Below are 45,619 nucleotides of genomic sequence, written 5' to 3' on the forward strand. Positions count from 1 at the left end.
CGTGCTGCTGCATGGCATCGGTTCGGGCGCGGCATCGTGGGTGCAGCAGTTCGACGCGCTCGGCGCGACACGCCGCGTGCTGGCCTGGGATGCGCCGGGGTATGGCGCATCCACGCCGGTCGCGGCGGCTTCGCCGCTCGCTCAGGACTACGCGGCCGTATTGAAGGAATGGCTCGACACGCTCGGCATCGAACGCTGCGTGCTGGTCGGACATTCGCTCGGCGCGATCATCGCCGGCGCATTCGCGCTTGCGCATCCGCAGCGTCTTGCCGGTCTGCTGCTGCTGTCGCCCGCGGGCGGCTATGGCGCGGCGTCCGCTGACGTGCGCGACGCGAAATGCGCTCAGCGTCTCGCGATGCTCAACGAACTCGGCCCGCAAGGGCTCGCCGAAAAACGCAGCGCCAACATGCTGTCCGCTCACGCGAACGACGCGGCGCGCGCATGGGTGCGCTGGAACATGGCGCGCGTGATCCCGCACGGTTACGCGCAGGCCACGCATCTGCTCGCCAACGCCGATCTCGCCGGCGACCTCGCGCGCTACGAAGGCCGCGTCAACGTCGCGGTCGGCGCCGAAGACACGATTACCGCGCCCGAAGCCTGCGAAAAGATCGCGCTCGCCGCGCGCACCCGCCTGCAGATCGTGCCGCGCGCGGGACATGCGGGCTATATCGAAGAACCCGCCGCGTACACCGCGATCATCGATACGTTCAGCCGCGCAAGCGGCATCTAACCGAGCCAACGCGGAGCCATGCAATGACGCCCGACACGCCTGATGCGCCCGACGCCGAGCGCAACGAAACCAGCAGCGATTCCGGCTACCGGGTGCCGGGTCTCGAACGAGGCCTGAACATCCTGATGGAGTTCTCGCCGCGCGAGCCGGTGCTCGGCGCGCCGGAACTGTCGCGCCGCCTGAACATTCCGCGCACGACGGTGTTCCGTCTGCTGCAGACGCTCGAATCGCTCGGTTTTCTCGAACGCGCCGACAAGGACCGCAACTATCGCCTCGGCATCGCGGTGCTGCGGCTCGGCTTCGAATACCTGAGCTCGCTGGAGCTGACCGACCTCGGCCTGCCGATCATCGAGCGGCTGCGCGACGACACCGGCCTCACGAGCCATATCGTGATTCGCGACGGACGCGACGTGGTGTTCGTCGCCAAGGCGCAAAGCCATGCGCCGATTTTCAGCTCGGTGAAGGTCAACGTCGGCACGCGCCTGCCCGCCTATGCGACGACGCACGGCCAGGTGCTGATGGGCGACCTGACGCTCGACGACCTGAAGAAGCTCTATCCCGAGCCGGAACTGGAGCGCTTCACCGCGCAGACGCCGGCCACGGTCAACGAACTCTACGAACGGATTCGCGACGACGCGCGGCGCGGCTTCGCGATCAGCGAGTCGTCGTTCGAGCGCGGCATTTCGGTGGTCAGCGCGCCGGTGCGCAACGACACGAACCGCATCGTCGCGGTCATCACGACGACGATCCCGCGCCGCGAGATCGACGTGTCGCTGCTCGACGGCGGGCTCGTCGACAAGGTGCGCCGCGCGGCCGAAGAACTGTCGCAGCGGCTCAATTACCGGCCGAAGCTCGGACCGAACGCAGGCAACAAATACATGAAGGCACTGGGGCTCTGATGATCCAAATCGATTTGACCGGACAGGTAGCGGTGGTGACGGGCGGTTCGTCCGGCATCGGTCTCGCGACCGCCGAACTGTTTCTGCAAGCGGGCGCGTCGGTCGCGATCTGCGGCCGCGACAGCGAGCGTCTCGCGAAAGCGCAAGCCGCGCTCGTCGCGAAGTTTCCCGGCGCGCAACTGCTCGCGCAGCGCTGCAACGTGCTCGATGCCGACGAAGTGAGCGCATTCGCGCAGGCCGTGCAGCAGCGCTTCGGCCGCACCGACATGCTCGTGAACAACGCGGGCCAGGGGCGCGTCTCGACCTTCGCCGACACGAGCGACGACGCATGGCGCGAAGAGCTCGACCTGAAGTACTTCGGCGTGATCCGCCCGACGCGCGCGTTTCTGCCGATGCTCGACGACACCGCCGGCGCCGGCCGCAACGCGGCCATCGTCAACGTGAATTCGCTGCTCGCGCTGCAGCCCGAGCCGCACATGGTGGCGACCTCGTCGGCGCGCGCGGGTCTGCTGAGTCTCACGAAGTCGCTCGCGGTCGAACTCGCGCCGCAGCGCATCCGCGTCAACTCGATCCTGATCGGCATCGTCGAGTCGGGGCAGTGGCGCCGCCGCTACGAGACCCAGGCACAGTCGGGCCAGAGCTGGGAAGACTGGACCGGCGAGCTGGCGCGCAAGAAAAACATTCCACTGGGCCGTTTCGGTCGTCCCGAAGAGGCCGCTCAAGCGCTTTTTTATCTGGCTACCACGCTGTCGTCGTACACGACGGGCAGTCACATCGATGTTTCTGGAGGCGTTGCACGACATGTCTAATAAAACCACCGTTGGCGAACTGATCGCCGCCTTTCTCGAGCAATGCGGCGTCCAAACCGCATTCGGCGTGATCTCGATCCACAACATGCCGATCCTCGACGCAATCAACACGCGCGGCAAGATCCGCTATGTCGGCGCGCGCGGCGAAGCCGGCGCGGTGAACATGGCCGACGGCCTTGCGCGCGTCTCGGGCGGCCTCGGCGTCGCGTTCACGAGCACGGGCACCGCGGCGGGCAACGCAGCGGGCGCGATGGTCGAAGCGCTGACGGCGGGCACCGCACTGCTGCACGTGACCGGCCAGATCGAAACCGAATACCTCGACCAGGACCTCGCGTATATCCACGAAGCGCCGGACCAGCTCTCGATGCTGCAATCGATCTCGAAGGCCGCGTTCCGCGTGCGTTCGGTCGAAACCGCGCTGCCGACGATCCGCGAAGCCGTGCGCGTTGCGCAAACGGCGCCGAGCGGCCCGGTCAGCGTCGAGATTCCGATCGACATCCAGGCGGCCGAAATCGAGTGGCCGAACGATCTCGCCGCGCCCCACGTGACGACGCTCACGCATTGCAAGGACCGCGTCGCGCAACTCGCCGAACAACTGACGAAGGCGAAGCGCCCGCTGCTGTGGCTCGGCGGCGGCACGCGCCACGCGCGCGCGGCGGTCGAGCGTCTGGTCGCACTCGGCTTCGGCGTCGTGACGAGCGTGCAGGGCCGTGGCGTGCTGCCGGAAGATCATCCGGCCACGCTCGGTGCGTTCAACGTGCACTCGGCGGTCGAGAGCTTCTACAAGACCTGTGACGCGCTCGTCGTGGTCGGCTCGCGTCTGCGCGGCAATGAAACGCTGAAGTACAAGCTCGCGCTGCCGCAGCCGCTGTATCGCATCGACGCCGACGCGCTGGCCGACAACCGCGGTTATCGCAACGAGATGTTCATTCACGGCGACGCCTCCGCGGTGCTCGAGGAACTCGCGACGCTGCTCGAAGGCAGGCTGAAGGTCGATCCGCAGTTCGCGCAGGACCTCGCTGCCGCGCGCGAAAGCGCGGTTGCCGACGTCGCCAAGGGTCTGGGTCCGTACAAGCGTCTCGTCGACGCGCTGCAGGACGCCGTGGGCCGCGACTACAACTGGGTGCGCGACGTCACGATCTCGAACAGCACGTGGGGCAACCGCCTCTTGAAGATCTTCTCGCCGCGCGCGGGCGTGCATGCGCTCGGCGGCGGCATCGGCCAGGGCATGCAGATGGGCATCGGCGCGGCGCTCGCGGGCAATGCGGCGAAGACCGTCGCGCTGTGCGGCGACGGCGGCTTGATGGTCAACGTCGGCGAACTCGCGACGGCCGTGCAGGAAAACGCCAACGTGATGATCGTGCTGATGAACGACCAGTGCTACGGCGTGATCCGCAACATCCAGGACGCGCAATACGGCGGCCGCCGCTGCTACGTGCAACTGCATCAGCCGGATTTCGCACAGTTCTGCGCAAGCCTGAAGCTGCCGCACTACCGCATCAAGTCGCTCGACGACGCCGCCGCGATCATCCGCGAAGGCATGGCGCAGACCGGCCCGGTGCTGGTCGAGGTGGACATGCTGTCGGTCGGCACCTTCGCGACCCAGTTCGCGGGCCCGCCGGTCAAGGAAAAGGAGCCGCAACATGCATGAGGTCGGCTACGCGGGGCACCACGCGCCCCTTGATGTCGCGATGATCGGTTTTGGCGCGATTGGCCAGGCGGTGTACCGCTCGGTCGCCGGCGATCCGGCCGTGCGCGTCTCGCATGTGATCGTTCCCGAGAAGCAGCTGACGTCGGTGCGCGACATGGTGGGCGCGGGCGTCGACGTGGTGTCGTCGGTGGCGGCGCTCAGCACGAAGCCGCAGTTCGCGCTCGAATGCGCGGGCCACAGCGCGCTCGTCGATCACATCGTGCCGCTGCTGAAGTCGGGCACCGATTGCGCGGTTGCGTCGATCGGTGCGCTCTCCGACGTCGCGCTGCTCGACGCGCTCGCCGCCGCGGCCGATGCGGGCGACGCGACGGTCACGCTGCTGTCGGGCGCGATCGGCGGTATCGATGCGATCGCCTCGGCGCGTTTCGGCGGTCTCGACGAAGTGCTGTACACGGGCCGCAAGCCGCCGATCGGCTGGCTCGGCACGCCGGCCGAAGAGGTCTGCGACCTGCGTACGCTTAGCGAAGAGAAGGTGATTTTCGAAGGCACCGCGCGTGATGCGGCGCGGCTCTATCCGAAGAACGCCAACGTTGCCGCGACGATCGCGCTCGCCGGGCTCGGCCTCGACAACACGACGGTCAAGCTGATCGCCGATCCGAACGTGACGCGCAATGTGCACCGCATTCTCGCGCGCGGCGCGTTCGGCGAGATGTCGCTCGAAATGAGCGGCAAGCCGCTGCCGGACAACCCGAAGACGTCCGCGTTGACCGCTTACAGCGCGATCCGCGCGCTGCGCAATCGCGCCGCGCGTTGCGTGATCTAAGACCCACCAGGCCCCCGGCCTGCAAGCAACCGGAATGACCGACATGACTCACTTCGATACCAGCCTCGTGCCCAACGGCGATATTTTTATCGGCGGCGAATGGCGGCAAGGGCGCGGCAACCCGTATAAAAGCCTGTATCCGGCGGATCAGTCGGTCAACATGGAAATCTCGACGGCCAGCGCCGACGACGCGCGCGAGGCGGTCGAAGCCGCCGACGCCGCGTGGCGCAAGCCGGACTGGTCGGGTCTGAAGCCGCATCAGCGCGCGCTGATCCTGTACCGCATCGCCGACCTCATCATGGCGCGCCACGAAGCGCTCGCGAATCTGCAGCGCCGCGACAACGGCAAGCCGATCGGCGAGACGCGCGTGCTGGTCGCGAGCGCGGCGAATACGTTCCGCTATTTCGCGGCCTGCCTCGAAACGCTCGACGAAGAAGTCACGCCGTCGCGCGGCGACTATCTGACGATGAGCCTCTACGAGCCGATCGGCGTGGTTGCGGCGATCACGCCGTGGAATTCGCCGATCGCCTCCGACGCGCAGAAGCTCGCGCCGGCGCTCGCGGCCGGCAACGCGGTGGTGCTGAAGCCCGCCGAAGTCACGCCGCTCGTCTCGCTCGCGCTCGCGCGCATCTGCGAGGAAGCGGGCGTGCCGAAGGGCGTCGTGAGCGTGCTGCCGGGCAAGGGCTCGGTGATCGGCGACGTGCTCGTGCGCCATCCGCTCGTGAGGAAAGTGTCGTTTACGGGCGGCACCGAAGTGGGCCGCGGCATCGCGCGCATCGCGGCGGACAAGCTGATGCCGGTGTCGCTCGAACTCGGCGGCAAGTCGCCGACCATCGTGTTCGACGACGCCGATCTCGATCACGCGGTCAACGGCGTGCTGTACGGCATCTTCAGCTCGTCGGGCGAGGCGTGCATCGCGGGTTCGCGCCTGTTCGTGCAGCGCTCGATCTACGACACATTCATGCAGCGTCTCATCGAAGGCGCGCGCAAGCTGCGCGTCGGCGATCCGTCGCGCGACAACACGCAGATGGGTCCACTGATTACGCAGGCGCATCGCGAATCGGTCGAGCGTTATATCGCGCTCGGCCTCGAAGAAGGCGGCCGTCTGCTGTGCGGCGGCGAGCGTCCGGTCGGCGACGGCCGCGAAGCGGGCACCTATCTGCAACCGACGATTCTCGACGGCCTCACTAACGAGGCGCGCATCTGCCAGGAGGAAATCTTCGGGCCGGTGCTCGTCGCGATGCCGTTCGATGACGAAGCGGCGCTGCTCAAGGCAGCGAACCACAGTGTGTTCGGCCTCGCCGCCGGCATCTGGACGCGCGACTACAAGCGCGCCTACCGCACTGCGCGCGCGCTCGAAGCCGGCACGATCTGGATCAACACCTACAAGCTGTTCTCGATCTCGACGCCGTTCAGCGGCTGGAAGGAGAGCGGTATGGGACGCGAAAAGGGCCGTCTCGGCATTCGCGAATACATGCAACAGAAGAGCCTCTACTGGGGCTTGAACGAAGCGCCGTTGGCGTGGGCGAACTAAGGCAGCAAGGAAGAGGCACGTTATGACGATTCTCGGCATTGAACAGATTACCTACGGCGTGACGGATCTCGCCACCTGCCGCCGGTTTTTCGCGGACTGGGGTCTCAAGGAGACCGCGTTCGACGACCAACACGCGCGTTTCGAAACGATGAACGGCTGCACGGTGCTCGTCGTCGACGCGAACGACGCGGCGCTGCCGCCCGCGTTCGAGGACGGCCCGACGCTGCGCGAAGTGACGTGGGGCGTCGCGACGAAGGCGGAACTCGACGCACTGCGCGGCCGCTTCGCCGGCCAGCCCGGCCACTACGAAACCGACGACGCGCTCGGCTGCATCGACCCGAACGGCATGGCGATTCGCGTCGAAGTGACGCGCAAGCGCGCGGTCGACGTGCAGGGTTCGCCGTCGAACGTGTGGGGCAAGACGCTGCGCGTCGATCAGCCGTCGCCGGTCTATGAACGCGCGGAGCCGGTCGAGGTCGGCCACGTCGTGTTCTTCACGAACCAGCTCGCCGAACAGGAAAAGTTCTATCACGAACTGCTCGGCTTCGAGACCTCGGACCGCTATCCGGGCCGCGGCGCGTTCATGCGCTGCGCGCCGCACGGCGGCCACCACGACCTCTTCCTGCTGGCCTTGCCGAACGGCAAACGCGGCCTGAACCATGTCGCGTTCACCGTGCGCGACATCCACGAAGTGTTCGGCGGCGGCATGCACATCAACCGTTGCGGCTGGGAAACGCAGCTCGGGCCGGGACGTCATCCGGTGTCGTCGGCGTACTTCTGGTACTTCAAGAATCCGGCCGGCGGCCTGATCGAGTACTACGCTGACGAAGACCAGCTCACGCCCGAATGGCAGCCGCGCGAATTCGAACCGGGTCCGACCGTGTTCGCCGAATGGGCGATCGAAGGCGGCATCGACGGCAATACGCGCCGGCAGAAAGACGCGAAGGCGCCGGAAGGCAAGTTCATGACGGAGCGCAAAAATGACTGACGCCGCCACCGCAAAGGCCCAGGCCGCGCATGCGGGGCTCGAAGCGCCGCGCACGGTCGTCGTGATCGGCGGCGGCCAGGCGGCCGGCTGGGTCGTGAAGACGTTGCGCAAGGAAGGCTTCGACGGCCGCCTCGTGATGATCGCCGACGAAGTGCATCTACCCTACGAGCGCCCGCCGCTCTCGAAGGCCGTGCTGGCCGGCGAAGCCGATATCGAAACCGTGCGCCTCGTGAAGCCCGACGACTTCGACGCGCTGAACGTCGAAGCATGGCAGCCCGATTGCGCGACCTCGATCGATCGCGAACAGCGCATCGTGCGCACGCAGTCGGGCCGCGAAGTGCAATACGACCGCCTCGTGATCGCGACCGGCGGCGCGGCGCGCCGTTTGCCCGACGCGCTCGTGAAGACCTCGCATCTCACCTATCTGCGTACGCTCGACGAAGCGGTCGCGCTCGGCGAACGGCTGCGCGCGAGCCAGCGCGTGCTCGTGGTCGGCGGCGGCTGGATCGGTCTCGAAGTCGCGGCGACCGCGCGCAAGCTCGGCGTCGAAGCCTGTGTGGTGGAAGGCGCGCCGCGTCTGTGCGCGCGCTCGCTGCCGCCGCTGGTGTCGGACTTCCTGCTCGATCTGCATCGCGCGAACGGCGTGGACGTGCGCCTGAACGCCTCGCTCGTCGCGCTCGAAGATCACCCGGACGACGCAAAGCGGATTCGCGCGACGTTCGCGGACGGCTCGACGCTCGACGCCGATTTTGCGGTGGCCGGCATCGGTCTCACGCCGCACACGGCGATTGCCGAAGCGGCGGGCGTGAAGGTCGAGAACGGCATCGTCGTCGATCATTTCGGCGCGACCGACGACCCGCGCATCTTCGCCTGCGGCGACGTGGCGAATCATCCGAGCGCATGGCTCAAGCGCCGCGTGCGGCTGGAGTCGTGGGCCAACGCGCAGAACCAGGCGATTGCCGTGGCCAAGGCCTTGCTCGGCAACTTCGAAGCGTATGCGGACATTCCGTGGTTCTGGTCCGATCAGTACGACGTGAACCTGCAGATTCTCGGCGACATTCCGGCCGATGCGCCACTCGCGGTGCGCGGCGATCTGTCGACGCGGCGCGCGACGCTGTTCTATCTGGAAGACAACACGATTCGCGGCGTGATCGCGATCAACACTCCGCGCGAACTGAAGCTCTCGCGCAAGTGGATGAATCAAGGCCGGATCATCGACCTTGCCACCCTGACTGACGCCTCTACGGCGCTTGCCTAACCATTTTTACGGACGGCACCTTGGCATGAGAACCATCGATAACTCAACAGGAGACCGCAGCAGCGCCGGTGTTTCAGGCGCCGTGACGCAGGGCTCGATCATCGCGAGGCTCGAACGCCTGCCGGGGAACGCGCTGCAAGTACGTGCCCGTATCCTGATCGGTCTCGCGACGTTCTTCGACGGCTTCGACGTGATCGCAATCGCGACGACGCTGCCGCTGCTGATTGCGAAGTGGCACCTGACGCCGTGGGACGTCGGCTTTTTGCTTGGCTCCGGCTCCATAGGACAACTGATCGGCGCGTTCCTGTTTCCGTGGTATGCGGAGCGCGGCGGACGCGTGAAGGCAATTGCGCTGAGCTCGGGCATCATCGGCATCACGAGTATTGCGTGCGGTTTTGCGCCGACGTTCGCCGTATTCGTCGTGCTGCGCATTATCCAGGGGCTGGGACTCGGCGGCGAATTGCCGGTGGCCGCGACCTATATCAACGAGATCAGCCGCGCGCATGGCCGCGGGCGTTTCGTGCTGCTGTACGAAATCGTCTTCCCGATCGGGCTGCTCGCGTCGAGCGCGATGGGGGCGTGGATCGTGCCGCGTTTCGGCTGGCCGGCGATGTACTTCATCGGCGGCATGCCGCTGATCCTGTTCTTCGCGCTGCGCAAGCTCGTGCCGGAATCGCCGCGCTGGCTCGCCGTGCGCGACCGGATGGCCGAAGCCGATTCCGCCGTGCTCGCATTCGAACGGGCCGCCAAGGTGCCGCTGCCGCCGGTGGCAAGCTCGGCCGAATTCGACGAGATGGTCAATCGCCATCCGAAGCGCAGCGTCTCGGACCTGTTCGGCCCGGCCTACCTGAAGCGCACGATTGCCGTGGCGATGCTGTGGGTGACCTGCGGCTTTATCCAGTACGGTCTGTCCACCTGGCTGCCGACGATCTACCGCACGATCTATCACGCGCCGTTGCAGCTTGCGCTGAACCTGGCCGTGGCGGCTTCGGTGCTCGGCGTGGTCGGCTCGCTCGTCTGCGCGCTGCTGGTCGATGCGGTGGGACGCAAGCCGATCATCAACATCTCGTTCATCCTGTGCGCGGTGTCGCTGGCGATGGCGGGCGTGTTGCACGACTCGTCGGTGTACGTGGTCGCAACCTTCTGTGCATTCGCGCTTGGCTTCCTCGCGAGTGGCTTCATCACCGCTTACGTGTACACGCCGGAGCTGTACCCGACGAGCATCCGCGCGATGGGTTGCGGCGTGGGCGGCGCCTGGCTCAAGATCGCGGCGATCTTCGCGCCGGCCATCGTGTCGAAGACGATGATCGGCGGCAATCTCGAAGTGGCGTTCTATATCCTCGCTGCCGTGCCGTTCGTCGCGGCGATCGCGGTGCACTTCCTCGGCATCGAAACCAAGGGCAAGGTGCTGGAGCAACTCGAAGCCTGATATCGCATTGCTGATGTGGGTTCAGGAAAACGAAAAGGCGCACCCTGTGGTGCGCCTTTCGTCTTTCCGGCTGCTTTTTTTGCGTTCGCTGCGGAATTGCGACGCGTGGTGCGTCACAGCGCCTTGCGATACACGACGAAGCCCGACCTGTCCGCGACCTTGTCGTAAAGCTTCATCGCGGTCCGATTCGTCTCGTGCGTTTGCCAGTAGACGCGTTCCGCGCCATCGGCCTGGGCGCGCGCATACACGGCTTCGATCAGCGCGCGGCCGACGCCCTTGCCGCGCTCGGTGTCGAGCGTGTAGAGGTCCTGCAGATAGCAGATCGGTCCGGCCAGCGTCGTGTGACGGTGATAGAGAAAGTGCACGAGGCCGACCAGTTGCCCGTCGCGCTCGGCGACGAACGCGTGCATCGGCTCGTAGCCGTCGAAGAAGCGCTGCCAGGTGATGTGCGTGATGTCGCGCGGCAGCGCGGTCTCGCCCGAGCGGCCGTAGAACGCGTTGTACGCATCCCATAGCGGCAGCCATGCGTCGAAATCTTCGCGGATGACGGCGCGAATCAGGATCTGGGCGGACATAGGTGCGGTTCCTTATCGAATGAGGCGGGCAACAGCATGCCTGCCGGGAACGATCGAACCGTCAGCATAGAAAATTCGTGGCGCCATTGTTAGCTCCACGAGGCGCGCAAAATCTGGAACCACGGGTCGAATGGTTCCGCGCGGCGTGTGTTTTTTTAGGGTGGGTGCGCGCGTGACCGCGCGCCGGTGGTGTCACTGCGGGTGCAACCAGGCGGTCAAGGTGCCTTCAGTGACCGCGATCCGGGTTGTGACGAAGCTGGGCGCGTACCTTCTTCGCGGCGAATAGCGGCACGTAATCGAATACGCGCGCGTCCTGCCGGTAATTGGCGAGCGTATCCGCATACAGGCGGGATACCGTTTCGGCTGGCGTGTCGGTTTCTTCGGCGATGCTTCTCACCAGTTCGTCTACATTGGGCTGAGGCTGCGACATGGATCTCTCCGGATGGGGCGGCGGGCTGGGTGGACGGAACGTAAACACAACGTGAACGGCAGGAGTCCATTACAGGACGCGACCCGCCACTATGCCAATTGAATTGGCCTATCGCACGACCCGTTCCACAGAGATTTTTATCTTGCGTCGCAGCAAACGGTTGCCCGATGGGAGCGCGCGGAAAATCAATGGGTGTGGCGGTGGTGGATATCCGGGAAATGCCTATGAGCATGCGTGATCGGCGCATGGTGATGCGGATGGGTATGCGGTTCCTCGCCGTCCCATGCGAAATCGTGCTCGTGCTGATGATGCGCGTCGTGCCGATGGCGATGCGTGTGGTCGAGCGCCTCGTGCGTGTGCGCATGCTCGTGGCGTTCCCGCACATGCAGCCACACGCCGAGCGTCATTAGCGCGGCCGCTACCCAGAATTGCGAAGTCGGCAGTTCGGGCCAGAGCAGCCACGACAGCGTGACGCCGAAGAGCGGCGCAACGGAGAAGTACGCACCGGTTCGCGCGGAGCCGAGATTGCGCAGCGCGACGACGAACAGCACGAGGCTCGCGCCATATCCCGCGAAGCCGGTCAGCATCGCGAGCGCGACGCTCCACGCGGTCGTGCCGTGCGGCCAGCTCGCGCCAACGGCGAACGCCAGCGCCACGTTCACCGGGCCCGCAACGAGCCCCTTCACGCAGGCGATGAAGGTCGCGTCGTGCGTCGACACCTTGCGGGTGAGATTGTTGTCGACGGCCCAGCACGCGCATGCGCCGGCGAGCAGCAGCGCGCCCGGCGGCAGGTCCGCCGCGCCGGGCTGCCAGGCCAGCACGACGCCGCCCGCGACGATGGCGAGCATGCCGACGAACACCGGCAGGTCGACGTTTTCTCGGAATACGATCCATGCGATCAATGCGGTGAACACGCCTTCGAGATTCAGCAGCAGGGAGCCAGTGGCGGCCGGCGTGGTGTTCAAGCCGAGCATCAGCAGCGCAGGCCCGGCGACGCCGCCCGCGGCGATTGCGCCGGCCAGCCACGGTACGTCGCGCAGCGGAAAGCGGTGCGGTTCTGTTGGCTGGGCGGCGGCGGGCGATGTCGAGCGCTGGGCCGAACGACGCGTCGTTCGACGCACCACGCGGCGCGCCAGCATCGCGATGCCAAGGCCGACCCCGCTGCCGAGATAGAACAGGCCCGCCAGCAGAAACGGCGATAGCGAATCGAGCAGCGCTTTCGCGAGCGGCGTGGTCGCGCCGAACAGCGCGGCGGCGAGTAGGGCGGTAAAGGCGGCGCTATGGCGGGACGGCATCGGCGGATCGGCGCTTGAGCAGGGGGAAGGCGGACACGATACCGCGATTGGCGAAGCGGCGCGAGGATCGGGCGCAAGCGGTTACCGCGCCGTAAGCTGCAAGGCCCGCGCGCGTGAGCGTCTACTTCTGCGCCCTCTCCGCCGCGTGGGCGATCCGGTCGCGCACGATGCCGATCGCCTGCTTGAGCGCGTAAACGTCCTGAAAGTAGCGATACGGAATCCGTATCTGGCTCGCGCTTGCGTCGATGCTCTCGATCTCGTCGCGCCATTGCGCGATTTGCGCGCGAGTCGGCGCGAAGTTTTTCCATACCTCGTCTTCGAGCGCCTTGATCTCGCGATACCAGACCTCGAGCCGCTTTTTCATGCGCGCTTCGAGCGTGCGCGGCAGCGCCTGTATGAGACCGATCAGAAGCGCCATGAACGGCAGCAGGATCAGCAGCCGCCGTTCGATGAGACTCGCGAGCCAGAACGGCAGATAGCGGTACAGGAACGGCCGGCCCGATTTGAAGTAGCGGATGCTTTCGTCGGAGATCGGGAATTCCTGGGTGTGCAGATTCGGAAACGTGCCGATCGGCGTGAAGTAGTCCTCGCCGCCGTGGACCGTGCGCGCCGCATCGAGCAGCAGATAGAGGAGCGCCGGATGCAGCGTGTCCTTCGAGACGAGCAGCGCCGTGGCCGCGAGCAGCGTGACGTCGGCGCGCGGCAGATCGTCGGCGACGCTGGCCGAGGCGCGCGGCAGGACGATCTTCGAGAGCGACGGGAATTTCTGCACGAGCGCGTCGGCCTGCGCGAAGCTCATCAGCTTCAGGTTGCTCGTGAGCAGCGTGCGCTGCATGTCGGCGTCGGGTCTGCCGATAAAGAACGCCGCGTCGATCCGACCGCTTTGGAGCCCTTGATAAGCAGCGTTCGCATCCATTTGCAGCAGCGTCGAGTTCCGGCTCGTGATGCCGCTATAGCCGAGCAGGACCTGCGATACGTTGAGCAGACCGCTGCCGGGCACGCCGAGCGAAATGCGCTTGCCGCGCAGTTGCGAGAGAAGGTCGATCGTCGCGTCGCCGCGATAGAACACCCAGATCGGTTCGTACGAGACGGCGGCGATCGTTTGCAGGTTGTCGGTGTCCTTGGGGTTGGTCGTGCCCGACTGGATGAAGCCGACTTCGTAGGTGCTGTCGGGGTCGGTGAGCCGCTGATAATTTTCGATCGAGCCCGACGAGCTGCGAATGTCGAGCTTGATGCCTTCGTGCTTCAGCAGCGGTGCGTAGCGATCGGCAAAGCCGCGATAGATGCCGCCGTCGGCACCGGTCGTGATGACGATCGTGCGCTGGAACGCGGGCTGCAGCACGAGCGCGAGTATCCAGCCGAGGACGACGATCAGCACGATCGCGCCGACGATCAGCAGGCGCTTGCGTGCCCGCGTCATGGGGGCTTTTTGACTGCGTTGAAGCGCGGGGTGGGGTCTCGGCATCGTTACCTGTTTCGGTTCAGGTTCGGCTTGGGTGGGTGGTGGCTGGACGCGGCGCGCCCACGGCTGCGACAACCCGCGGATTACTCGCTCAGAAGATGTTTCAATTCGTCAAGGAACGAGGCCGTAGTGTGGTCCCAAAGAGCCGGGTCGCAATGGCAGCCAAAAAGATCGTCAAACGCCCTGTCCAGACAATTCACATTGGCCTTCTGGAATCGGGCTATCTCTTCCAGCGTCGCGATTCTTTCGTCTTCGGTCATTTCCGCTTTATAGGAGAGAACCAGTTCAGGTATCGAATTCCCATAGAGCGAATAGTCCTCATGGAATCGAGCCATGACCAGCTGTTCGAGATGGCTATAAGCTCCATCATTCATGATCGAATAGTACCAAGTCGTGGCGCGGTACTGTTGCCCACGTCTCTATTTTCGTGACATTGGCGCGCATCGCTTCCGCGATGGCCCACTCTGCCTGCCTGATATCTGTGAATGATGATGCAGCGGGAATATACGGGCCTCGCCTCAGTTGCTCCTTGAGCCATGCTTCGTCCTTGTCGACGTGCTTCAGCGTGTGTCCGCCCAATTCCGGGTTGAGTGCTTTTGCCTCATGCATGGCTTGTGACGCATTACTTTTCGCCGCAGCAATTGCCACGACAACCCGGGGATAATTCGATCTCAACGCGCCTGATCTTTTCAGGTGGTTCGGTCAAGTGGACAAGAGGCTTGTAGATCCTGGCGCGAACATCGTATAGAACCTGAGTCAGACCGAATTGCATCAACATGGCTTTTGCCGAATCGGCCCGTTGCAGTGCCAATTTCTCCGGTTCTTTTTCATTTGCTTCAGCCAATCCGCCGATGGACAGTACCTCTTGAATGGGATACCTGAGGCGCATGTCGATGGCCCAATTCGCCATCTTTAAAACTTGATCTGCCGATATCTGAGCCGAATTTCTTTCGAAATATACGTCGATGTTTTGACCTGGGAGGTTCTGAGAGGTATTGCATGCGAGAGCGCTGGTTGGCAGTAGTACAAGCACCAGATCGATTAGCCTGATAATCATCTACGACATACTCCGCGCGGTCGTTTGCAATATTGCTTGTTGCGACGATAGGAAGCACGAAGAAGTGTCCCCGAAGCTTGTAGCTTCAGGGGCCGCAAGACCAGCATCAATAAGACAACTCGGAAAACACAACCACAGCCGCTCATTCTCACCCGACCACCCTACCCAGCCACCCTCACCTCACCACCCAGATCCCGCGCAATAAACTCCACGAACGCGCGAATACGATTCGACATCTGATGCCTCGGCGAATACACCGCGAAGATATCCGCGTTCGGCGTGTCGTGATCGGGCAGTAACTGGACCAGCGAGCCGTCGGCGAGATACTGCTCGATGTCCCACTCCGCGCGCATCAGGATGCCGTGTCCCTCGAGCGCCCACTTCACGGCGATCTCGCCGTCGTTGGTGGTCAGCGAGCCCTTGATGCGCACCGCTTCCGTCCTGCGTGCCGCGCCCCGTCCCGAAGTCAGGCGCCACACGCCATAAGCTTCGTCACCCTGACGGATGCCGATGCAGTTGTGGCGCGTCAGATCATGCGCGGTCTGCGGCACGCCGTGCGCCGCGATATACGACGGTGCCGCGCACAGCAGGCGCCGGTTCGCCGCGAGGCGGCGCGCGACCACGCGCGTATCGGGCGGCTCGCCGAAGCGGATGCAGACGTCGAAGCTGTCGTCGGTCAGGGGCGGGGGCGTGACCGAGAGCTGCAACTGCACCGACACCTGCGGATACTTCGCGACGAAGCGCGAAATGGCCGGCCCGACGTGGCTGCGCCCGAAGCCGAGCGTTGCGTTCACGCGCAGCAGACCTTTCGGCGTTTTCTTCGCCGAGCCGAGCAGTTCGGCCAGTTCGTCGATTTCATCGAGAATCCGCCGCGCGCGCTCGACATACAGCTCGCCTTCGGGCGTCAGCATCATGCGGCGCGTCGTGCGATTGACGAGCGCGACGCCCGCGCGCTGCTCCATCTGCGTGAGGTGCTTGCTGACCGCGGCGGCCGTCAGCCCCAGTTCGCGCGCGGCCGCGCTCAGGCTGCCGGAGGCGGCGAGCGTCGAGAAAAAGCTCAGATCCGATGGCTGGACGGTAGCGCTCATCGCGTTCTCAGCCCCCTTTTATTTGTGAATACAGGTTAAAGATGCTTTGAGTCTAGCACCGGTTTTTACCCGCGAGACAGCGCTAGAGTGCGATCACACCCTTCACACAGCACAGGACGGAGACATGAAAACCTATCGCATCGCAACCATTCCCGGCGACGGCATCGGCAAGGAGGTCGTGCCGGCCGGCGCGCAGGTGCTCGATACACTCGCGAAGAGCACGCGCGCCTTCACGTTCGAGTTCGAGAACTTCGACTGGGGCGGCGACTACCATCGCCAGCACGGCGTGATGATGCCGGAGAACGGGCTCGACGCGATTCGCGACAAGGACGCGATCCTGTTCGGCTCGGCGGGCGACAAGGACATTCCCGATCACATCACGCTGTGGGGGTTGCGCCTGAAGATCTGCCAGGGCTTCGATCAATACGCGAACGTGCGCCCGACGCGCATCCTGCCCGGCATCGACGCGCCGCTGAAGTACTGCAAGCCCGAAGACCTGAACTGGGTGATCGTCCGCGAAAATTCGGAGGGCGAATATTCGGGCGTCGGCGGCCGCGTGCATCAGGGCCATGCGATCGAAGCCGCGACCGACGTGTCGGTCATGACGCGCGCCGGTGTCGAGCGCATCATGCGCTTCGCGTTCCGGCTCGCGCAGTCGCGTCCGCGCAAGCTGCTGACCGTCATCACGAAGAGCAATGCGCAGCGTCACGCAATGGTGATGTGGGACGAGATCGCGCTCCAGATCTCGAAGGAGTTTCCGGACGTCACGTGGGACAAGGAACTCGTCGACGCGGCGACCGCGCGCATGGTCAATCGTCCGGCGACGCTCGACACGATCGTCGCCACCAACCTGCACGCCGATATTCTCAGCGACCTCGCGGCCGCGCTTGCCGGCAGCCTCGGCATTGCGCCGACCGGCAACATCGATCCGGAGCGCCGCTATCCGTCGATGTTCGAGCCGATTCACGGTTCCGCGTTCGACATCATGGGCAAGGGGCTCGCGAATCCGGTCGGCACGTTCTGGTCGGTCGTGATGCTGCTCGAACACCTCGGCGAATTCGACGCAGCAAAGCGTGTGATGCAGGCCGTCGAAGCGGTCACCGCGAACGAGTCGCTGCATACGCGTGACCTCGGCGGCACGGCCACGACCGCCCAGGTGACGGCGGCCGTTTGCGCGTTCATCGAGAAAGCGGCGTCGGTGCCGAACGCCGCGTGAGTGCATGCGAGGTGTGAACGGAGCGCACCTCAGGCGCGGCCTGAGCGCGCGATCAAGCACCGGCCAAAGCCTGGCCGGTGCTTGATCCGGCGGTTGCCTAAGTGTGACCTAAGCGCGACCCGAGCGCGACCTGAACGCACGGACCGCATCCGCTTCAGACAAGGCCGACGCGCGGCTATACCGCGCCATGACACGGCCAGAACACCATCCCAACCCGACTGGCGCGACCCGGAGCCGGCCAGCGTGCAAGCCGCGCGCGGCTCACGGCTGCGTGCCGCAGGAGGAGACAATGACTTCCGAACTCGAAAGCCGGGTGACCCGCAAGCTGATGCTGCGGATCATCCCGTTCGTCATGCTGCTGTACTTCGTGAGTTTTCTCGACCGCGTGAATGTGGGCTTCGCCGCGTTGTCGATGAACAAGGCCATCGGGCTTTCGCCGACCGCCTTCGGACTCGGCGGTGGGCTTTTCTTCATCGGCTATTTTCTGTTCGAAGTGCCGTCGAATCTGATCCTTCACAAGGTCGGCGCGCGCCGCTGGATCGCGCGCGTGATGGTGTCGTGGGGGCTCGTGTCGCTCGCCTCCGCGTTCGTCGTCGGACCGAACAGTTTCTACGCGCTGCGCTTCATTCTCGGCGTTGCGGAAGCGGGTTTCTTTCCCGGCATCATCCTGTATCTGAGCCTGTGGTTTCCGGCGCGCCAGCGCGCGGTCGCGGCCGCGTGGTTCATGGCCGCCGCGCCGATCTCCACCGCAATCGGCTCGCCGATTTCCGGCGCGATCATGAAGCTGCCGCCCCTCGCCGGACTCGCCGACTGGCAAATGCTCTACATACTCGAAGCGTTGCCCGCGATCGTGCTCGGCTTTTTCGTGCTCAAGTATCTGACCGACAAGCCCGCGCAAGCGCAATGGCTTCAGCCGGAAGAGCGCGACTGGCTGATCGCGAAGCTGAAGCTCGAAGCCGACGCGCGGCATGCGCATGCGGGCCACACGGCGGGTGCGCTCAGCGCATTGCGCGATCCGCGCGTGCTTGCGCTCGCGTTGATCTACTTCGGCACCTCGGCGGGACTGTATACGCTCGGCTTGTGGGCGCCGCTGATTATCCGCCAATACGGTTTCGGCTCGTTCGAAACGGGGCTGCTGGCCGGCGTGCCGAGCGTGCTCGCGGTGATCGCGATGGTGTTGTGGGCGAGGCACTCGGACCGCACCGAGGAGCGCACGTGGCACGTCGTGATTCCGTGCGCGCTGGCTTGTGTCGGCTTCGTGTTCGCCGGCCATGCGAGCACGGCGTTGATGATCGTGCTCGCACTCGTGGTCGTGAACGTCGGGATCAGCGCGGCGAAGGCGCCGCTATGGGCGATGCCGAGCATGTTCCTGTCGGGTGCGGGCGCGGCGGCGGGGATCGCGATGATCAACTCGGTCGGCAATCTCGGCGGCTTCGTCGGTCCGTTCGCGATCGGCTGGCTCAAGAACGTGACGGGCGGATATGCCGCGGGCCTCTATGTGGTCGGCGCGACGCTGGCGGTGTCGGCGGTCGTGACGTTGATGCTGAGCCGGCAGTCGAAGCAGGATGCCGTGGCGATGGGGGAGCGGCACGGGCATTAGCGCGTTTCAGGCAGGCTGTTCCACCGCATGGATGAGTGGCGCCGCGTTCGATTTTTCGGGGCGCGCTGGGCCGTCAAGGCCAGCCCCGCGCAGTGATTCTAATCGCGGTACTCGTCGATCTCGATGGTCCCGCCAAGGGCTTCCATCATCGTGCGGATATCCTGCGGGATATCCGTTACACGGTCGCCACTTCGAGTGTTCCAGTAGCAGAAAAAGCGCAGCTTCACCTCTTTTTCGGCGACGACTTGTGGAAGATCGACGCGAGCGAGATTCAGTCTTTGGACGAGAAAGCGAAGATGCGGGGTGAGGTCGTTACTGTGTATGAATCGCTTGCTGCTCGAGCCCCACAAGCCGACGCGACCGGGGCCGGCCAGGCGCCCCGATGGCGTCACAAAAGGCTCTCCTTTCGCTATAGCCGTGTCGGGCGACAAGCCGAAGTACTCGGTCCAGAACATGGGCACGACTGCATCGCCCATGACGTGAAACGTTGCATATGCCAGAGGATGGTTGGTCATTGGCCGATTTCGTTAGTTTGCCCAATCGTGGAAGTTTGCGATTGTGCAGCATGAAACCATCCAAAAAACTCCGCCGAAGCGGTCATCCCGTTCAGAAGCACACAACCCGGGCATCAGTGCATGCCGTGGTGTCGATCATGTTTTCGTCTTCGTTGTGAACTACGTGCATCGCATCGGCGCGTGTGAGGTTCACTCATTCGATCATCATGCATGCGACGCCGAAGCACTCTGGAACAGCCAGATCGAAAATGTATGACAAATAGGCCGCCTGGCATCTATGCTGAGGCATAGGAAGCACTCGCGGCTTGCCCGCTGCGCTGCGTTTCGAATCACTGGCCTTGCACCGTGACGTCACAAAACAGGGAGACAAGATGGCAACGCACGACTCTTCGCAGGCGCTCGACCCGTCGGACTATGTCGCTCAACATCTGCAGAATTTTTCTACGCCGGGACCAGCTTCGGTTACGAGCGGAACGCATCCGGCGTTCTTTGTATGGAGTTCTTATATTCTCGCGATAGCGGTCGTGCTATTTGCCGTATTGGCCGGCTTTGCCGCGCTAAAGGACGGCGGCGCGCCCTTCCGTCTCGGCAGGAGCATGAGCTTCGGCCGGCGTCTGTACGTGTGGTGGTCGTGCGCGTGGCGTCAGTACCTTGCCGGCATCCTGCTCCTTGTGATCTCGATGTTCGCTTTTCACTTTCTGATTCCCAGGGCGGTGGTGCCGCTCATGACGTTCTCATTCGACGTGCTCACGCCTGATTTTGCGAGGAATTCACGGGCATGGTCGCTTGCGATCGCGGCAATGCCGGCGATCATGCTGTTCCTGATTTACATGCTCGCGAGCTTGCCGCTTGCAGGGTACATGGTGCGCGGCGGACTCGTTGCGCATGCGATACGCGGATCGGGCCGCTTCGGCTTCCGGCAGGCCACGCTGCTAGGGGTAACGACGTATGCGTGGGCCGTGCCCGCCAGCCTCGCGATGGCCGGCTTGGCCATTGCGTTGCCGCATCATGCGGAGAATCTGCTGCGTGCGGTTTTTATCGCGGCGTGGGGGATGTATATCGTGTTGCCGCGCCAGGTGCGCAGGATCGAGCGGTTGGGTGGCACGCTTCATTGATTGCGGGCTGCCAGTTTGGATGCGAGATGAGTGGCTTACTGCGTTGCGTCGCGTGTGCCGGTGCTCACGCAACCTCACTACCCGCACACACAGCAGCCTCCGGCCGCGCCTGCTCCAGATGGCGCAGCAGCTTCGTCACCATCAGCACCACGACGAACGCGACGATCACGAAGAACACCGCGAGCGGCGTGAGAATCTGCACCGACACGAAGCCGGCGAGTCCCATCAGCGCCGACGACACGAGCAGCAGCGCACAGCCGAGGATCGCGCTCGTCAGGCCCGCGATGTGCGGGAACAGCGAATTGCCCTTGGCCATCAGCGTCGGATACATCGCGCCCGCGCAGAGGCCCATCAACAGGACGGGTATCGAGAGCGTCCACACGCGCAGGCCGACCGTCAGCGCGAGCAGCAGCATCGCGAGCGAGGCGCCCGCCATCACGCGCGCGCCGATGCGCAGCCGTTGCTCGGCGCTCGGCAGACGCGGACCGTGCAGACGGTTCGACAGGCCGCCGAGGAAATACATCATGCCGATGCCGAGCGCGAGATAGCCGAAGAACGTCGGCGGCCGGTGCAGCGTGTTCTGCACCATGAACGGTCCGATGATGTTGAACACGAGCAGGATGCTGTAGCACAACCCTTGCGCGAGGAAGCAGCTCTGGAACACCGGGCTCGATATCACCTTGCGCGCGTTCGCAATCAGCGTGCGCGGTTCGAGATGCACGGGCTTCGGCAAGGTCTCGCGATAGCGCCACAGCATCGCCTACATCACGATCGAATAGAGAAGCAGGAAGACGAGGCACGCGCGCCAGCCGAACAGGGTTTGCAGATGCGCGCCGATCACCGGCGCGATGATCGGCGCGAGTCCCCACGCGATCGACATGTACGTGAACGCGTGCATCAGCGCGGTGCCCGCGAACGAATCGGTGATGATCGCCTTCGAGAGCAGGTTGGTGGTCGCGATGCCGAAGCCCTGCAGGCAGCGGGCGAACACGAATGTTTCCAGATTCGGCGCCGTGAGCGACAGCAGACAGCCGATCGTAAACACCACGAGCCCGAAAGCGAGCACGCGTTTGCGGCCGTACGCATCGGAGACCGGTCCGAAGATCAGCTGGCCGAACGCGTAAGCGATCATGTAGCCGGTGACGCTCGTCTGGATGGCCTGCGGCGAGGTGGCGAAGTAGCGCGCCATCGCGGGCAGCGCGGGCACGTAGATGTCGATGGCGAGCTGCCCGGCGGAAGCGAACAGGCAAATCATGTACAGCAGGAAGCGCGGCGAGTTCGGCGCGGACTGGGGAAGGACGGACGTAGGGGTATCGGGGGTCATGACTGCGTCAAAAGGGGATTCTGGCGGCGCGGCATCGACGTGGACGTGTTCGGATTTGGAACAAATCCCGAACGAAAGCGGAGGCGCGGCACATGGTTGGTGCGTATTGTGCCTGTGGTTTGCGGGGAAGACGGGATTTCCCTGGTGGGGGAATGGATTGGGCGGCCTGTGGGGCGGCCGGGCGAGGTGGCGATTCGCATGGGCGAACGCGCAGGGCGAACTCGATGCCGCCGATGCCGGCGCGCCCTCGGCGTTGCCCGCGAAACTGCGCAGCAATGGTGCGTGCGCCGATAATGGACCCCCGTACGGCGAGTTTCCCGATCGCCTCGCTATCACCCTCACCGGACGGAACCGCCATGACCGCCCCGATTCCCTTTGTCCCCGACCGCTTCAGGTTCAGCGCGCCCCACTATCTGCTGGGCCGTCCCGCGTATTCTCCGCAACTGATCCGGCGCGTCGCGCAGTCATGCGAATTGCGCGGCTCGCATCGGCTGCTCGATCTCGGCTGCGGGCCGGGGCAGTTGTCGGTGGCGTTTTCGTCGTGGGTCGGCGCCGGTCTCGCGCTCGATCCCGAAGCGGAAATGCTGCGCATCGCGGCCGGCCTCGGCGCGGGGCTCGCGCCGAACATCGAGTATCGCCACGGCAGTTCGTACGATCTGTCGCCCGCGCTCGGATCGTTCCGGCTCGCGGTGATCGGCCGCGCATTTCACTGGATGGACCGGCCCGACACGCTCGCGCGGCTCGATGCGCTGATCGAAGCGCAGGGCGCGCTGGCGTTGTTCTCGACTTCGCCCGTGGCGGATGCGTCGATTGCATGGCTCGCGCCCTATCGCGCGCTGCTCGATGAATATTCGAGCGACGATCCGGCGCGCGAGCAGCGCAGGGCCGAAACATGGGAGAGCCACGAGACGGTGCTCGCGCAGTCGGCGTTTTCGGCGCTCGAACGGATTGCGGTTATCGAAACGCGGCGCGTGTCGGCCGAAGCGCTGCGGGCGCGGGCCATGTCGATGTCGAGTCTGTCGCGCGAACGGCTCGGCGCGCGGCTCGACGAATTGCTCGCGCGTATCGACGTACTGCTGGAAGCCCATGCAAACGACGAGGGCTGGCTCGACGAGCGGATCGAATCGATCGCGTTGATCGCGCGGCGGCCGGTGAGTGGCGCGTGAGGCGACTCCGCTTCGGCTTCGTGTCGGATAACGAGCCCTGAAAACGAGCCCTGAATCGAGGCCGTTTCCTGAGGCTGCTTCTTAAGCGTAGCTAACACAACCGGGACATGAGGCTATGAAGGCCATATCCTGGCAGCATGTCCAGACGCAAAATCAGTAACGAGTTATGCGCGGCGCTGGAGCCGCTGATTCCGGTGTTCGCACCGTGGCCCAAAGGCGGGTGACGCCGAACGGTAGATGACCGTGCGGCCTTGAATGGCATCCTGTATGTCCTGCAAACGGGGATGCCATGGGAAGACCTGCCGCAGGCACTTCTGACAAAAGGCTAAATGGGCGGCTTGTGCGCGCGTTCAATGGCTTTGGTATCCCATCGGCCTACGCGTATCGCATCGAGCAGCATGCCGAGAGTCAGCGTGGGCTTACGGGGTAACAGGTTGACTGGCTTAAGCCTGAGCACGAAACGAACGAACGCCACCACAAGCACGGGAACGATGAGCAGGGCAAATAACGCATTTCCTTCGGGGCCGAAGTAGCGAAGAACGGGAAAGTTTTCACCGCCCGCAACATCGAACCGCTCAAAAAACTGATCGATGAATTCGAACGCATCGTCGCCATCGATGCGCAGATCGTCACTGATGCTTGTTGATGGTGTGAGCGGCTCGGTTTTTCCGGCCCAAGGTATTTCTTCACGCGTGAATGCAACGAGCGCTTCCCATTGTGGATCATTCGCCAAGTCTGTCCTCCGGTTTGACGATCTCGTTGTAACGCTTCATGGTGCGATACATGATGAGCGTCGCATCATAGCCGAACACCATGAAGTCAAGAACCGGAACCATTCGGCCAACGACAGCGGCCAGGTGTGTTGTATATATCCACCTCACGCGAAACGGGATCAAACACCGTTCGGCGTCGCCCGCCTTTGGACGACGGTGCGAACACCGGAATCAGCGGCCCCAGCGCCGCCCATAACTCGTTACTGATTTTGCGTCCGGACATGCTGTCAGGATATGGCCTTCAGCCTCATGTCCCGGTTGTGTTAGCCACTCTAAGGCCACTTCCCGAGACCATTTTTCACCGTTGCCTCACAGGCCGTTTTTTTCATAGCACCGGTACGCCGCAGGTCGTTCGTTCACACGTGTGCGTCGACGTCGCGGAGCGTTTGCGCCAGGTCATGCCGGGTGTGCCGCCAGCGACGCCACGCTTTAGCCGCTTCAAGTAGACTGGCAAGGACGCCGGCCTCGATATGCGGGGCGGCAACCTTCCATCTGCCCGCGAACGGAGGCTTGATCCATGCATGCTGTTCCCCCGCTCGAACACGATATCGCCGATGCGGCCGTCGCCGCGGAGCCTCTTCAGGCGCCGTCGCAGAATGCCGCTTCTGCCGCATCGCCAGCCGGTGCGCATGCCCCCGGCCGTGCCGCCCATGAGGCGCCCGTGCGCGATCTGCGCCGCGTTGCCATTCACCCGGACCATTGGTATCCGCTTGCGTGGTCGCACGAAGTGAAGCGCGGCAAGACGCATGGCGTGACCTTTGCCGGCGAGCCGATCGTGCTCGCGCGCACAGAGACCGGCAAGGTGTTTGCGCTCGAAGACCGCTGCGCGCATCGCCAGGTGCCGCTGCACCAGGGCGTCGTCGATGGCGAGTCGATCCGCTGCGGCTATCACGGCTGGACCTACGACTGCTCGGGCAAGTGCATCGACGTGCCGTACCTCGGCCGCGACCGGCTGCCGAACGGCGTGCGCTCGTATCCGTGCCGGGAAGTCGAGGGGTTGATTTTCGTGTTTCCCGGCGATGCCGCGCTGGCGGACCAGCGGCCGCTGCCCGGTTTCGGCTCGGTGTCGGACCCGAAGTACAGGACGCGCCGCTTCGGCCGTCCGGTCAATTGCCATTACTCGTTCATGCACGAGAACCTGATGGACATGAACCATCAGTTCCTGCATCGCCGGCAGATGGGCAAGATGCGTGCGCGTTCGGTCGGACGGCGGCGCGGCGAGGGCTGGGTCGAAGTCGATTACACGTTTGCGCGCATGGAGGGGCAGCAGCCGCTCGGCGAGGCGATCGTGTTCGGCCAGAATCGCAAGACCGGCGGCAACAACGACAAGGACGTGATGACGATCCGCACCGAGTATCCGTACCAGACGCTGCAAATCCGCAATGCCGAGCAGACGCTCGTGATGGACCTGTGGATCGTCTACGTGCCGCTCGATCGCGAGCAGCGCACCAACCGGACGTTCGGGCTGCTATCCATTCGCAAGCCCGGCATTCCGGGCGCGATGACCTTGCTGTGGCCGCTGCTCGTGTGGTTTACCGAGCGCATTTTCAAGGAGGATCGCGAGATCGTCGAGGCGGAGCAGCGCGCGCACGATGCGCAGGGCGCGGACTGGAATCACGAGGTGTTTCCGGTCATCAACGAACTGCGCGCGCTGCTGCGCGAATGCGGGGTGCCCGATCAGGTGGTGGGCGCGGGTACGGGCGATACCGCGGTGATCCGCTTCCTGGATTCGCGGCACGGCAACCCGATTGCGAAGACCTGAGCGGGGCAGTGTGCGGCGTGCGTTGCACGCCGCTCGCGAGTGGCGATCGGTGCAAGCGGTGCTTGATTGCACGCGAGTTTGCGCCGGTCGAGACGGGTCGCATGCGCGCCCGTGTACCATTGCGTTTTTTCCGAATTTCAAGAAACGCTCGTGACTACGCAACAGACCCCCACCAATTCGCGTAAATCCCTCACTCTGCTGCAATTGCTCGGCCTCATCGGCGGTGTGGCTTTGATCGTTGCGATCGCGCTGAATCTGTTGGTTCAGACGCGCTGAGGCACTGCTTGCTCCGCGAGCGATGGCGATGGGAATGCCACTTCGGCTGCTGAAACGGCTCCGACCGTCATTGCCCGCGCCGTTGTCCCGTATGGCGTTTCGATCGTAGTTGCAGATTGCCGGCGCCAGCCAGGTGGAGAATGATGCGCCGGATGGAGGAAGGCCTGTCCGAGTCGTCTCCGCCCCTGGGGCGCGGCAGAGATTACCCATCGTCCGGGCGCTACTGCGGATTTAATCCGATCCGACGGAACCGATCCTGCCACGAATGACACTCGGCCAGCTTTGGCACTTTGGGATTCTTATGTGTCAAGCCTAAGCCAAATCACGTGCAGGACGACAGCATATGGCCAACGCGTCCCGGCACACACCAACCCACAGTCGTCGTGCGTCGGGACGTTGAAATCGCATCCGCTTTAGCGAGCCGCAAATGCGCGAATCAACTTGTTATACAGTGGCCGTTGTTCCTCGTTGGCACTCCACCACTGGCAAAGTTCCATGAGCCCTCCACCGAGATCCTTGAAGCCGACCGATTTGTAGAAAGTCTGCCCCGAGAACGCCATCAGCCTGACGGTACCGCCAAACCCCTTGCTTGCCGACATCGCAACGGCTTTTTCGATCAGCAACTCACCTGCTCCGGCAGCACCAGGGTGCGTGACGATGTTGTCGATCCAGAAAGCATCCTTTGCGTCTTCCTCTTTCGGAGAGACGCTGACGGTCATGATGCCGGTGGTATGTTCGCCAGCTGTTACCCGTACCGCATCCCCGGGCATGATTGACCCGTCGTTGACTTGATTCTGGATCATATCCACGACTTCTTCTACGGCACCGAGTCGGGTCGTCCAGTCCTCGTATTCCGTGGATTGTCTTGCTGCTCGAGGCGGTTATCGGCGGGCAGATTCGCCAAAATTCTCAATGCCCGCGCGAAGATTTTCGGCTTCCTGACGGACCCGAGAATTTTCAATCGAAGAAATCTGTACATGACGGCCGACTGGGTTAGCTCGCGTGGAAGTCTGCGGGCGTGTCTCCATCGCCGGCAATCCGGATAGCGCCCCCATGGCAGGCGCCGCCGTGGGAAATCTCTGAGTGCTGCCAGTCGCTTGTTGATGTGTCGAATGCGCTGAGGGTGCACCGTAACCACTCCTCGGGAGATCGAAGTTGCTGCCAAGCCGATGGGGATTTGCCACTTAGGTTGCCTCAATAGGTGCGAAAAAGAGCTGTTATATCCGACGGAGGCGAGATTGTTCTCGACCGAGGCGAACATATGAACATCTGTGAGAAGCACTATTTGAGATTCCCATTTCACATGCACTCGCGGATCGCCATGAGAATTTGCCAGCCAGCAAAAACTGATTCGCGATAACTGTTGCTGAGCGTTACGCGTTCTCTGCCGCAGTCTGGTTTTACACCGATGATCACCTGCAGGCAGTCCTCGTCCGAATCCTCCTCGCGGGCTTGCGTCTGGATGCCGTCGGCCCGTCAGTAGATCCGGCGCGCGGTGGAGACAGAGGCGAGAGTAGAAAGTACCGGCAAGAAGAACGGTCCCGCGAACACCCTCTGCGTGAATGTTTGGCACACTACGCCAATCGACGATTTCGCATGAGCGCGACCGACTTCATGACACGCATCGGATCACCCTTCGACCTCTCGCATCTCGAAGACGAATGGCTGGAAGCGGACGGCTTCGGCGGTTTCGCCTCGGGCACGGCCGGCATGCTGCGCACGCGTCGTTATCACGCGTTGCTGTTGAGCGCGACGCGCGCGCCGGGCGGGCGCATGGTGCTCGTCAATGGCGTGGAGGTGTGGCTCGAAGCGCACGGGCAACGCTTTCCGTTGAGCATGCAGCGCTATGGACCCGACGTGATCTACCCGGACCTGCGCGGGAGTCTCGATAGCTTCGATACCGTGCTGTGGCCGACGTGGCGGGTGCGGGTCGATGCACGGACGGTGGCGATAACTGAAGCGTTCGTCAGCAAGGCAACCGGCGCAACAGTGCTGCGCTGGCGGCTCGAAGGCAACGGCCTCGGCGATCTTGGCGTGCCCGTGCTGAAGGTCAGGCCGTTGCTGTCGGGCCGCGATTATCATGCGCTGCATCATGAGAATCCCGCGTTCAACTTCAGCGCGCAAATCAGCGGCGACCAGTCGTGCGTAAGCTGGCAGCCGTATGGCGGTTTGCCTGTCGTTGGCGCGGCGACGAACGGCGTCTACACGCATGCGCCCGACTGGTATCGCAACTTCTGCTACGTGCGGGAACAGGAGCGCGGGCTCGATTACCGCGAAGACCTCGCGACGCCCGGCGTCTTCAGCTTCGACATCGCAAGCGGCGAAGCGGTGATGATCCTCAGCGCTTCGAGTGCTTCGAGCGCTTCGGGGAAGTCGGACACGGCAACATCAATCCTAATTGCCAACGACAAAACCACAGCCGCCACCCACGCCGCCTATCTCGCCCAAACCGAACAGCAACGCCGCAACGCACTCGGCTCGCGCCTGCAACGTTCCGCCGATGCCTATATCGTCACGCGCAACGAAGGCCGCACGATGCTCGCGGGCTTTCCGTGGTTCACCGACTGGGGCCGCGACACCTTCATCGCGATGCGCGGCCTGCTGATCGCGTCGAACCGTCTCGACGACGCCGAAGCGATCCTGCTCGAATGGGCCGGCACGCTCTCGGAAGGCATGCTGCCGAACCGCTTCCCTGATTATGGCGACGCGCCCGAATACAACTCGGTCGATGCGTCGCTCTGGTTCGTCGTCGCCCTGCACGAGTATCTCGCGATGCAGCATGCGAGCGCCGCGACGCGCGCGCATCTGCAACAGGCGGCCGAAGCGATCCTCACCGGCTATACGAACGGCACGCGCTTCAACATCGCCGCCTGCGCCGACGACGGCTTGCTGCGCTGCGGCGTCCCCGGCGTGCAGCTTACGTGGATGGACGCGAAAGTCGGCGACTGGGTCGTCACGCCGCGCATCGGCAAGCCGGTCGAGGTGCAGGCGCTGTGGATCAACGCGTTGCGTATCGCCTCGGCATGGAACCCGCAGTGGCGGCAACCGGCCGAGCGCGCCACGCTCTCATTTCGCCAGCGCTTCGTCGACCCCGCCACGCAGGCGCTATTCGACAACGTCGACGTCGATCACGTACCCGGCACGGTGGATCGCGCGATCCGGCCGAACCAGGTCTTCGCGATCGGCGGTCTGCCGTTTCCGCTGCTCGAAGGCGCGGCGGCGCGCGCGGTGCTCGGTCAGGTCGAAGCGCAATTGCTCACGCCGCTCGGCCTGCGTTCGCTCGCGCCATCCGATCCCGCCTATCGCGGACACTACGGCGGCTCGCCGCTCGAACGCGACGGCGCTTACCACCAGGGCACGGTCTGGTTGTGGCTGATCGGGCCGTTCGTCGAAGCATGGCTGCGCGTGAACGGCGCGAGCGCGCCGAATCTCGCTCAGGCGAGGGCGCGTTTTCTCGCTCCGCTGTACGCGCATCTCGATTGCGCGGGCCTCGATCATCTGTCCGAAATCGCCGACGGTGATGCACCGCACACACCGGCGGGTACGCCGTTTCAGGCGTGGTCGCTCGGCGAATTGCTGCGCATCGAAAACCTGCTGGCCCGATTCGAGCGCGGCGGCGCGTAAACCGCGCTACGATGTGGGGCCGACCGCCAGGCCTGTTGCAAGGACTCCGTCATGCCACCGCTGCGCGCTGCCAATCTGCTTGCCACCGTCGAAGGTTCACGGCTGCATTCGGCCGAGTGCGGCCGCTGGCAGCGCTGGGGGCCGTATCTGAGCGAGCGCCAGTGGGGCACGGTGCGCGAGGACTACAGTGCCGACGGCACCGCGTGGGACTCCTTCCCGCACGACCATGCGCGCAGCCGCGCATACCGCTGGGGCGAGGACGGCCTTGCCGGTTTCGGCGACGACCGCCTGAGCTGGTGCGTGTCGCTCGCGCTCTGGAACCGCAAGGACCCGATCATCAAGGAGCGCCTGTTCGGCCTCACGAATGCGCAGGGCAATCACGGCGAGGACGTGAAGGAGCTGTACTTCTATCTCGACGGCACGCCCACGCATTCGTATATGCGCATGCTCTACAAGTACCCGCATGCGGCGTATCCGTACCAGGACCTCATCGAAGAAAACGCGCGGCGCGGCGGCGACATGCCGGAGTACGAAATTCTCGATACCGGCGTATTCGACGACGCGCGCTATTTCGACGTGCAGGTCGAATACGCGAAACATACGCCCGACGACATCGTGATGCGCGTGACGATCGAGAATCGCGCCGACGAAGCCGCCTCGCTCGACGTGCTGCCGCAAATCTGGGCGCGCAATTCGTGGTCGTGGAAGGAGAACAGCAACAAGCCGAAGCTCGTGATGGGCGCCGATCATGACGGCACGCTTCATCTCGTCGGCCATCATCCTTTGCACGAGCCGATTATCGTGACCGCGTGGTCGAAGGATGCGCCGCTTGCGTGGCTGTTCTGCGAAAACGACACCAACGTGAAGCGTCTTTTCAACGTCGACGGCGCGGGCCCGTTCAAGGACGGCTTCAACGATTACCTCGTGCACGGCGACGCAAATGCGATCCGTCACGATGCGGGCACCAAGGCCGGCGTGCATGCGGCGCTCGAACTCGGCCCGCATGCGCGCGCGGTCGTCTATCTGCGCTGGCGCACGCAAGCGGCCGGCGATGAAGCGCCGCTCGACGCCGATGCGGTATTCGCGCGCCGCCTCGCCGAGGCCGACGCATTCTATGGCGCGTTGCAACACGAGATCGCCGATGCCGATGCGCGCCTCGTACAGCGCCAGGCGCTCGCGGGCATGCTGTGGTCGAAGCAGTACTACCAGTACGACGTGCAGCGCTGGCTCGACGGCGATCCGTTGCAGCCGCGCCCGCCCGCCGAGCGCAAGCACGGCCGCAACGTGGACTGGCGGCATCTGTGCAATGCGGACATCGTGTCGATGCCCGACAAGTGGGAGTACCCGTGGTACGCGTCATGGGACCTCGCGTTTCACGCGGCCGCCTTCGCGCTGATCGATCCCGCGTTCGCGAAGAAGCAGTTGCTGCTGCTCGTGAAGGACCGCTATCAGCATCCGAACGGGCAACTGCCTGCCTACGAATGGGCGCTCGGCGACGCGAATCCGCCCGTGCATGCCTGGGCCGCGTGGCGCGTGTACGAGATCGATCGCGCGCTGACCGGCAAGGCCGATCGCGATTTCCTCGAACTCGTGTTTCACAAGCTGCTGCTGAATTTTTCGTGGTGGGTCAACCGCAAGGACGCCGACGGTCACAATATTTTCCAGGGCGGTTTTCTCGGGCTCGACAACGTCGGCATTTTCGATCGCTCGTCGCCGCTGCCGACCGGCGGTCATCTCGATCAGGCCGACGGCACCGCGTGGATGGCCGCGTATGCGCTCGACCTCATGCGCATCGCGCTCGAACTCGCGTACGCGAATCATGTGTTCGTCGATATCGGCGTGAAGTTCTTCGAGCACTTCCTGTATATCGCGGAAGCGGTGAGTTGCGACGACGACTGCGAGACGGGCCTGTGGGACGGCCAGGACGAGTTCTTCTACGACAAGCTGCGCCTGCCCGACGGCAGCAACATTCCGATGCGCGTGCGCTCGATCGTCGGGCTGATTCCGCTGTTCGCAGTGCACGTGCTCGAAGAGCGTCTGCACGGAGGCTTGCCGGGGCTGCGCGAGCGGCTCGTGTGGTTCCTCGAACATCGCCCCGATCTCGCGCGGCTCGTGTCGCGCTGGAACGAGCCCGGCAAGGGCAATGCGCTGTTGCTGTCGCTGCTGCGCGGCCATCGCATGAAGGCATTGTTGCGGCGCGCGCTCGACGAAAGCGAATTTCTTTCCGATCATGGCGTGCGCGCACTGTCGCGCTTTCATCGCGATCAGCCGTTCGTGTTTCAACACAACGGCAACAGCTTCTGCGTCAAATATCTGCCGGCCGAATCGGACACGCGCGTATTCGGCGGCAATTCGAACTGGCGCGGGCCGGTGTGGATGCCGGTCAACTATCTGCTGATCGAATCGCTATACGAATTCCACCGCTATTACGGCGACGATTTTCGCGTCGAGTACCCGACCGGCTCGGGGCAGAAGTTCTCGCTGGCCGAGATCGCCGACGAACTCGCGCGCCGCGCGACCACGCTGTTTCTGAAGAACCGGGACGGCGAGCGGCCCGTGATGGGCGCGTATCCGCTGTTGCAGGCGGACCCGCGCTCGCAGGATCTGGTGCTGTTCCACGAGTATTTTCATGGCGATAACGGCCGTGGCGTCGGTGCTTCGCATCAGACCGGCTGGAGCGGGCTCGTCGCGTTGTTGTTGCAGCCGCGCGCGATGGCCGCGTCGGGCAACGTGCCGCTCACTGGCGAGCCGGCGCTTGCGCCGGTCGCGTGAACGCGATTGAACTGTGCGGGTGCGCGTGTGGTCTTTCATATATCGCTATATCCAGTCCATTGGCTTGCACGAGTGAATCCCATGTCGACTCCATCGAATACTCCCGCTGCTTCTTCCGCTCAAAATGACGCGACACCCGCGCGCAGCTGCAAGGTCAGCGCGAGTCCGCACGATGCGTTGCCCTCGCCGGCCGGCAAGAATCCGGCGCCGCCCTGCACGCTCGTGATCTTCGGCGCGGGCGGCGATCTGACCAAGCGTTTGTTGATGCCCGCGCTCTACAACCTCGCGGTCGACGGCCTGCTCGACGGCGGCATGAAGATTGTCGGCGTCAATCATGGCGCGCGCGAAACGGCCGCATGGCGCGACGATCTGCACACGTCGCTACAGCAGTTCGCCGCCGATAAAGCCAGCACCTTCCACGCCGGCAAGCTCGACGACGACGCGTGGAACTGGGTCGCGCAACGCCTCGAATACATGGCGGGCGAGTTCGAATCCGACGACACGTTCGCGCAATTGAAGCAGAAACTCGCGCAATCGCCGGGTGGCAACGTGATCTTCTATCTCGCGGTTGGCGCGCGCTTTTTCAAACCGATCGTCGAGCATCTCGGCAAGGCCGGTTTGCTGAAGGAAGGCGAGAGCGCGAACGACGGCTTTCGCCGTCTCGTGATCGAAAAGCCGTTCGGCACCGATCTCGCCTCGGCGCGCGATCTGAACGCGCATATCCTGCAGTACGCGCAGGAATCGCAGGTGTATCGCATCGATCATTTTCTCGGCAAGGACACCGTGCAGAGCATTCTCGCGGTGCGCTTCGCGAATGCGCTATTCGAGCCGATCTGGCGGCGCGAGTACATCGAGAGTGTGCAGATTACCGCGGCGGAAACGATCGGCGTGGAAGGGCGCGGCAAGTTTTACGAGCAGACCGGCGCGTTTCGCGACATGGTGCCGAACCATCTGTTCCAGTTGCTCGGCATGGTCGCGATGGAGCCGCCCAATTCGTTCGATGCCGAAGCGGTGCGCGACAAAAAGGCCGACATCTTCGACGCGATCCAGCCGCTCACGCCCGACGACGTCGTGTTCGGCCAGTACGAAAAAGGGCCGGCCGGCATCGGCTATCGCGAGGAGCCGGACGTCGCGCCCGGCAGCACGACCGAAACCTATGCGGCGGCGCGTGTGTTTATCGAGAACTGGCGCTGGGCGGGCGTGCCGTTCTATCTGCGCACGGGCAAGCGGCTTGCCGTGCGCCGCACCGAAATCTCGGTGCAACTGAAGCCGGTGCCGTTCCGTCTGTTTCGCGATACACCGGTCGATGCGCTTACGCCGAACGTGCTGACCCTGCGCATCGATCCCGCACACGGCACGAGCTTCGACTTCAACGTGAAGACGCCGGGGCCGGTCATGCAGGTCGGCGCGGTGCAGTCGTCGTTCGATTACGCCGACTTCTTCGCGGAGCGCGCGAACGTCGGCTATGAAACGCTGCTCTACGACTGCATGCTCGGCGACGCCACGCTGTTCCAGCGCGCCGACAGCATCGAGACGAGCTGGTGCGCGGTCGACGACGTGCTGCATCCGAAGCGCGGCGGTGCGCTTGCCGTACACGGCTATGCGGCCGGCAGCGAAGGGCCGGCCGCGGCCGATGCGCTGCTCGCGCGCGACGGTCATGCATGGCGGCCGTTGCAGCGAAGCGCGGTGGAGAAGAAGTGAGCGCGGCATCCGCCAATTCTGCCAATGCAGATAGGCAATCGTATCAACCACATTCGGGGGGATATCGTGGCGACACGCAAGAAGAGCGCGGTAAAGAAGAGTGCAGTGAAGCAGAGCGCGGCAAAACGGAGCGCAATGAAACAGGCCACACCGAAACGGAGTGTCTCGAAGGGCGGCGGCGAAAACATTCTCGCGATCGACGTCGGCGGTACGGGACTGAAGGCTGCGATCATCGATGCCGATGGCCGGATGAAAACGGAGCGCGTGCGCGTGGCCACGCCGCATCCGTGCACGCCCGATCAACTGGTGGACGCGCTCGCGCAACTCGTCGCGCCACTCGTCGAACAGGCGCCGCCCACGCTGATGTCGATCGGCTTTCCGGGCGTGGTGCGCAATAACCGCATCCTGACCGCGCCGCATTTCGGCGTCGAGGGCTGGCACGACATTCCGCTCGCGGATGCGCTCGCGCGGCGCCTCGGCGGCTTGCCCGTGCGCATGATTAACGACGCCGAAATGCAGGGCTTCGCCGCGATCCAAGGGCATGGCCTCGAATTCGTGCTGACGCTCGGTACGGGCGCGGGCACTGCGATGTTTCGCGATGGCGAGCTGATGCCGCATCTCGAACTCGCGCATCATCCGGTCAGCAAGAAGGGGGTGGCCTACGACGAATACATCGGCGAGGCGGCGCGCGCGACGGTCGGCAACAAGCGCTGGAATCGGCGCGTCGAGAAAGTAATCGGCATTCTCAATGCGCTCGTGAATTACGACAAGCTGTGGATCGGCGGCGGCAATGCGGCGCGTCTCAAGTTCGAATTGCCGGCGAACGTGGCGACCGTCTCGAACGACGCGGGGATCGAGGGCGGCGCGCGTTTGTGGCATCCGCTGTCGGTGCGCGAGACGCGGCAGTTGCCGGAAGCGAATCAGCGTACTGGCCCGTTCAAGTGGCGGTAAGTGGTGGACTGCGCGAGGCGGGTGCCTCGCGTTGCGTTGTCGCGCGGGCTGGCTAGCTAGCGTTTGAACTCGCTCGCGGTCTTGCGCAGGCTGAACGTTTTGCCGTCGAATGCGTAGTGGTAGGTGCCGTGTTCCGCGCTTTCGTTGCGACTGCCGCGCACGATCAGCAGGCAACTGTCGGCGCGATAGGCGAGCGGCTCGGTCACGTCGATCGGCCAGTCGGAAACGGTGAACGGCAACGAGGTGACGCGGCCTGTTTTTACGTCGATGGCCGCGGCCATCACGCATCCAGCGCCGCATCCCCATGTCGCGAGAATGTAGTGGCCCGCGAAATTCACCGACCCCCGCGCGGCGTTGCGGATGACGCTGCTGTAGCGCTTGGCCTGGGCGTCGGTGAAGGTCAGGCGTGGCACGGGGCCGTGTTTTGCCGCGACGGCGACGGGGCAATCCGCGAAACCGGGAAGCGACCCGGCGCGGGCCGCACCGGGCAGCGTACCGATCATGCCAATCATGAAGACCGCAAGGAGCGAGGACGTTACCCGCATTGTTCAGTACCCATTGTTCAATACCTATAGGGCTGCGGCCGGAATGCCCGGCGACAGAGTGAGTGGAGTGTGAGATTGGCGCACTATGCCAGCGGTTCTGTCTCGAAACAACGTTCTCGCGGGAGAGGCCGCCTAAGCCGCCGCGCGTGCGCGTTCCTGCCGAAGCCCTCAACGATTTTCCAGCCAGAGAGACTTAAATGATCCGAAGCAATCTCAACATCGTCCGGCGCCTCTCCTCAGTCGGCGTTTGCGCGCTGCTTGCCTGGGCGAGCGCACATGCCTACGCGGTGCAGGCGTTCGCTCTGTCGTCGCCTGGACTCGCCGATGGCGGCACGCTCGATGCGCGCCATGCCGCGAGCGCGAACAATTGCGGTGGCGGCAACGTGTCGCCGGCGCTGCAATGGCAGAACGCGCCGGTCGGCACGAAGAGTTTCGCCGTCACGATTTTCGATCCCGACGGCGCGAAGGGCCTCAGCATCGTGCATTGGATCGTGTACGGCATCGCGCCGACCACGATGGGGCTCGCTGCGGGCGAGGCAGCGCCGCCGGGCAGCGTCGCGGGTACCAATCGCACCGGTGGTCCCGGCTATTACGGGCCGTGTCCGCCGGTCGGCGAGGTGCCGCATCACTACATCGCGCAGGTCTATGCGCTCGATCTGCCGCCCAGCGCGCTGCCGGCCGGCTTGACGCGGGACGCGTTCCTCGCGGCGATCAAGGATCATGTGATCGCCGCGACGAGTACCGTGCTGCGCTATGGACGCTGAAGTATTGAAGTACTTCAGCGCTGAAGCGCTGAACTAGCGCGCCGCATCCCCCCAGCGATACTGCACGCTCGCCTCATCGAGTTGTGCCTTGATTTCGCTATCGAGCACGAAGTCGACGGTCGCGAGCGTGTCGGTCAGCTGCTCGGCGCGGCTCGCTCCGATGATCGCCGACGTGACCAGCGGATTGGCGAGTACCCATGCGAGCGAAATCTTCGTGAGCGACTCGCCGGTCGGCGCGACGATCGACTTGAGCCGCTCGATCGTCTCGAACTCGCGTTCGTGCCAGTAGCGCTCCTGATACATCGCGCCGGCCTTGCCGACGCTCCCGGTGAAGCGTCCTTCGGTGGGTGCCGTGTCGTGACGGTGCTTGCCGGTCAGCAGGCCGCCCGCGAGCGGGTTATACGGCATCACGGCCAGTTGCTCCTCGGCGGCGAGCGGCAGCAGTTCGCGCTCGATCTGCCGGAACAGCAGGTTGTAGCGCGGCTGGACCGACACGAAACGCGCGGCGCGCAGCACGTCCGCGCGTCCCAAGGCGCGCGCGAGCCGGTAGGCGAGGAAGTTCGAGACGCCGATATAGCGCGCCTTCCCCGAACGCACGATCACGTCGAGTGCTTCGAGCGTTTCGTCGAGCGGCGTTTTCGCGTCGTCGGAATGGAGCTGGTAGAGGTCGACGTAGTCGGTGCCGAGGCGGTGCAGCGATGCGTCGATCGCATCGAGCAGGTGCTTGCGCGAGGCGCCCTGATCCCATGCCGAGGGGCCCATCTTGCCGACCGCCTTGGTCGCGACGATGAAGCGCTCGCGCTTGCCCTTCAGCCAGCGCCCGACGATTTCCTCGGTGCGCCCGGCCACGTTCTCGCTGCTGCCGAGCGGATAGACGTCGGCGGTGTCGATGAAATTCACGCCGGCATCGGCGGCCGTGTCGAGGATGCGGTGCGAGGCGGCTTCTTCGGTTTGCAGGCCGAAGGTCATGGTGCCGAGGCACAGGCGCGAAACGGTCAGGCCGGTGCGGCCGAATTGGCGGTATTGCATAGATCGACTCCAGAGAGGGGAACGGAAACCTGCATAAGCGTAACCGGACAGCGGTGTTGTAAAAAGGATAAACGGACTTGCGATCCCGTGCGTTCAACCGTCACTCGCGTTTGTTATTTATTTGAAAGTAAATTTGTAATGTTTGGATGAATCAAGGCCTTGCTGTTGTGAGGAGAGGCATGAATTAGACTTTACTAAACGTAATAAAACTGAGCGAGATCAGCCTTAAAAATTACAAAATACTTTCGTTAGTAAAGCGCGGAAATAAATTCCTTACGCGAAGTAATACAGGTCGAGATTGCTGGCGCATCATGCATATGGAATGATAGTGATTCTCATTTAAACCAAGCCAGCCATCCCGTCATCTCCGGTCGAAAAATGGAGAGCGGCAGCCAGCCAATTGCGGCTTTGTCATGAATTGCATGCCGGACATGCGAATTCGACAAGCGCATTCCTGACGGGATATCCATGCTCAACCACACGCCGCTCGCGACAGCGCTTGCGCTAGCTTTTACCGTTCCTTTCGCGACCCCGGTGATCGCGCAGACCGCTCCGCAAAGCGCACTGCAACCGGCTGCCGCGAGCGCGCCGGCAACAGCGCCGCATAGCGCGACGACGCTCGCCCAGAACAACGCGACCAACGCGCCGACCGCCGACGGACAGACGCTGCCGACCATCGGGGTGCAGGGGCAAGCCGTTCAGCAGGACTTCCAGGCCGAGCGCTCGAGCGTCGGCGCGAAAACGCCGACCGCGTTGCGCGACATTCCGCAGACCGTCACCGTGATCAATCGCGACCTGCTCGCCTCGCAAGGCGCGACGTCGTTTACGGACGCGCTGCGCAACGCGCCGGGGGTGACGATCGGCGCGGCCGAAGGCGGGCAGATCGGCAACAACATCAACCTGCGCGGCTTCACCGCGCAAAACGACATCTATCTCGACGGCTTCCGCGATCGCAACCAGTACTACCGCGACACGTTCGATCTCGAATCGCTCGAAGTGCTGTACGGCCCGTCGTCGATGCTGTTCGGCCGCGGCTCGACCGGCGGCGTCATCAACCAGGTCAGCAAGAAGGCGAACCTGACGGATTCGGCGGAAGTCTCCGGCATGATCGGCACCGACGACCGCTATCGCTCGACCGTCGACGTGAACCACAAGCTCACCGACACCTCGGCGATCCGCCTGAACGCATTCGGCCAGAGCCTCGGCTCGACGCGCGACGTCATGAAAAGCAAGGACTTCGGCATCGCGCCGGAAGTGCGCTTCGGCATCGGCACGCCGACCGAGATCACGCTGTCCGCGCTGATCCAGCACAACGACGACATGCCCGACTACGGCATCCAGGCGCTGAACGGCCGGCCCTCGCCGGTGCCGAAGAACACGTTCTACGGTTTGACCAGCGACCGCACGATCCAGGACGTGCAGATCTTCACGGCGGCGATCAAGCACAAGTTCTCCGACGACCTCACGCTGACCAACCAGACGCAGCTCTCGCACTCGATGACCGACGCGCGCGAAACCGCGCCGCAAGCGGTGCTGCCCGGTTCGCCGTCGGCCACCGCGCTGACCAACGGCAACTTCACGACGCTGTCTCCCTCGCAGTTGTTCATCAAGCTGCAGAGTCATGACCGCGTGATCGAGAATCACGCGATCTACAACGACACGATGCTCGAATACAAATTCAATACCGGGCCGATCAAACACGACGTGATCGCCGGTGTCGAAGTGGGCCACGACAGCTATACGAACCAGGCCTATACGCGCAACAACCTGCCGATCGTGCCGATGCTCAATCCGCCGATCATGGGCACGCCGTCGAACGTGACGACCACGGTCGGCAACTATGCCGATTCGAGTGCGAACGAAATTGCCGCCTACCTGAACGATACGATCACGCTGACGCCGCAATGGAAGGTGATCGGCGGTCTGCGCTGGGATCGCTTTTCGGCCGAGATTCATAACACGATCAGTGCGCCGGCTTACGCGAGTCAGACCAACGACTTCACGAGCGTGCGCGCCGGCGTGATCTATCAGCCGACCGACTGGCAGTCGTACTACGTATCGTACGGCACGTCGTTCAACCCGTCGCTCGAAACGCTGACGGTGACGAACCTCACGCAGAACCTCGCGCCGGAATCGACGAAGTCGTATGAAGTGGGCGGCAAGTGGGACCTGTTCGGCGGCAACATTTCGCTGACCTCGGCGCTGTTCCGCGAAGAGATGGACAACGCGCGCACCCAGGTCTCGCCGACCGAATACTCGCTGGCCGGCGACATTCGCGTGGACGGTTTTCAGGCGGGCGTGACCGGGCACATCACCGACAAGTGGCAGATTTTCGGCGGCTACACCTATATGGACGCGATCATCCTGAAGGCCGCCGACGGCACTCAGGGTCACACGCCGGCCAATACGCCGCGCAACACGCTGACGCTCTGGACGACTTATGCGATCACGCCGCACTGGGAAATCGGCGGCGGTCCGATCTATATGTCGCCGCGTTATGCGTCGAACACGAACTACGTGAAGGTGCCGGGCTATACGCGCTGGGACGCAACCGCTGCCTATCACGCTAAGAAATTCGACGTGCGCCTGAACCTGCTGAACCTGACCAACAAGTACTACTTCGATGCGCTGATTCCGTCCGATGGCGGACGTTCGGTGCCGGGAATCGGCCGCACGCTGCTCGCGACGTTCGATTACCGCTTCTGACGCGGCAAGCGCATCGCTGAGCCATCACAATCTGTTGCGTACCTGGAGTGAAACGTGAGCGTATCGGACACAATCGACCTTCAACCGCTCGCCGTCGGCGAACACGAGACGCACGAAGCGCACGAACCACGGCGGCTCGATGGCGATGAACTGAAGCTGCGCCGGCAGCGCTCGCGTCGCGCGACGTTCATCAAATGGCTGCGCAAGGTGCATGGCTGGATCGGCTTGTGGGGCGCCGCGCTCGGTCTGCTGTTCGGCACGACCGGGTTCTTTCTGAACCATCGCGGCGGGCCCCTCAGGGTATCGACCGGCGAGCCGCAGGTGTCCGTCGTGCAGGTGCCGTTGCCGCAACCGGCGCCCGAGTCGCCGCGCGAACTCGCGAAGTGGCTCAGGCATGAGTTGAAAATCGCGGGCAATCCGGGCCGCGTGCAGAAGGAGTCAGGGCATCCGGTTGCGTGGGGCGATCGTAACGTGATGCAGCCCGAGCACTGGCAACTGAATTTCGCGTCGCCGAAGGAGAATACCTCGGCCGAGTACTGGGTCGGCAATAACTATGTGACGGTCAAGCGCAGCGCCAACACCTTCCTCGCGATGTTGACGAACCTGCACAAGGGCGTCGGCCTGAGCGTTGGCTGGGTGTTGTTGATCGATACGCTCGCGGGCAGCATCATTCTGCTGTCGCTGACCGGCGTGTTGCTGTGGACCGAGTTGAACAGGCGCAAGACCGTCGGCGCGGTGCTCGTGCTTGGATCGATTGCGGCTGCCGTGTGCATGGGCATGATGTAAATGCGCGCATGGCCTGGCTATGCAGCGCAGGCTATGTTCGATGTTTCCGAAGCGCGTCGAGCCCGTTTATCCGGGCTCGTCGCACGCGCTTACCTACGTTGTTGCATCATGGCGTTTGCAGGGCCCCGTCGCGCAAGCGCGTTTGAGTCCACGTCGTGACCGTGTTTTCGCACGGATATTGGGCAGCTTGTGCTTCGTCGATGTCCACGCCGAGTCCCGGCTTGTCGTTGGCGTACACGTGACCGTTCCTGAATTCGGGCAAGCCCGGGAATACGTCGAGCAATGCGGCCTTCGGTCCCTTCAGTTCCTGAATCACGAAATTCGGCGGCTCGGTTCCCGACCACTCCTGAACGCCAAAATTGCGCGACGCCAGATCGATATGGATGTTCGCCGCATGCGCGAGCGGCGACATATCACCGGGACCATGCCATGCCGTTCTCACGCCGAACTGCTCGGCGAAGATCTGCAATTTGCGGCCCGCGGTGATGCCGCCGATCTGGCTCAGATGGACTCGAATGAAGTCGATCAAGCGTTCCGTAATCAGGAAGCGCCATTCATAAGGATTATTGAAGAGTTCGCCTTGTGCCAATGGCGTCGTGGTCTTTTCCCGTAACTGGCGCATCCATTCGCCTTCTTCCAGCGCGATAGCGTCTTCGAGGAAGAACAGTTCGTATTGTTCGAGTTCGCGCGCGAACCGGATGGCCTCGACCGGCTTCAGCCTTTCGTGCACGTCGTGACACAGTTCGACGTCGAAGCCGACCCGGCTGCGGATGCCGTCGAACAGCTTGAGCGTTTCGCGCTGGTACTTCCGGCTATCCAGATACACGCCATCGAGGGCGCCGGCCGGTGCGGTCGATGGCGCCTTGCCATACACGCCGCCGCCATAGCCGCCGCTCTGGCAGCGAATATGCGTGATGCCCTGCTCGCGGTACTTCTGGATGTTCTCGCAAAGCTCGCTGAGATCGCGGCCGTCGGCGTGACGGTAGATGGGCACGCCCTCGCGGCATTTGCCGCCGAAAAGCTGGTACAGCGGCAGGTTCGCCATCTTGCCCTTGATATCCCACAGCGCCATGTCCACGCCGGAAATCGCGTTGTTTTCGATCGGGCCATTGCGCCAGTACGCGTTCTGGTGCATCAGTTGCCATGTTTCCTCGATCGCTTCGGCGTCGCGGCCGATCAGCAACGGCCGCAAATACTCCTCGATCAGACACTTGACGGCAAGGTGACGGTACGCGAACGTCGCGCATCCAAGGCCATATAGGCCCGGCTGATTCGTCTCGACCTTCACGACGATCAGGTTGATGCCTTCGGGCGCGGTCAGGATGACCTTGACATCGGTAATAAGCGTAGCCATTTCAGTTTCTCGGTGGCGGCGGAGTTAGTGGGTTTCCGTGGCGGCCGGCAGTGCCCCGTCGCGCTGTGCGCGTTGCGCCGGAGCGCCGGGAAGCAGCATCGTCAGGATCACGGACAACAGCAGCGTGACCGCCATGAAGACATAGGAAGCGGCGGGGCTGCCGGTCGCGCCGTTCAGGTAGCCGACCAGCCACGCGCCGAGGAATGCGCCGAGTGCGCCGCTCGCATTGATGAAGCCGATCGCGCCGCCGAGCACGTTGCCGGGAATCAGTTCCGGCACGAGCGCGAAGAACGGTCCATATGGTGCGTACATCGTGGCGCCTGCCACGACGAGCAGCCAGAACGAAATCCAGAAATGCGCGCTGCCGATCAGGAACGATGCGACCAGCGCGAGCGTGCCCGTCAACAGCAGCGGCCAGACGAACAGTTTGCGATTGCGGGTCTTGTCGGAGAGCCAGGACGCAATCAGCATCAGCGCGATGGCGCCGACATAGGGCACGGCCGCGAGCCAGCCGACCGAGACGATGTCGATTTGCGCTGCCATCTTGAGGATCGACGGCAGCCACATGATGAAGCCGTACACGCCGACGCTCCACAGCGCATGAATCGAGCAGAACTTCAGAACCGTCGGCGAACGGAAGGCTGCCTTGTAGTCGCGCACCGGCGCGATATGGGCCTGCTCGGCGACGAGGCGCCTTTCGAGTTCGGCCTTTTCGGCGTCGCTCATCCAGGGCGCGTCGGCGGGACGGTCCCGGACCGTGAACCACCACACGATGGCCCAGACCAGCGCGGGCATGCCTTCGAGCACGAACATCTCGCGCCATCCGAAGCTATGCACGAGGTAGCCCGATACCACCGACATCCACAGCACCGTTACCGGGTTGCCGAGGATCAGATAGGTGTTCGCGCGCGAGCGTTCGCTGCGCGTAAACCACCGGCTGATGTAGAGCAGCATCGACGGCATCACGGCGGCCTCGACCACGCCGAGGACGAAGCGCAGCGCCATCAGCATCGGAATGTTGCTCACCACGCCGGTTGCGGCCGCGCAGATTCCCCACAGGATCAGGCTGAAGAAAATCAGCTTCCTGACGCTGTGGCGCTGCGCATAGATTGCGCCGGGCACCTGAAACAGGCAGTAGCCGAGGAAGAACAGCGAGCCGATCAGCGACGACATGCCGTGCGAAATGCCGAGGTCCTTGTCGATGCCGGCCGCCGAGGCGAAACCGTAATTGGCACGGTCGAGATAGGCGAGACTGTAAGTAATGAAGATGATGGGCATGAGATACCACCACCTTTGTGTTGCGACGGGTTTGACGTCTTCCATGATGTCTCCTGGATTAATGCGGCATACTAATTAAATAGTCGACTCACCCGTTTTGGGTGAGTCGTGTCCTGATGAGGTTTCCGAAGGTGTTCCGCTTCAGAGTACGGCGAGCCAGCCGCCGTCGACGAAGATGATTTGCCCGTTCACGTAGCTCGATGCCGGCGACGACAGATAGACCGCAGTGCCCACGAGTTCTTCCGGCTTGCCCCAGCGTTGGGACGGGTTGCTGCTCTTCACCCACGCATCGAAACTCGCATTTTCGATCAGCGGCTTGTTCATGTCGGTCAGGATGTAGCCCGGCCCGATCGCGTTCGCCTGAATGTTCGACGACGCCCACTCGGCGCTCATGGCGCGCGTCAGCATCTTGATGCCGCCTTTGGCCGCCGTATAGGCGCCGACGGTTGCGCGCGCCGCTTCGCTCGTCAGCGAGCCGATATTGACGATCTTGCCGCCGGTGCCGCGCGCGATCATGCGCTTCGCGGCATGCTTCGCGACGATGAACGCGCTCGTCAGATTGGTGTCGATCACGCGTTGCCAATCGGTGAGTTCGAGTTCGACGAGCGGCTTGCGAAACTGAATGCCCGCGTTGTTGATGAGGATGTCGATCTGCACGCCTGCCGCGTCCCACGCCTCGAAGGCCGCCACGACCGCTGCTTCGTCGGTCACGTCGAAGGCGCGCCCCTGCACGTCCAATCCTTTCGCGGCGAGACGCTCGACCGCGTCCGCCACCGTGTCCGCGCGCGTGCCGTTCAGTACGACGCGCGCGCCGGCCGTCGCGAGACCTTCCGCGAGCGCGAAGCCGATACCGCGGGCCGAGCCGGTCACGAGCGCGGTGCGCCCGGTCAAGTCAAAAAGCTGGGTCATCTCATCTTCCTTTTCAATGTGTCGAAACCGGGCGTACGGGCGCCCCTCGCGGCCCGTTATGCGGGCGCGATGCATGCGTCGTCGTAGAGGCGAATCGGCTCAGGCCGGCTTGCCGTTCACCGTCGATGCGAGTTTGGCCCGATCCTCGAAATCCTGTTCCGCGCGCCGGATCAGCGTGAGCACCGCCTGTTCGGCGGCAACGCCGTCGCCTTGCTCGATCGCGACGCACAGGGCCTCGTGCATCGGCAGCGAACGCGCGGGGCCGCCGGCGATTTCGGAACTCAGTTCGAAGCTCGTGCGCAAAATCGCCGATAGCGCGTTCTGCATCTGCTCGACGAACTGGTTGTGGCAAGCGGTGAGAATCGCGCCATGAAATGCGAGGTCGGCCGGCACATATTCGCCGTGACCGGCAACCGCCCGCTCCATCGCGTTATAGGCGCGGCGGATGGCCTTTTTGTCTTCCGCCGTGGCGCGCAAGGCGGCGAGCCTGGCCGCATTGGGCTCGATGATCAGACGCAATTCCATCAGGTCCTGGATCAGGCTCGCATCGGCGCTGCTCGCGCGAGCCCGCCAGGTCATCACGTCCGGATCGAACAACTGCCACTGCGACCGAGGCAGGACGACCGTGCCGTAGCGGCGCCGGACCTGAAGCATGCCCTTTGCCGACAGCGACTTCATGGTCTCGCGGATCGTGATCCGGCTCACCTGCAGTTGTTCGGCCAGCTCGGGTTCGGACGGAAGAACGTCGCCCGGAGCGAATTTGCCGGAGCAGATTTGCTCGCCCATCTGATTGAGAACCTGTCGATGCAGGGTCGCCATGCTACCTTCTCTATGTCATACGTATGATGTAGAAAGATAAGCGTGGTGCATTTTCCTCGCAATCAGGGTTGACCCTGGCGAGAGGTGGGGGCGTGGCTCGTCAGGTTGATTGCTTACTTGAGGTAAAAATTAGTCCAATTCCTATAGACCGTGGGGTGGGGGCTTTCGATACTGTGGGTTCGCCCGTCGCGCCAAGGGCGTCAGCACGAAATCCGATTGACAGGAGAAAGCCAGGAATGCCCGCTAGACGCACACACAAGGTTGGCAACCATATCGTGGAGATCAATCAGCCAGGCCTCACCAGCGCCGGCAGAATCCCGACCTACGCACTCTGCTCGGCCGAGCGCTGGGGGATGCGCTTTTCTGATCTGGATCCGGAGCGCAAGGGGAAGCTTATGTTTCCGGTTGCCAGGGATTACGCGTTTGCGGTGGAGTTACTGTTCGAGAAGATCCAGTGGGGGAATACTTTCTTTGGGAAAGGGGGGCCGGAGAAGGTGCTCAGGTGGCCGGTTGACCGATCGGGACAAGACTTTCTGATTGAAGCGATAAAGCCGCTCATTACGAAGGCGATGACCGATCGACCGGAGGCTGGGGGTATGCCAGGGA

At 63.6% G+C, this 45,619-nt stretch carries 40 protein-coding genes and 3 pseudogenes (1 of these 43 cut by a window edge); 24 read left to right on the forward strand and 19 right to left on the reverse strand.

Going from position 1 to position 45,619, the window contains the following annotated elements; translation table 11 throughout:
* The 9 genes in view from G3N58_RS02855 to G3N58_RS02895 are tightly spaced (at most 43 nt apart) and all read left to right on the forward strand, a layout consistent with a single transcriptional unit that may run on beyond the window.
* On the forward strand, window positions 1-730 hold the 3' portion of the coding sequence (locus tag G3N58_RS02855; protein ID WP_205998422.1) for an alpha/beta fold hydrolase. It extends 149 nt beyond the left edge of the window; 730 of the gene's 879 nt are visible here — the last part of the coding sequence; the start codon falls outside the window, past its left edge; it ends in the stop codon at window positions 728-730.
* A 23-nt stretch (window positions 731-753) separates the two neighbouring features.
* Window positions 754-1,629, forward strand: a complete 876-nt coding sequence (locus G3N58_RS02860; protein ID WP_167038833.1) for an IclR family transcriptional regulator — start codon at window positions 754-756, stop codon at window positions 1,627-1,629.
* A complete protein-coding gene (locus tag G3N58_RS02865) occupies window positions 1,629-2,438 on the forward strand; it encodes an SDR family oxidoreductase (RefSeq protein ID WP_205998423.1) in 810 nt (269 codons plus the stop codon). The genes G3N58_RS02860 and G3N58_RS02865 overlap by 1 nt, the downstream gene beginning before the upstream one ends.
* Window positions 2,431-4,089: a thiamine pyrophosphate-binding protein gene (locus G3N58_RS02870; RefSeq protein ID WP_167038829.1), complete on the forward strand. Its 1,659-nt coding sequence runs from the start codon at window positions 2,431-2,433 to the stop codon at window positions 4,087-4,089. The genes G3N58_RS02865 and G3N58_RS02870 overlap by 8 nt, the downstream gene beginning before the upstream one ends.
* Complete coding sequence (locus G3N58_RS02875; RefSeq protein ID WP_205998424.1) at window positions 4,082-4,912, forward strand: aspartate dehydrogenase; 831 nt, start codon at window positions 4,082-4,084, stop codon at window positions 4,910-4,912. Before G3N58_RS02870 ends, G3N58_RS02875 begins: the two co-directional genes overlap by 8 nt.
* A 43-nt stretch (window positions 4,913-4,955) precedes the next feature.
* Window positions 4,956-6,446 carry an aldehyde dehydrogenase gene (locus G3N58_RS02880; RefSeq protein ID WP_205998425.1) on the forward strand — a complete coding sequence of 497 codons (1,491 nt, stop codon included), beginning with the start codon at window positions 4,956-4,958 and terminating at the stop codon, window positions 6,444-6,446.
* Window positions 6,447-6,468: 22 nt separating this feature from the next.
* Window positions 6,469-7,434, forward strand: a complete 966-nt coding sequence (locus G3N58_RS02885) for a VOC family protein (protein ID WP_167038823.1) — start codon at window positions 6,469-6,471, stop codon at window positions 7,432-7,434.
* A complete protein-coding gene (locus G3N58_RS02890; protein WP_205998426.1) occupies window positions 7,427-8,692 on the forward strand; it encodes an FAD-dependent oxidoreductase in 1,266 nt (421 codons plus the stop codon). The genes G3N58_RS02885 and G3N58_RS02890 overlap by 8 nt, the downstream gene beginning before the upstream one ends.
* A gap of 25 nt (window positions 8,693-8,717) precedes the next feature.
* Entirely contained in the window at window positions 8,718-10,121 is a 1,404-nt protein-coding gene (locus tag G3N58_RS02895; RefSeq protein ID WP_167038819.1) for an MFS transporter, read from the forward strand.
* Between the two features lie 113 nt (window positions 10,122-10,234).
* Here G3N58_RS02895 and G3N58_RS02900 read toward each other — a convergent pair whose 3' ends face one another.
* The 8 genes from G3N58_RS02900 to G3N58_RS02935 all read right to left on the reverse strand — a co-directional run bounded on the left by G3N58_RS02900 (window position 10,235) and on the right by G3N58_RS02935 (window position 16,028).
* A complete protein-coding gene (locus tag G3N58_RS02900; RefSeq protein ID WP_205998427.1) occupies window positions 10,235-10,696 on the reverse strand; it encodes a GNAT family N-acetyltransferase in 462 nt (153 codons plus the stop codon).
* A 226-nt stretch (window positions 10,697-10,922) separates the two neighbouring features.
* Window positions 10,923-11,126 (reverse strand): DUF3562 domain-containing protein, encoded by a 204-nt coding sequence (locus G3N58_RS02905; protein WP_167038815.1) that lies wholly within the window; start codon window positions 11,124-11,126, stop codon window positions 10,923-10,925.
* Window positions 11,127-11,311: 185 nt separating this feature from the next.
* Window positions 11,312-12,421 (reverse strand): DMT family transporter, encoded by a 1,110-nt coding sequence (locus tag G3N58_RS02910; RefSeq protein ID WP_205998428.1) that lies wholly within the window; start codon window positions 12,419-12,421, stop codon window positions 11,312-11,314.
* A 121-nt stretch (window positions 12,422-12,542) separates the two neighbouring features.
* Window positions 12,543-13,841 carry a TAXI family TRAP transporter solute-binding subunit gene (locus G3N58_RS02915; protein ID WP_205998429.1) on the reverse strand — a complete coding sequence of 433 codons (1,299 nt, stop codon included), beginning with the start codon at window positions 13,839-13,841 and terminating at the stop codon, window positions 12,543-12,545.
* Window positions 13,842-13,966: 125 nt separating this feature from the next.
* Window positions 13,967-14,257, reverse strand: coding sequence for a contact-dependent growth inhibition system immunity protein (locus G3N58_RS02920; RefSeq protein WP_167282467.1), 291 nt, complete (start codon window positions 14,255-14,257; stop codon window positions 13,967-13,969).
* The gene (locus G3N58_RS02925) at window positions 14,250-14,531 is read right to left on the reverse strand and encodes an RNase A-like domain-containing protein (protein ID WP_167282465.1); all 282 of its coding nucleotides are present in this window, start codon (window positions 14,529-14,531) and stop codon (window positions 14,250-14,252) included. Before G3N58_RS02925 ends, G3N58_RS02920 begins: the two co-directional genes overlap by 8 nt.
* Entirely contained in the window at window positions 14,506-14,940 is a 435-nt protein-coding gene (locus tag G3N58_RS02930) for a hypothetical protein (protein ID WP_205989051.1), read from the reverse strand. The genes G3N58_RS02925 and G3N58_RS02930 overlap by 26 nt, the downstream gene beginning before the upstream one ends.
* 161 nt (window positions 14,941-15,101) lie before the next feature.
* Window positions 15,102-16,028, reverse strand: a complete 927-nt coding sequence (locus G3N58_RS02935) for a LysR substrate-binding domain-containing protein (RefSeq protein ID WP_205989050.1) — start codon at window positions 16,026-16,028, stop codon at window positions 15,102-15,104.
* Between the two features lie 124 nt (window positions 16,029-16,152).
* Between G3N58_RS02935 and G3N58_RS02940 the strand changes: the two genes are divergently transcribed.
* Window positions 16,153-17,244: a tartrate dehydrogenase gene (locus G3N58_RS02940; protein ID WP_167038804.1), complete on the forward strand. Its 1,092-nt coding sequence runs from the start codon at window positions 16,153-16,155 to the stop codon at window positions 17,242-17,244.
* A 289-nt stretch (window positions 17,245-17,533) separates the two neighbouring features.
* Window positions 17,534-18,844 carry an MFS transporter gene (locus G3N58_RS02945; RefSeq protein WP_167038802.1) on the forward strand — a complete coding sequence of 437 codons (1,311 nt, stop codon included), beginning with the start codon at window positions 17,534-17,536 and terminating at the stop codon, window positions 18,842-18,844.
* Window positions 18,845-18,942: 98 nt separating this feature from the next.
* Here the strand turns inward: G3N58_RS02945 and G3N58_RS02950 are convergent, their stop codons facing one another.
* Complete coding sequence (locus tag G3N58_RS02950) at window positions 18,943-19,359, reverse strand: DUF4279 domain-containing protein (RefSeq protein ID WP_167038800.1); 417 nt, start codon at window positions 19,357-19,359, stop codon at window positions 18,943-18,945.
* Window positions 19,360-19,730: 371 nt separating this feature from the next.
* Here G3N58_RS02950 and G3N58_RS02955 point away from each other — a divergent pair, with 371 nt between their 5' ends.
* Window positions 19,731-20,474: a hypothetical protein gene (locus G3N58_RS02955; RefSeq protein ID WP_205998430.1), complete on the forward strand. Its 744-nt coding sequence runs from the start codon at window positions 19,731-19,733 to the stop codon at window positions 20,472-20,474.
* Between the two features lie 64 nt (window positions 20,475-20,538).
* On the opposite strand, the pseudogene G3N58_RS02960 reads toward G3N58_RS02955, so the two are convergent.
* Window positions 20,539-21,798: pseudogene (locus G3N58_RS02960) on the reverse strand (multidrug effflux MFS transporter).
* Window positions 21,799-22,154: 356 nt separating this feature from the next.
* On the opposite strand from G3N58_RS02960, the gene G3N58_RS02965 reads away from it, so the two are divergent.
* Window positions 22,155-22,964, forward strand: a complete 810-nt coding sequence (locus G3N58_RS02965; RefSeq protein ID WP_167038794.1) for a class I SAM-dependent methyltransferase — start codon at window positions 22,155-22,157, stop codon at window positions 22,962-22,964.
* Between the two features lie 137 nt (window positions 22,965-23,101).
* Window positions 23,102-23,278: pseudogene (locus G3N58_RS02970) on the forward strand (transposase); the annotation flags it as partial.
* Window positions 23,279-23,289: 11 nt separating this feature from the next.
* On the opposite strand, the gene G3N58_RS02975 reads toward G3N58_RS02970, so the two are convergent.
* On the reverse strand, window positions 23,290-23,697 hold the full coding sequence (locus G3N58_RS02975) for a DUF1493 family protein (RefSeq protein ID WP_167038792.1): 408 nt from the start codon (window positions 23,695-23,697) through the stop codon (window positions 23,290-23,292).
* 170 nt (window positions 23,698-23,867) lie between these two features.
* Window positions 23,868-23,960, reverse strand: a pseudogene (locus G3N58_RS33970) (IS5/IS1182 family transposase); the annotation flags it as partial.
* Window positions 23,961-24,254: 294 nt separating this feature from the next.
* Here G3N58_RS33970 and G3N58_RS02980 point away from each other — a divergent pair.
* Together G3N58_RS02980 and G3N58_RS34465 are read left to right on the forward strand one after the other, a co-directional pair.
* Window positions 24,255-25,499 (forward strand): aromatic ring-hydroxylating dioxygenase subunit alpha, encoded by a 1,245-nt coding sequence (locus tag G3N58_RS02980; protein ID WP_205998431.1) that lies wholly within the window; start codon window positions 24,255-24,257, stop codon window positions 25,497-25,499.
* 150 nt (window positions 25,500-25,649) lie between these two features.
* Entirely contained in the window at window positions 25,650-25,775 is a 126-nt protein-coding gene (locus G3N58_RS34465) for a hypothetical protein (protein ID WP_275691441.1), read from the forward strand.
* Window positions 25,776-26,188: 413 nt separating this feature from the next.
* On the opposite strand, the gene G3N58_RS02990 is transcribed toward G3N58_RS34465, so the two are convergent.
* A complete protein-coding gene (locus G3N58_RS02990) occupies window positions 26,189-26,578 on the reverse strand; it encodes a hypothetical protein (RefSeq protein ID WP_205998433.1) in 390 nt (129 codons plus the stop codon).
* 811 nt (window positions 26,579-27,389) lie between these two features.
* Between G3N58_RS02990 and G3N58_RS02995 the strand changes: the two genes are divergently transcribed.
* From G3N58_RS02995 to G3N58_RS03010, 4 genes are all read left to right on the forward strand, one after another.
* Complete coding sequence (locus tag G3N58_RS02995; protein ID WP_205998443.1) at window positions 27,390-29,399, forward strand: amylo-alpha-1,6-glucosidase; 2,010 nt, start codon at window positions 27,390-27,392, stop codon at window positions 29,397-29,399.
* Between the two features lie 51 nt (window positions 29,400-29,450).
* Window positions 29,451-32,171, forward strand: a complete 2,721-nt coding sequence (locus G3N58_RS03000) for a glucosidase (protein ID WP_205998434.1) — start codon at window positions 29,451-29,453, stop codon at window positions 32,169-32,171.
* A gap of 81 nt (window positions 32,172-32,252) precedes the next feature.
* A complete protein-coding gene (zwf, locus tag G3N58_RS03005) occupies window positions 32,253-33,872 on the forward strand; it encodes a glucose-6-phosphate dehydrogenase (RefSeq protein WP_205998435.1) in 1,620 nt (539 codons plus the stop codon).
* Between the two features lie 135 nt (window positions 33,873-34,007).
* Entirely contained in the window at window positions 34,008-34,823 is an 816-nt protein-coding gene (locus G3N58_RS03010; RefSeq protein WP_205998436.1) for an ROK family protein, read from the forward strand.
* A gap of 56 nt (window positions 34,824-34,879) precedes the next feature.
* Here G3N58_RS03010 and G3N58_RS03015 read toward each other — a convergent pair whose 3' ends face one another.
* Window positions 34,880-35,335: a hypothetical protein gene (locus G3N58_RS03015; protein WP_205998437.1), complete on the reverse strand. Its 456-nt coding sequence runs from the start codon at window positions 35,333-35,335 to the stop codon at window positions 34,880-34,882.
* A 230-nt stretch (window positions 35,336-35,565) separates the two neighbouring features.
* Between G3N58_RS03015 and G3N58_RS03020 the strand changes: the two genes are divergently transcribed.
* Window positions 35,566-36,132 (forward strand): YbhB/YbcL family Raf kinase inhibitor-like protein, encoded by a 567-nt coding sequence (locus tag G3N58_RS03020; protein WP_205989038.1) that lies wholly within the window; start codon window positions 35,566-35,568, stop codon window positions 36,130-36,132.
* Between the two features lie 33 nt (window positions 36,133-36,165).
* On the opposite strand, the gene G3N58_RS03025 is transcribed toward G3N58_RS03020, so the two are convergent.
* A complete protein-coding gene (locus tag G3N58_RS03025; protein WP_167038776.1) occupies window positions 36,166-37,161 on the reverse strand; it encodes an aldo/keto reductase in 996 nt (331 codons plus the stop codon).
* Between the two features lie 468 nt (window positions 37,162-37,629).
* On the opposite strand from G3N58_RS03025, the gene G3N58_RS03030 reads away from it, so the two are divergent.
* Window positions 37,630-39,867 (forward strand): TonB-dependent siderophore receptor, encoded by a 2,238-nt coding sequence (locus tag G3N58_RS03030; RefSeq protein ID WP_167038774.1) that lies wholly within the window; start codon window positions 37,630-37,632, stop codon window positions 39,865-39,867.
* Between the two features lie 54 nt (window positions 39,868-39,921).
* A complete protein-coding gene (locus tag G3N58_RS03035; RefSeq protein WP_205998438.1) occupies window positions 39,922-40,653 on the forward strand; it encodes a PepSY-associated TM helix domain-containing protein in 732 nt (243 codons plus the stop codon).
* Window positions 40,654-40,759: 106 nt separating this feature from the next.
* Here G3N58_RS03035 and G3N58_RS03040 read toward each other — a convergent pair whose 3' ends face one another.
* The 4 genes from G3N58_RS03040 to G3N58_RS03055 all read right to left on the reverse strand — a co-directional run bounded on the left by G3N58_RS03040 (window position 40,760) and on the right by G3N58_RS03055 (window position 45,013).
* On the reverse strand, window positions 40,760-42,007 hold the full coding sequence (locus tag G3N58_RS03040) for an enolase C-terminal domain-like protein (protein WP_167038770.1): 1,248 nt from the start codon (window positions 42,005-42,007) through the stop codon (window positions 40,760-40,762).
* A gap of 24 nt (window positions 42,008-42,031) precedes the next feature.
* On the reverse strand, window positions 42,032-43,330 hold the full coding sequence (locus tag G3N58_RS03045) for an MFS transporter (protein ID WP_167038768.1): 1,299 nt from the start codon (window positions 43,328-43,330) through the stop codon (window positions 42,032-42,034).
* Between the two features lie 96 nt (window positions 43,331-43,426).
* On the reverse strand, window positions 43,427-44,194 hold the full coding sequence (locus G3N58_RS03050; RefSeq protein WP_205998439.1) for an SDR family oxidoreductase: 768 nt from the start codon (window positions 44,192-44,194) through the stop codon (window positions 43,427-43,429).
* A 99-nt stretch (window positions 44,195-44,293) separates the two neighbouring features.
* Window positions 44,294-45,013, reverse strand: a complete 720-nt coding sequence (locus tag G3N58_RS03055) for a FadR/GntR family transcriptional regulator (RefSeq protein ID WP_167038764.1) — start codon at window positions 45,011-45,013, stop codon at window positions 44,294-44,296.
* Window positions 45,014-45,288: 275 nt separating this feature from the next.
* On the opposite strand from G3N58_RS03055, the gene G3N58_RS03060 reads away from it, so the two are divergent.
* Window positions 45,289-45,619 (forward strand): hypothetical protein (locus G3N58_RS03060; RefSeq protein WP_205998440.1); only part of this gene is annotated, 331 nt, incomplete at its 3' end.

It is taken from the genome of Paraburkholderia sp. Ac-20342 (assembly GCF_017104985.1).
Lineage (GTDB): Bacteria > Pseudomonadota > Gammaproteobacteria > Burkholderiales > Burkholderiaceae > Paraburkholderia.

What these genes read in the sequence shown, in the direction of transcription:
- G3N58_RS03015 (WP_205998437.1), bottom strand. Translation starts at nt 35,335, where the DNA reads ATGATTGGCATGATCGGTACGCTGCCCGGTGCGGCCCGCGCCGGGTCG.
- G3N58_RS02890 (WP_205998426.1), top strand. Translation starts at nt 7,427, where the DNA reads ATGACTGACGCCGCCACCGCAAAGGCCCAGGCCGCGCATGCGGGGCTC.
- G3N58_RS03030 (WP_167038774.1), top strand. Translation starts at nt 37,630, where the DNA reads ATGCTCAACCACACGCCGCTCGCGACAGCGCTTGCGCTAGCTTTTACC.
- G3N58_RS02885 (WP_167038823.1), top strand. Translation starts at nt 6,469, where the DNA reads ATGACGATTCTCGGCATTGAACAGATTACCTACGGCGTGACGGATCTC.
- G3N58_RS02920 (WP_167282467.1), bottom strand. Translation starts at nt 14,257, where the DNA reads ATGAATGATGGAGCTTATAGCCATCTCGAACAGCTGGTCATGGCTCGA.
- G3N58_RS03020 (WP_205989038.1), top strand. Translation starts at nt 35,566, where the DNA reads ATGATCCGAAGCAATCTCAACATCGTCCGGCGCCTCTCCTCAGTCGGC.
- G3N58_RS03045 (WP_167038768.1), bottom strand. Translation starts at nt 43,330, where the DNA reads ATGGAAGACGTCAAACCCGTCGCAACACAAAGGTGGTGGTATCTCATG.
- G3N58_RS03050 (WP_205998439.1), bottom strand. Translation starts at nt 44,194, where the DNA reads ATGACCCAGCTTTTTGACTTGACCGGGCGCACCGCGCTCGTGACCGGC.
- G3N58_RS02905 (WP_167038815.1), bottom strand. Translation starts at nt 11,126, where the DNA reads ATGTCGCAGCCTCAGCCCAATGTAGACGAACTGGTGAGAAGCATCGCC.
- G3N58_RS02870 (WP_167038829.1), top strand. Translation starts at nt 2,431, where the DNA reads ATGTCTAATAAAACCACCGTTGGCGAACTGATCGCCGCCTTTCTCGAG.
- G3N58_RS02860 (WP_167038833.1), top strand. Translation starts at nt 754, where the DNA reads ATGACGCCCGACACGCCTGATGCGCCCGACGCCGAGCGCAACGAAACC.
- G3N58_RS02880 (WP_205998425.1), top strand. Translation starts at nt 4,956, where the DNA reads ATGACTCACTTCGATACCAGCCTCGTGCCCAACGGCGATATTTTTATC.
- G3N58_RS02950 (WP_167038800.1), bottom strand. Translation starts at nt 19,359, where the DNA reads ATGACCAACCATCCTCTGGCATATGCAACGTTTCACGTCATGGGCGAT.
- G3N58_RS02910 (WP_205998428.1), bottom strand. Translation starts at nt 12,421, where the DNA reads ATGCCGTCCCGCCATAGCGCCGCCTTTACCGCCCTACTCGCCGCCGCG.
- G3N58_RS03010 (WP_205998436.1), top strand. Translation starts at nt 34,008, where the DNA reads ATGAAACAGGCCACACCGAAACGGAGTGTCTCGAAGGGCGGCGGCGAA.
- G3N58_RS02930 (WP_205989051.1), bottom strand. Translation starts at nt 14,940, where the DNA reads ATGATTATCAGGCTAATCGATCTGGTGCTTGTACTACTGCCAACCAGC.
- G3N58_RS02945 (WP_167038802.1), top strand. Translation starts at nt 17,534, where the DNA reads ATGACTTCCGAACTCGAAAGCCGGGTGACCCGCAAGCTGATGCTGCGG.
- G3N58_RS02990 (WP_205998433.1), bottom strand. Translation starts at nt 26,578, where the DNA reads ATGATCCAGAATCAAGTCAACGACGGGTCAATCATGCCCGGGGATGCG.
- G3N58_RS02940 (WP_167038804.1), top strand. Translation starts at nt 16,153, where the DNA reads ATGAAAACCTATCGCATCGCAACCATTCCCGGCGACGGCATCGGCAAG.
- G3N58_RS02900 (WP_205998427.1), bottom strand. Translation starts at nt 10,696, where the DNA reads ATGTCCGCCCAGATCCTGATTCGCGCCGTCATCCGCGAAGATTTCGAC.
- G3N58_RS02895 (WP_167038819.1), top strand. Translation starts at nt 8,718, where the DNA reads ATGAGAACCATCGATAACTCAACAGGAGACCGCAGCAGCGCCGGTGTT.
- G3N58_RS03025 (WP_167038776.1), bottom strand. Translation starts at nt 37,161, where the DNA reads ATGCAATACCGCCAATTCGGCCGCACCGGCCTGACCGTTTCGCGCCTG.
- G3N58_RS03040 (WP_167038770.1), bottom strand. Translation starts at nt 42,007, where the DNA reads ATGGCTACGCTTATTACCGATGTCAAGGTCATCCTGACCGCGCCCGAA.
- G3N58_RS02995 (WP_205998443.1), top strand. Translation starts at nt 27,390, where the DNA reads ATGACACGCATCGGATCACCCTTCGACCTCTCGCATCTCGAAGACGAA.
- G3N58_RS02965 (WP_167038794.1), top strand. Translation starts at nt 22,155, where the DNA reads ATGACCGCCCCGATTCCCTTTGTCCCCGACCGCTTCAGGTTCAGCGCG.
- G3N58_RS02980 (WP_205998431.1), top strand. Translation starts at nt 24,255, where the DNA reads ATGCATGCTGTTCCCCCGCTCGAACACGATATCGCCGATGCGGCCGTC.
- G3N58_RS02915 (WP_205998429.1), bottom strand. Translation starts at nt 13,841, where the DNA reads ATGACGCGGGCACGCAAGCGCCTGCTGATCGTCGGCGCGATCGTGCTG.
- G3N58_RS03000 (WP_205998434.1), top strand. Translation starts at nt 29,451, where the DNA reads ATGCCACCGCTGCGCGCTGCCAATCTGCTTGCCACCGTCGAAGGTTCA.
- zwf (WP_205998435.1), top strand. Translation starts at nt 32,253, where the DNA reads ATGTCGACTCCATCGAATACTCCCGCTGCTTCTTCCGCTCAAAATGAC.
- G3N58_RS02955 (WP_205998430.1), top strand. Translation starts at nt 19,731, where the DNA reads ATGGCAACGCACGACTCTTCGCAGGCGCTCGACCCGTCGGACTATGTC.
- G3N58_RS02935 (WP_205989050.1), bottom strand. Translation starts at nt 16,028, where the DNA reads ATGAGCGCTACCGTCCAGCCATCGGATCTGAGCTTTTTCTCGACGCTC.
- G3N58_RS03055 (WP_167038764.1), bottom strand. Translation starts at nt 45,013, where the DNA reads ATGGCGACCCTGCATCGACAGGTTCTCAATCAGATGGGCGAGCAAATC.
- G3N58_RS02865 (WP_205998423.1), top strand. Translation starts at nt 1,629, where the DNA reads ATGATCCAAATCGATTTGACCGGACAGGTAGCGGTGGTGACGGGCGGT.
- G3N58_RS02875 (WP_205998424.1), top strand. Translation starts at nt 4,082, where the DNA reads ATGCATGAGGTCGGCTACGCGGGGCACCACGCGCCCCTTGATGTCGCG.